The 46376-nt window shown below is 64.6% G+C and carries 43 protein-coding genes and 1 pseudogene; 12 read left to right on the top strand and 32 right to left on the bottom strand.

Annotated elements, in window-relative coordinates; genetic code table 11:
* Nucleotides 1-53: 53 nt before the first annotated feature.
* The 3 genes from IC50_RS32930 to IC50_RS32920 form a co-directional block, all read right to left on the bottom strand.
* Nucleotides 54-1004: an oxygenase MpaB family protein gene (locus IC50_RS32930; protein WP_035715327.1), complete on the bottom strand. Its 951-nt coding sequence runs from the start codon at nt 1002-1004 to the stop codon at nt 54-56.
* A gap of 91 nt (nt 1005-1095) precedes the next feature.
* Complete coding sequence (locus IC50_RS32925; protein WP_035715306.1) at nt 1096-2238, bottom strand: DUF3734 domain-containing protein; 1143 nt, start codon at nt 2236-2238, stop codon at nt 1096-1098.
* Between the two features lie 69 nt (nt 2239-2307).
* A complete protein-coding gene (locus tag IC50_RS32920; protein WP_035715302.1) occupies nt 2308-3132 on the bottom strand; it encodes a 3-hydroxybutyrate dehydrogenase in 825 nt (274 codons plus the stop codon).
* A gap of 185 nt (nt 3133-3317) precedes the next feature.
* Between IC50_RS32920 and IC50_RS32915 the strand changes: the two genes are divergently transcribed.
* Nucleotides 3318-4205 carry a LysR family transcriptional regulator gene (locus IC50_RS32915; RefSeq protein WP_035715299.1) on the top strand — a complete coding sequence of 296 codons (888 nt, stop codon included), beginning with the start codon at nt 3318-3320 and terminating at the stop codon, nt 4203-4205.
* Nucleotides 4206-4261: 56 nt separating this feature from the next.
* Here the strand turns inward: IC50_RS32915 and IC50_RS32910 are convergent, their stop codons facing one another.
* From IC50_RS32910 to IC50_RS41675, 3 genes are all read right to left on the bottom strand, one after another.
* Nucleotides 4262-4978: a peroxiredoxin-like family protein gene (locus IC50_RS32910; RefSeq protein ID WP_035715296.1), complete on the bottom strand. Its 717-nt coding sequence runs from the start codon at nt 4976-4978 to the stop codon at nt 4262-4264.
* Between the two features lie 84 nt (nt 4979-5062).
* Nucleotides 5063-5347, bottom strand: a complete 285-nt coding sequence (locus IC50_RS32905; protein ID WP_035715294.1) for a hypothetical protein — start codon at nt 5345-5347, stop codon at nt 5063-5065.
* On the bottom strand, nt 5344-5568 hold the full coding sequence (locus IC50_RS41675) for a hypothetical protein (protein ID WP_157461173.1): 225 nt from the start codon (nt 5566-5568) through the stop codon (nt 5344-5346). Before IC50_RS41675 ends, IC50_RS32905 begins: the two co-directional genes overlap by 4 nt.
* A gap of 15 nt (nt 5569-5583) precedes the next feature.
* On the opposite strand from IC50_RS41675, the gene IC50_RS32900 reads away from it, so the two are divergent.
* Nucleotides 5584-6063 (top strand): cupin domain-containing protein, encoded by a 480-nt coding sequence (locus IC50_RS32900; protein WP_035715292.1) that lies wholly within the window; start codon nt 5584-5586, stop codon nt 6061-6063.
* 101 nt (nt 6064-6164) lie between these two features.
* The gene (locus IC50_RS32895; RefSeq protein WP_035715290.1) at nt 6165-7367 is read left to right on the top strand and encodes an MFS transporter; all 1203 of its coding nucleotides are present in this window, start codon (nt 6165-6167) and stop codon (nt 7365-7367) included.
* Nucleotides 7368-7491: 124 nt separating this feature from the next.
* On the opposite strand, the gene ccoS is transcribed toward IC50_RS32895, so the two are convergent.
* The 10 genes from ccoS to IC50_RS32845 form a co-directional block, all read right to left on the bottom strand.
* Nucleotides 7492-7659 (bottom strand): cbb3-type cytochrome oxidase assembly protein CcoS, encoded by a 168-nt coding sequence (gene ccoS, locus IC50_RS32890; RefSeq protein ID WP_008550618.1) that lies wholly within the window; start codon nt 7657-7659, stop codon nt 7492-7494.
* Complete coding sequence (locus IC50_RS32885; protein WP_035715288.1) at nt 7659-9848, bottom strand: cation-translocating P-type ATPase; 2190 nt, start codon at nt 9846-9848, stop codon at nt 7659-7661. The genes ccoS and IC50_RS32885 overlap by 1 nt, the downstream gene beginning before the upstream one ends.
* A gap of 11 nt (nt 9849-9859) precedes the next feature.
* Nucleotides 9860-10345, bottom strand: a complete 486-nt coding sequence (locus tag IC50_RS32880) for a FixH family protein (RefSeq protein WP_035715285.1) — start codon at nt 10343-10345, stop codon at nt 9860-9862.
* 16 nt (nt 10346-10361) lie between these two features.
* Nucleotides 10362-11828 carry a cytochrome c oxidase accessory protein CcoG gene (gene ccoG / locus IC50_RS32875; protein WP_035715280.1) on the bottom strand — a complete coding sequence of 489 codons (1467 nt, stop codon included), beginning with the start codon at nt 11826-11828 and terminating at the stop codon, nt 10362-10364.
* A gap of 119 nt (nt 11829-11947) precedes the next feature.
* A complete protein-coding gene (gene ccoP, locus IC50_RS32870; protein WP_035715277.1) occupies nt 11948-12823 on the bottom strand; it encodes a cytochrome-c oxidase, cbb3-type subunit III in 876 nt (291 codons plus the stop codon).
* 6 nt (nt 12824-12829) lie between these two features.
* On the bottom strand, nt 12830-12994 hold the full coding sequence (locus IC50_RS32865; RefSeq protein WP_028179361.1) for a cbb3-type cytochrome oxidase subunit 3: 165 nt from the start codon (nt 12992-12994) through the stop codon (nt 12830-12832).
* A gap of 13 nt (nt 12995-13007) precedes the next feature.
* A complete protein-coding gene (ccoO, locus tag IC50_RS32860) occupies nt 13008-13742 on the bottom strand; it encodes a cytochrome-c oxidase, cbb3-type subunit II (RefSeq protein ID WP_035715274.1) in 735 nt (244 codons plus the stop codon).
* Between the two features lie 12 nt (nt 13743-13754).
* Nucleotides 13755-15404 (bottom strand): cytochrome-c oxidase, cbb3-type subunit I, encoded by a 1650-nt coding sequence (gene ccoN / locus IC50_RS32855; RefSeq protein ID WP_035715271.1) that lies wholly within the window; start codon nt 15402-15404, stop codon nt 13755-13757.
* Nucleotides 15405-15630: 226 nt separating this feature from the next.
* On the bottom strand, nt 15631-16056 hold the full coding sequence (locus IC50_RS32850) for a CBS domain-containing protein (protein WP_035715268.1): 426 nt from the start codon (nt 16054-16056) through the stop codon (nt 15631-15633).
* Between the two features lie 30 nt (nt 16057-16086).
* Entirely contained in the window at nt 16087-16920 is an 834-nt protein-coding gene (locus IC50_RS32845) for a universal stress protein (protein ID WP_035715264.1), read from the bottom strand.
* A 217-nt stretch (nt 16921-17137) separates the two neighbouring features.
* Here IC50_RS32845 and fixL point away from each other — a divergent pair, with 217 nt between their 5' ends.
* The 4 genes from fixL (at nt 17138) to IC50_RS32825 (ending at nt 20537) form a co-directional block, all read left to right on the top strand.
* Entirely contained in the window at nt 17138-18655 is a 1518-nt protein-coding gene (fixL, locus tag IC50_RS32840; RefSeq protein ID WP_035715261.1) for a sensor protein FixL, read from the top strand.
* Between the two features lie 3 nt (nt 18656-18658).
* Nucleotides 18659-19276, top strand: a complete 618-nt coding sequence (gene fixJ / locus IC50_RS32835; RefSeq protein ID WP_035715258.1) for a response regulator FixJ — start codon at nt 18659-18661, stop codon at nt 19274-19276.
* A gap of 43 nt (nt 19277-19319) precedes the next feature.
* Entirely contained in the window at nt 19320-19754 is a 435-nt protein-coding gene (locus IC50_RS32830; protein WP_035715256.1) for a response regulator transcription factor, read from the top strand.
* 84 nt (nt 19755-19838) lie between these two features.
* Nucleotides 19839-20537: a helix-turn-helix domain-containing protein gene (locus tag IC50_RS32825; RefSeq protein ID WP_035715325.1), complete on the top strand. Its 699-nt coding sequence runs from the start codon at nt 19839-19841 to the stop codon at nt 20535-20537.
* A 63-nt stretch (nt 20538-20600) separates the two neighbouring features.
* Here the strand turns inward: IC50_RS32825 and IC50_RS32820 are convergent, their stop codons facing one another.
* From IC50_RS32820 to IC50_RS32805, 4 genes are read right to left on the bottom strand one after another with little or no spacing between them, the layout of a single operon-like run.
* Nucleotides 20601-21887 carry an MFS transporter gene (locus IC50_RS32820; RefSeq protein ID WP_035715252.1) on the bottom strand — a complete coding sequence of 429 codons (1287 nt, stop codon included), beginning with the start codon at nt 21885-21887 and terminating at the stop codon, nt 20601-20603.
* 23 nt (nt 21888-21910) lie between these two features.
* The gene (locus IC50_RS32815) at nt 21911-22432 is read right to left on the bottom strand and encodes a PRC-barrel domain-containing protein (RefSeq protein ID WP_035715249.1); all 522 of its coding nucleotides are present in this window, start codon (nt 22430-22432) and stop codon (nt 21911-21913) included.
* Nucleotides 22433-22455: 23 nt separating this feature from the next.
* Nucleotides 22456-24660: an amylo-alpha-1,6-glucosidase gene (locus tag IC50_RS32810; RefSeq protein WP_035715246.1), complete on the bottom strand. Its 2205-nt coding sequence runs from the start codon at nt 24658-24660 to the stop codon at nt 22456-22458.
* A gap of 56 nt (nt 24661-24716) precedes the next feature.
* Nucleotides 24717-26483, bottom strand: coding sequence for an ABC transporter ATP-binding protein (locus tag IC50_RS32805; RefSeq protein WP_035715244.1), 1767 nt, complete (start codon nt 26481-26483; stop codon nt 24717-24719).
* A gap of 274 nt (nt 26484-26757) precedes the next feature.
* On the opposite strand from IC50_RS32805, the gene IC50_RS32800 reads away from it, so the two are divergent.
* A complete protein-coding gene (locus IC50_RS32800) occupies nt 26758-27828 on the top strand; it encodes a glycosyltransferase family 4 protein (RefSeq protein ID WP_035715241.1) in 1071 nt (356 codons plus the stop codon).
* A gap of 202 nt (nt 27829-28030) precedes the next feature.
* Here the strand turns inward: IC50_RS32800 and IC50_RS32795 are convergent, their stop codons facing one another.
* The 5 genes and pseudogenes from IC50_RS32795 to IC50_RS32780 form a co-directional block, all read right to left on the bottom strand.
* Complete coding sequence (locus IC50_RS32795; RefSeq protein WP_035715237.1) at nt 28031-29962, bottom strand: alkyl/aryl-sulfatase; 1932 nt, start codon at nt 29960-29962, stop codon at nt 28031-28033.
* Between the two features lie 127 nt (nt 29963-30089).
* Nucleotides 30090-31370, bottom strand: coding sequence for a TRAP transporter large permease (locus IC50_RS43950; protein ID WP_035715321.1), 1281 nt, complete (start codon nt 31368-31370; stop codon nt 30090-30092).
* A gap of 219 nt (nt 31371-31589) precedes the next feature.
* A pseudogene (locus IC50_RS43945) lies at nt 31590-32066 on the bottom strand (TRAP transporter small permease); the annotation flags it as partial.
* Nucleotides 32067-32215: 149 nt separating this feature from the next.
* Nucleotides 32216-33217, bottom strand: a complete 1002-nt coding sequence (locus tag IC50_RS32785; protein ID WP_035715235.1) for a DctP family TRAP transporter solute-binding subunit — start codon at nt 33215-33217, stop codon at nt 32216-32218.
* Nucleotides 33218-33414: 197 nt separating this feature from the next.
* Complete coding sequence (locus IC50_RS32780; RefSeq protein WP_035715232.1) at nt 33415-34185, bottom strand: methyltransferase domain-containing protein; 771 nt, start codon at nt 34183-34185, stop codon at nt 33415-33417.
* A 142-nt stretch (nt 34186-34327) separates the two neighbouring features.
* On the opposite strand from IC50_RS32780, the gene IC50_RS32775 reads away from it, so the two are divergent.
* Nucleotides 34328-35071, top strand: coding sequence for an SDR family NAD(P)-dependent oxidoreductase (locus IC50_RS32775; RefSeq protein ID WP_035715229.1), 744 nt, complete (start codon nt 34328-34330; stop codon nt 35069-35071).
* Between the two features lie 166 nt (nt 35072-35237).
* Here IC50_RS32775 and IC50_RS32770 read toward each other — a convergent pair whose 3' ends face one another.
* The 6 genes from IC50_RS32770 to IC50_RS32745 all read right to left on the bottom strand — a co-directional run bounded on the left by IC50_RS32770 (nt 35238) and on the right by IC50_RS32745 (nt 42087).
* Nucleotides 35238-35855: a DsrE family protein gene (locus tag IC50_RS32770; protein ID WP_035715227.1), complete on the bottom strand. Its 618-nt coding sequence runs from the start codon at nt 35853-35855 to the stop codon at nt 35238-35240.
* A gap of 24 nt (nt 35856-35879) precedes the next feature.
* Nucleotides 35880-36428 (bottom strand): hypothetical protein, encoded by a 549-nt coding sequence (locus IC50_RS32765; protein WP_244429697.1) that lies wholly within the window; start codon nt 36426-36428, stop codon nt 35880-35882.
* Between the two features lie 77 nt (nt 36429-36505).
* On the bottom strand, nt 36506-37549 hold the full coding sequence (locus IC50_RS32760; protein ID WP_085974092.1) for a TAXI family TRAP transporter solute-binding subunit: 1044 nt from the start codon (nt 37547-37549) through the stop codon (nt 36506-36508).
* Nucleotides 37550-37613: 64 nt separating this feature from the next.
* Entirely contained in the window at nt 37614-39248 is a 1635-nt protein-coding gene (locus IC50_RS32755; RefSeq protein WP_157461170.1) for a hypothetical protein, read from the bottom strand.
* Between the two features lie 341 nt (nt 39249-39589).
* On the bottom strand, nt 39590-40690 hold the full coding sequence (gene cax, locus IC50_RS32750) for a calcium/proton exchanger (RefSeq protein ID WP_035715311.1): 1101 nt from the start codon (nt 40688-40690) through the stop codon (nt 39590-39592).
* 335 nt (nt 40691-41025) lie between these two features.
* Nucleotides 41026-42087: an isocitrate/isopropylmalate dehydrogenase family protein gene (locus tag IC50_RS32745; protein WP_035715221.1), complete on the bottom strand. Its 1062-nt coding sequence runs from the start codon at nt 42085-42087 to the stop codon at nt 41026-41028.
* A gap of 171 nt (nt 42088-42258) precedes the next feature.
* Here IC50_RS32745 and IC50_RS32740 point away from each other — a divergent pair, with 171 nt between their 5' ends.
* Nucleotides 42259-43647 carry an MFS transporter gene (locus IC50_RS32740; protein WP_035715309.1) on the top strand — a complete coding sequence of 463 codons (1389 nt, stop codon included), beginning with the start codon at nt 42259-42261 and terminating at the stop codon, nt 43645-43647.
* A gap of 4 nt (nt 43648-43651) precedes the next feature.
* Here the strand turns inward: IC50_RS32740 and IC50_RS32735 are convergent, their stop codons facing one another.
* The gene (locus IC50_RS32735) at nt 43652-45256 is read right to left on the bottom strand and encodes a B12-binding domain-containing radical SAM protein (protein ID WP_035715219.1); all 1605 of its coding nucleotides are present in this window, start codon (nt 45254-45256) and stop codon (nt 43652-43654) included.
* Nucleotides 45257-45590: 334 nt separating this feature from the next.
* Here IC50_RS32735 and IC50_RS32730 point away from each other — a divergent pair, with 334 nt between their 5' ends.
* Nucleotides 45591-46040, top strand: coding sequence for a (2Fe-2S)-binding protein (locus IC50_RS32730; protein ID WP_035715217.1), 450 nt, complete (start codon nt 45591-45593; stop codon nt 46038-46040).
* Between the two features lie 11 nt (nt 46041-46051).
* A partial coding sequence (locus IC50_RS32725; protein ID WP_035715216.1) for a molybdopterin cofactor-binding domain-containing protein occupies nt 46052-46376 on the top strand: 325 nt, incomplete at its 3' end.

The raw sequence follows: 46376 nt of genomic DNA, 5'->3' as shown, positions 1-46376 counted from the left end.
TTCGTCGCAAGGGCTCCTCGCAATGACAGTCTTTGTGGCGGCCACCGAGCACCTCACCCCTTCCCGCGTACGTCCATCTGCGGCCGTCCGATCCAGGCGCGATTGAGACAGCGGGTCATCCAGTCGGGCTGCAGCTCGCCCCGCAGCCGCGCCTGCGCCTCCTGGTAGGGGCCGACATAGCGCAGCCTGTCGGGCAATCTCGGATAGACGCGCCTGATCCATCTCAGTGCGTTGTCGGCGGCCTTGATATCCCGCTCGTCAAGCTCAAAGCCGAATCCGGCGCGCAGGCGCTCGGGCAGCATCCTCGCCGAGAGCGCGCGATACCATCGCGGTGGCCGCAACCAGGGTCGCGCGCCCGTGAAGATCTGCGTGGCGATCTCGCGTGCCGCCGCGCTGACGGTCAACGCCTCCGACTGCGCCATTGCCGCGGTGTAGGCAACGAAGCCGGACCAGTCCGCCGGCAAATCATCCCCCGTCAATCCGAACAGGGCGCCGTACAGCCTGGCCTCGCTCCAATAGCGATCGCGCTCCTCCGCCGAGAGTGGTGGCAGCACCAGATCATGTGCCATGAGCGCGGTCTCGACCAGCGTCGCATGGACCCAGCGCAGCGCGGGGATGTCGTTGGCGCAGTAGCGCGAGCCGGCCGCGAACGGACCCACGGTCTCGGGCATCTCGCCGACGATCATGCTGTGACGCCGATGCAGCTGCCGGGACGACAGCAGCGCCCGGTCCAGCGAGCCGAACACCATCGTGAAGACGATGTCGAAGGTGCGATGGAAGCGGCCGATCGGATCGGCAAGGGTGCGCGAATGCTCGGCGATCGCCGCCGCCACCCATGGATGGGCCAGCTGCAGCAGCAGCGCACGGCCGGCACCGAGAAAGATCACGGCCTCCCGGTCGATCTGCCAGGTCAGCGAGGCCGGACCGAACACGCCCGCGACCTGTCCCGCCGCGTTCGTACGCAGCGTATCGAGCGACTCCTCCAGATCTCTCTCAGCAACCAATTGCAGGCCTCGCGACGAAGACACGGCGACCATACTCCGGACCGTGCGCCTGCGAAATCGTCGTCGTGCAAAGCAATGACGAACAAGGCCCCTACTCCGCCGCCATCGGCATCTCGTCCATATGCTCGTGCAGCACCACGCCGGCGAGCGGATCGAATTCGCCAATCCACGGCTTGCGCGCCAGCACCGCCTTCGTGTGGGCATAACCGGCATGCCACCGCCGCGTGATCCCGGACGGACTGAAATCGATGTCCTTGGTATGTGTCTCGCGCTCGAGCTGCGGCGCCAGCAGCCGAACCACATGCATGCGTGTCGGACAACCGTAGCTCATCAGCTCACGCACGGCGGGGTCGTTGCGCTCGCTCTCGGGTAGTCGCGCCGCAAGCTGGTTGATCACATGGCGCAGGCGATGGGCCTGCTGCTGTCGCACGATCTGGCTCGCGATGCGGCTGGAATATTGCACGTCCTTGTGCCGGTTCAGCACCTCCGCCATCGTGGTGGGCTCGGCACCGACGGGATTCCACAGATGCACGGAGAAGATCAGCGAATCCTTGCGGGGATTGTCGTCGAACACCGCTTCCGTCGGCGTGTTCGACAGGATGCCGCCGTCCCAATAGAGTTCACCGTCGATGCGCACGGCCGGGAAAGCCGGCGGCAGCGCGCCCGAAGCCATCACATGCTTCACCGTCAACTCGCCGTCGCGGCTGTCGAAATAGTGCATTTCGCTGGTGCCGACATGAGCCGCACCGACCGTCAGCCGCGGCGCGCAGCGATTGGCCAGGTCGAAATCGACGAGCTCGCTCAGCGTCTTCTCCAGCGGAACGGTCGAATAATAGCCCGCGTGATCGGGACCCAGCGGATAGGAATCTCCGGCATGCGCCAGCGGATTGGGACGGAAGAAACCTGGAATGCCGTGGGTGACGGTCGACCAATAGGCCAGCTTCTCGTTGAAGCCGGGAAATCCGGTGCGCCAGTCCCAGACCGGCTTCTGCTCCATCCGCTTCCAGAACTCCCTCAAGCGCGCGAGCCGTTGCTCCGGCGCGTTGCCCGCGATCAGGCTCGCATTGATGGCGCCGATCGAGGTGCCGATCACCCAGTCCGGCTCTATGCCGGCATCGTGCAGCGCCTGGTAGACGCCCGCCTGGTACGAGCCGAGCGCGCCGCCGCCCTGGAGCACGAGCACGACCTGCCCCGGCAGGTCGTTGCGCTGTATGTTGGTCTGCGTGCCATTCATGGGTCGCTCCTGATCAGCCTCACTGCCCGGGTATTCGCTGCTGACTGCGGCTTGTTACGCCGGCTCATGTTAGTGCGCGGTCCAGCCGCCGTCGACAGGCAGCGCGACGCCCGTGATGGACGCGGCCGCGTCCGTCGACAGGAACACCGAGAGCGCGCCGAGTTCCTCGACGGTGGCAAAGCGCTTGTTCGGCTGCTGCGCCAGCAGCACGTCGCGGATCACCTGATCGCGGGAAATGCCGTGCGCCTTGGCCTGCCCGTCGATCTGCGCCTCGACCAGCGGCGTATAGACGTAGCCGGGGCAGACCGCGTTGCAGGTGATGCCCTCCTCCGCAGTCTCGAGCGCGATGACTTTCGTGAGTCCGACGATGCCGTGCTTGGCGGCGACATAGGCCGCCTTGAATGGCGAGCCGACCAGACCGTGCGCGGAGGCGACATTGATGATCCGGCCAAAGCCGTTCCGCCGCATCGCCGGCAGTGCGAGCCGCGTCGTGTGGAACGCCGAGGTCAGGTTGATCGCGAGGATCTGATCCCATTTCTCGACCGGAAACTGGTCGAGCGGCGCGACGTGCTGGACGCCGGCATTGTTGACGAGAATATCGAGCCGGCCCGATTGTGCGATGGTCGCCGCGATCATCTCGGCGATCGATTTGGGCTTCGTCATATCGGCCGGCGAGTAGCTCGCCTTGATGCCGAACTCGGCGGCGATCTGCTCGCGCGTCCGGCCGATCTCGCTGGCGACGCCAAGCCCGTTCAGCACGATGTCGGCGCCGGCCGCAGCCAGAGCGCGTGCGATACCGAGGCCGATGCCGCTGGTCGAGCCCGTGACGAGCGCCACCTTGCCGGCCAGCGCGCGTGCAGGCTGGGTTGTCTGCGATTTCAGCGGAATGTTCATGCGTGATCTCCGTTTGGCTGGGCTTCGGGGTCGAGCCCGGGCCTTTCGCTGGAGCCTGGAGGATCGCAAGTGCAAACGGAAATACCGGCTGGCTTCCGATTCCATAGGCGCGCGCTATTGCAGCCAGGATGTCATTCCCGGTTCCGATCGGATAAGGTCCGAGCGATCCTGCTGGGAGCCGATCCATGGAAATGCACCAGGTCCGCTATTTCCTCGCGGTGGCGCAGCTCTTGAACTTTACGCGCGCCGCGGAGGAATGCAACGTGACGCAGCCCTCGCTGACGCGCGCGATCAAGCAGCTCGAGGCCGAGCTCGGCGGCGATCTGTTCCGCCGCGAACGCCCGGCGGCGCAATTGACCGAGCTCGGTCAGCGCATGCATCCGCTTCTGAAGCAGTGCTATGACGCCGCCGCCGGCGCGCGCTCGCTCGCCTCCTCGTTCAAGAGCGGAGAGATCGGTGCGCTCCGCATTGCGCTGACGCATTCGATCGACCTCGCCTTGCTCATTCCGCATCTCAACGAGATCAAGCGGCAGTTCAACCGGCTCGAATTCCGCTTCCTGCGCGGTTCGAACCGGGAGGTCGGCGACTTTCTGAAGAAGGGTGAGGCCGAGCTTGGCATCGCTGCGGAGATCGACGAGGCATGGGACCGCCTCGACGTCTGGCCGCTGTTCACCGAAAACTTCGAGCTCGTGGTCGGCGACGGACACCGGCTGGCCGGCCGCGCCAGCATCGATCTGGACGATTTGCGATCGGAGCAGCTGCTGAGCCGGACCTTCTGCGAGCACGCGCGCCGCATCTCCGCGAGCCTGCGCGAACACGGCATCGACATCGAACATGGCCACGAAGTCTCGAACGAGCGCGATTTGATCGAGTTGGTCGAGGCCGACATGGGCGTCGCCATGGTGCCGCACACCTCACCCGTGCCGGAGCGGCTGACCCGCGCCGCAGTCACGGGGCTGGACGCCCGCCGTACCGTCAACCTCTATGGAGTCGCCGGCCGGCAACGCACGGCCGTGGGCAATGCCGTGATGCGCATGCTGCGCGGCGCCGACTGGCGGGAGATTGCGGGGTAGCGCGGACGCTGCTGTCCCTTCTCCTCTTGTAGGCGAGAAGGAGGAAAGTGCGTGCCTCAGCCCTCCCGGCTCGCGCTCTCCAGCGCTTCGATCAGATCGTCGATCTCCATGCGTTTGCGAAAATCCGGATCGACGAAGCGGGCTTTCACGATGCCGTCGCGGCCGACGACGAACACGGCCGGGATCGGCAGCATCCAGCCGTCATTGCCGTGGAATTTCGCCATGTCCTGATAGGACAACAATTGCTGGATCTCGGTGCCGAGCCAGATCGCGAGATTGAGCGACAGCGCGTAGCCGTTGTCGAGATCTGTCAGGATCGGAAACGGCGCGCCGGATTCGGCCTTGAGTTGCCCAGTGTATTCCTGCGTCTCCGGCATGATCGCGATGACCTGCGCTCCCATCGCCCTGATGCGGTCAAGCGCCTGGACCACCGCGCGGACATTGAGCCGGCAATACGGACACCAATGGCCGCGGAAGAACATCACGGCGAGTGGACCGCGAGCCAGCAACGAGGGCAGGGTCACGAGGCGCCCGCCCTCGTCGGGCAGCATGAACGGCGGCATCGGATCGCCCGGGCGCGGCGCAGTCTCGCCACCGCCGTTTCCGCCCAATCGCGCCACCAGGCGATCGACCGCCTCGCCATAGGCCGGGAAGACCTCGCGGCTGGCATCCGCATAAGCGCGGAGCTGTTCGTTCAGCGTGCCGTCCATGTCGCGGCAGCGCTGGAAGGCGAGCCTGAGCTGTTCGGCATCGGCTGGCGAGAGAGACGTCATCTTTCTGCTCCGGCACTTCCGTGGGCGAATACTAGTTTCCCGGTTCGGCCGCCCGCAAGGGGCGGCCGCAATGCCAGGATCGGCTCAGTTCACGTAGAAGTTGCCGGTCGGGTCCAGTCGCCCCGACGTGGAGTACAGCGTGCCCCTGTCCATGAAGAAGACGGTATTGTCGGGCACCTTCTTCGCGTTCTTCATCATGGCCTCGTGGTTCTTCTCGGCCGGGGCCATCGCCATCGCCGACATCTTGCCGGGTCCGCCATAGACATAGGCCATGCCGGCCTTGAAATCCCAGGCCGCTTCCGAGAAGGCCGATGTGGCGATCACCGCAAAGGCCGCGGCAAAAATCAGGGTCTTGGACACTTTCGTCATGGGGACTCCTCCGGATTGACGTGAACGCCCGCCAATCGGGCGCGCTGCAATCGGACGCCGGATACGCCTGAAGCGGAAATGCCGATGCCCAATCGGTTCGATAGCCGCCGCGCATCAACATAGCGCCGGGCTATCGCATCGAAAGCAAGCCGGCATTTCAGGATGGAGACGATCTCGACGAAGCTCCTGGCATAGCCGGTGACCAGCGGGGTTGCGGCCAACAGAGGAGACTTCCCATGTCTAGGCATCACACAGTGTCGCGCGTGGTTTGGACAGGCGTTGCCGTTCTCGGGGCGCTGACGTTTGCGACGCCGGTTTTCGCCGGCGAATGCCCGGCCGGCAAGATCAAGCCGAACGCACAGCAGATGGTCGACCACAAGCCCGTCGGCGTTACCGACGTCACGCTCGGCGCGATCGACCTCGGCAAGCAGCCGGCGCACATCGAGGGCCGCGAGCTGCGCTTCCGCAAGCTGACCATCGAGCCCGGCGGGATCGTGCCCTGGCACAGCCATGACGATCGTCCCGCCCTGATCTTCGTCCAGCAGGGCGAGATCGTCGAATACGCCTCCAACTGCGTCGATCCGATCGTGCACAAGGCCGGCGACATCCGCCCCGAAGTGTTCGGCACCTCGCACTGGTGGAAGAATCTCGGCAAGGAGACGGTCGTTCTCTATGTCGGCGACGTCCGTAAAGATCCCAACGACCATCATATGTAACGAGCGCCGCCCAGCCCCAGCGCACTCGTTACCGGGTGTGGCGCCCGGATCCCCATGCCGTCCGCGTGCCGGGCGCCACATTCCTCACAGGACAATCAGGCATGACCGATCTTTCCGCGCCGATCAAACCGGCCGCAATGACGATGGAGGCTCATTCCCCGGGTCTCGCGCTTCGCTCGCTCGTGATCGGCCTCACCGCATTCCTGACCGTCGTCGACCTCTTCGCGACACAGGCGATCCTGCCTTCGTTGACGCGTCACTACGGCGTCACGCCGGCGGCGATGGGCTTCGCCGTCAATGCCAGCACTTTCGGCATGGCCACGGCCAGCCTCGTCGTCGGCTTCTTCAGCCCGCACATCAACCGGCGCGCCGGCATCCTGCTCAGCCTGGCACTTCTTGCAATCCCCACCAGCCTGCTGGCGTCCGCACCCAATCTTGCGGTCTTCACCGCCCTGCGGGTCGCGCAGGGCCTGTGCATGGCGTCGGCCTTTGCGCTCACCCTCGCCTATCTCGGCGAGCAATGCAGCGCGATGGACGCCGGCGGCGCCTTTGCCGCCTACATCACCGGCAATGTCGCGAGCAACCTCATCGGCCGGCTGATCTCGGCGGCTGTTGCCGATGGCCTCGGACTCGCCTGGAATTTCTATCTGTTCGCCGCGCTCAATCTGGCCGGCGCGGTGCTGGTCTATTTCACGATTCGACGCGTGCAGCCGATGCATGCGATGGTGCCGGCGGATTCGCCGCTAGCCGCCACCATCGCGCATTGGCGCAATCCGCATCTGCGCGCCGCCTACGGCATCGGCTTCTGCATCCTGTTCGCCTTCATCGGCACCTTCACATTCGTGAATTTCGTGCTGGTCCGGCCGCCTCTGTCCCTGGGCATGATGGATTTGGGTCTCGCCTATTTCGTCTTCCTGCCCTCGGTCTTCACGACCCTGCTGGCCGGCAAGGTGGCTACCCGGCTCGGCACGCGGCCCACGATCTGGGGTTCGCTTGCCGTCGCCGGACTTGGCCTGCCGCTGATGCTGACGCCACATCTGGGCGAGGTCCTGACCGGCATGGTGCTGGTCGGCATCGGCACCTTCTTTGCGCAGGCCGCCGCGACGGGCTTCGTCGGACAGGCGGCAACCGGCAACCGCGGCGTTGCCAGCGGCACCTATCTTGCGTGCTATTTCTGTGGAGGGCTCGTCGGCACGGCAGTGCTCGGCCGGCTGTTCGATGCTTTCGGCTGGCAGGCCTGCGTCGCTGGTGTGGGCGTGGCGCTCGGGGCCGCAGCCTTGCTCACCTTCGCCCTGAGGCGCTAAAGCATGATCCGGAAAAGTGCGCAGCGGTTTTCCCTCGCGACAAACGCGGAACGCGTTTGCGCGGAGATCATGCTCAAACAAAGATCTAAAGCGCGATGACGATTCATCCTAATCGCATCGCGCTTTAGCGTTTGGCCGGCGCTTCCTGCGGCGGCTCGTCGTCGGCAATCGCGCGCCAGGCGGCACCGTCGAGATCGTCGTACTGGCCGCTCCTGAGCGACCAGAGGAAAGCGACGAGACCGGCCCCCCCGAGCATCAGGGCCAGCGGGACCAGGATGACCAGGATCTCCATCACACAATCTCCCGCGAGGCGCTGCGGGCACGCAGCGAGTTCAGCATGACCAGGATCGAGGATCCGCTCATGGCCGCAGCCGCGATCAGGGGGGTCACGACGCCGCTGATCGCGACGGGAACGGCAAGCAAGTTATAGCCGATCGCAAGCCAGAGATTCTGCCGCATCAGTTGCAGCGCCTTGCGCGAAGCATCGATCGCGGCAACGACCGGAGCCAGCGGCCGGCCGAGGAAGACGAGATCGGCTGTCGCCTGGCTGAGATGCGCGGCCGAGATCGGCGACATCGAGACATGAGCGGCCGCCAATGACGGCGCATCGTTCATGCCGTCGCCGACCATCAGCACCTTGGCACCACGCCGCTTCAACTCCTCGATCCTGGCGATCTTGTCGGCCGGCGTGACGCCGGCGCGCCATTCGGGAACACCGAGCGCATCGGCCGCGGCCTTCACCACCGGCTCGCGGTCGCCGGAAAGGATCTCGATGCCGATGTTGCGCGCCTTCAGCGCCGCGATCACGGCCTGCGCATCCGGACGCAGGCCCTGGCGAACCGAGAGCACGAATCTGTCGCTGCCCTTGCTGAAAGCCACGATCGAGGCTTCGGGATCGAGCGTGGAGTCTCCGGCCAGCGTCTCGGCACCGCAGAAGGATGGACGGCCGAGGCGAAGCTCGACACCGTCGACCACGGCGCGCACGCCCTGCCCGGCCTCCTCGACCGCGCCGACGATCGGAGACTTCGCACCGGCAGCCTGAGCGACGGCGGCGGCGACCGGATGATGGCTCGACAGCGCGAGCCGGCCGGCGAGCTCGAAGATCTCGGCGGGAATCTCGGCCGCATTCATGACTTCGAGATCGGGCAGCGTCAGCGTACCGGTCTTGTCGAAGATGACATGGTCGGCTTCGGCCAGCCGCTCGATCGCATCGCCGGAATTCAGCAGCACTCCGGACTTGAACATCGTGCCGGAGGCGACCGTCTGCACGGTTGGAATGGCGAGGCCCAGCGCACAGGGGCAGGTAATGATCAGGACGGCAACGCCGGTGACGATTGCATCGTGCCAGCTCGCGCCGGCGATGACCCATCCGAGAATGGTCAGAAGCGCAGTCGCATGCACCACCGGCGCGTAGAGCCGGGAGGCGCGGTCGGCGAGCCGCATGTAGCGCGAGCGCGCCTGGAGCGCGTTGTCCAATAGCCGCGTGATCTCGGCGAGCAGCGTCGCTTCAGACGCGGCTGAGACCCGCACCCGCAGCGTGCCGGAGATGTTCATCGATCCCGCATAGACGGGCGTGCCCTGCTCCGCCGTGACGTAGAGCGTCTCGCCGGTGATCAGGCTCTGGTCGATCTCGGAACGCCCTTCGATCACGGTGCCGTCGACCGCGCAGCGCTCGCCGGGCCGCAACAGCACGATATCGCCGGGGTGGATGGCTGCCACGGGCACCTGCGAGATTTCGCCGGGGCCGACGAACTTCGCAGCCGTCTCCGCTTTCAGCGCCGCGAGATTGCCGGCCACCGCGCGGGTCCGCCGCCGCATGTTCTGGTCGAGGAAGCGGCCGACCAGCAGGAAGGTCAGCAGCATGATCGCGGCGTCGAAATAGGCGTGCTCGGCGTGATGGATGGTCTCGACCACGGACATGCCGAGCGCCAGGATCACGCCGATCGAGATTGGCACGTCCATGTTGGTGGTCTTCGCCGACAGCGCGCGCCAGGCCGAGCGGAAGAACGGCTGGCCGGCATAGGCCGCCGCCGGCAATGCGATCAGCGCCGACAGCCAGTGGAAGAAATCGCGCTGCTCGGGCAGCATGTCCGAGACGTTGCCCGACCACACCGGAATCGACAGCATCATCACGTTCATGGTGGCGAATGCCGCGACGCCGAGGCACCGCAGCAGGAAACGCGATTCGGCGACCTCGGCCTCCTCCGCGCTTTCGGTCTCGAACGGATAGGCCTTGTAGCCGAGCTCCTCGAGGCGGTCGATGAATCGGCCAGGGTCGAGCGTGCCCGCCTTCCATTCCAGCGCGACGCGGCGGTCGGTGAGATTCACGCGTGCCAGCGTGACGTCGGGGATGGCAGACAGGCCGCGCTCGATCTTGGCCATGCATCCGGCGCAGTGAACGCCTTCCACCGCGAGATCGATGTGCTGGAGGCCCTCGCCCGCGCTTCGGACATAGTGCGAGAAATCCCGCGTGACGTGCATGACGAAGTCCTTCAGTTCAGGATCACGCGGTTGCGAGACAGGAACACGCGTTCCCCCCGCGCCTCGCCCTCGATCACCAGATCCCATTGGCCCGGCGCGACGGACTCGGCGCCGCCGCGATAGAGACCGATGCCGGATTCGGTGAGCTCGACGACGAGATCGGCGCGCTTGTCGGTCGGCCGCTCCAGCCGGCCGCCGAACTTGAGCCCGGAGATCGGCTGGCCGCCGGCATCGCGGACTTCGACCTGGACCGAGGCACCGCCGTCGTCGCGGCGCTCGATATGGGCGTTGACCTTCCATTTGCGCGCGGCCTGGTCCTGCGCCGCCGAGATCTCGCGGTCATAGACGAGGCCCGCGGCGTAGGGGCTGTCGACGTCGGTGCCCGGCAGCGTCGCGATCGCGAGCTTCATCATGGTCACGTTGACGCCGATCACGACGCCGAAGAAGGCGACCAGCATCAGCAAGACCTTGGTTCCGGTCAACGGCTTGGAAGCCATGGCAGTCTCCTGATCCTCAAGGCGAGACGAAATTGTCGGTGGCGGACGCGGCGACGCCGAGGCCGATGTCCGTGACGTGGAAGTGGACCGGAATCGACTTCTCCGGGTTGTTGTCGGCCGGCGCGGTGACGAGGAGGCGAAGCTCGCTCGTCGAGTCGCGCGGGATCACGATCATCGGCCGATCCGGGGTCACCGAATCGACGCCGACGACGTGAACGGTCGAATTGATCGGCCCGTCGGCGTCGATGGCGATGACGCGGTCATAGCCGCTCTTGTTGAGCAGCCGAACCGTGTAGGCGTTGCGGATCGAGCCGTCGCTGAGCTTGACCGCGACCGGATTGCGGTCGTGCAGCACGTTGACGTCGAGCAGGCTGCGGGTCGCGAGCGTGTAGATCATGATGCCGCCGACCACCGCGATGATCGCGCTGTAGACGATGGTGCGGGCGCGGACGATGCGGTAGATCGGCGCCTTGCCCTGCTGGCGGCGGTGGATGTTGATGTCGTTGTCGTAGCCGATCAGGCGCTTCGGCCGGCCGATCTTCGCCATCACGTTGTCGCAGGCGTCGATGCAGAGCCCGCATTGGATGCATTCGAGCTGCGGTCCGTTGCGGATGTCGATGCCGGTCGGGCAGACAGCGACGCATTGGTAGCAGTCGACGCAATCGCCGACCTGCTCGCCGAGCGCGCGCAGCTCGGCGGTCTTCTTGACCGAGGTGCGCTTCTCGCCGCGGTCGTAGCGATAGGTGACGTTGAGCGCCCATTCGTCCGTCAGCGCCGCCTGGATTCGCGGCCACGGGCACATATAGGTGCAGACTTGCTCGCGCATGAAGCCGGCCAGCACATAGGTCGTCGCGGTGAGGATGCCGATCCAGATATAGGCGATCATCGGCGCCTGGAAGGTGACGAGCTCCTTCACCAGGGTCGGCGCGTCGCTGAAATAGAGCACCCAGGCGCCGCCGGTCCACCACGCGATCATGATCCAGATCGAATGCTTGAGCACGATCTCGGATATCCGCTCGAGCTTCAACGGATCGGACGATCTGTCCTTCTTCATCCGCTCGCGCCGATCACCCTCGACCAGACGCTCGACGGCATAGAACAGATCGGTCCACACCGTCTGCGGACAGAGATAGCCGCACCAGATGCGGCCGCCGACCGAGTTCATCAGGAACAGCGCCACCGCGGCCACGATCAACAGGCCGGTGAAGTAGTAGACCTCCTGCGGCCACAGCTCGATGAAGAAGAAATAGAAGCGGCTGTTGGGCAGATCGATCAGCACCGCCTGGCTCGGGGCGCCGAGGCCGCGATTCCAGCGTACGAACGGCAGGAAATAATAGACGCCGAGGCAGATCGCCATCAGGGTCCATTTGATCCGCCGAAACGTGCCCGAGACGCTCTGCGGATAGACCTTCTTGCGGGCCGCATAGAGTGGCCCGCTGTCGTCCGCGGGCTTGAGTTCGTTCGGATTGACGGCCTTGTTCATCGCTGAATCTTCCAAGAGGTGCGATTAAACCTAGACCCGGCGCCGGCAAGTCCCGTTGATCCAACGCAAACGGGGGCGTTTTTCTTCGCCCCCGCCGGAAGTCGTCGGTCGTGGATCGGCTATTTGCCGCCGCCGAGCGAGTGGACATAGACCGCCATCGCCTTGATGGTGGCGGGATCGAGCCGGCCTTCCCAGGCGGGCATCACACCGGAGCGGCCCTGGCTGATGGTCTCGATCAGGCTCGCCTCGTCGGAGCCGTAGAGCCAGATCTTGTCGGTCAGGTTCGGCGCGCCGAGCTCCTGGTTGCCCTTGCCGGAATCGCCGTGACAGGCGGCGCAATTCTCCGCAAAGATCTTCTGGCCCTTGGCGGCGTCGAAGCCGTTGCGGGTGGAAAGGCCCGACAGCGACCGCACGTAATTGGCGACCGTGACGATCTCGTCGCCCTTCAGCACGCCGTCCTTGCCGAAAGCGAGCATCTGGCCCTCATGCGTCTTGGCATGGCCTGACCGCGCGCCGAACTGGATGGTCTGCATGATCTGGTCGAGCGTGCCGCCCCACAGCCAGTCGTCGTCGTTCAGGTTCGGATAGCCCTTGGCGCCGGCGGCGCCGGAGCCGTGGCACGGCGCGCAATTGTCGCCGAACACGGTTTTGCCCTTGGCGCGGGCGAGCGCCAGCAGAGCCGGATCCTTCTCGATGTCGGCGAGCGAGGCCGCGCCCAGCGCCGCCATCTTGTCACCGCGGATCTTCTCGAGATTGGCGAGCTCGACCGCGACGTCAGCACGCGAGGAGTAGCCGAACATGCCGGTGGTGTTGCTGGAGATCAGCGGCCAGGCCGGATACACGATCCAGTAACCGATCGACCAGACGATGGTGAGATAGAAGGTGATCACCCACCAGCGCGGCAGCGGCGTGTTGAGCTCCTTGATGCCGTCCCACTCGTGTCCGGTCGTGGACTTGCCGGAGACGGAATCGATGTCGCTAGAATGATCGGTCATGGTTCTCTACTCCTCCCGCAACGGCAGGTGCGCTGCTTTGTCGAACACAGCCTTGTTACGGGGCCAGAATGCGTAGGCGACGATCGCGAGAAAGATCGCGACGAACACCGGTGTCCAGATCGTCGTCACGAGATCGGACGCAAGATTATGGACGGTCAGGATGGCTTTCATCGTTCATGCCTTCTCAGCGAAGATTGGCTTTCTCGTTGTAGATCTTGAAGTCGACCAGCGTGCCGAGCATCTGCAGGTACGCGATCAGCGCGTCCATTTCCGTCGGCGTGCCGGTCTTGCCGTCGAAATTGCGCACGACGGCCTTGGCGTAGCGCTTGCTGAAGGCGTCGGTACCGGCATTGTCCGGATCGGCCTGGGCCTTCAAATCGGCGCCCGCGCTGGCGATCTGCTCGTCGGTGTAGGGCACACCGACGGTCCTCAGCGTGCGCATGTGGTCGGCGATGGCGTCCGGATCGACCTCGTTCGCACTGAGGAACGGATAGCCCGGCATCACCGACTGCGGCACGATCGCGCGCGGGTTGGTCAGATGGGTGACGTGCCAGTCGTCGGAATACTTTGCGCCGACGCGTGCGAGATCCGGACCGGTGCGCTTGGAGCCCCACTGGAACGGATGGTCGAACATGCTCTCGGCGGCGAGCGAGAAGTGGCCGTAGCGCTCGACCTCGTCGCGCAAGGGCCGGACCATCTGCGAATGGCAGAGATAGCAGCCCTCGCGGACGTAGACGTTGCGTCCGGCGAGCTCCAGCGGCGTGTAGGGCCTGACGCCGTCGACCTTCTCGATCGTGCTCTTGAGGTAGAACAGCGGCGTGATCTCGACGAGGCCGCCGATCGCGATCACCAGCAGGATGCCGATGACCAGGATGATCGAGTTCTTTTCGAAGATTTGGTGGCGTGTCCAGAACGACATTTCTTTAGCTCCTCATTCCGCCGGCTGAAGAGCGACGGGCATCTGGACTTCCGCCTCGCCGACGCGAACCGTCATCCAGAGATTGTAGGCCATGATCAGCGCGCCGATCAGGAACAGCCCGCCGCCGGCGGCGCGGATGATGTAGAAGGGATGCATCGCCTCGACGGTCTCGATGAAGGAATATTCGAGGAAGCCGAGCGAGGTGTAGGCGCGCCACATCAGGCCCTGCAGGATGCCGGACACCCACATCGCCGAGATGTAGAGGACGATGCCGAGCGTGGCGACCCAGAAATGCCAGTTGACGAGCTTGAGGCTGTAGAGGCCCTTGCGATTCCAGGCCCACGGCACCAGGCAGTAGAGCGCGCCGAAGGAAACGAAGCCGACCCAGCCGAGCGCGCCGGAATGCACGTGGCCGATGGTCCAGTCGGTGTAGTGGCTGAGCGAGTTGACCACCTTGATCGACATCATCGGGCCCTCGAAGGTCGACATGCCGTAGAAGGCGACGGAGACCACGAGCATGCGCAGCACGGGATCGGTGCGCAGCTTGTCCCAGGCGCCCGACAACGTCATCAGGCCGTTGATCATGCCGCCCCAGGAGGGCATCCACAGCATGATCGAGAAGGTCATGCCCAGCGTCTGCGTCCAGTCCGGCAGCGCCGTGTAGTGCAGATGGTGCGGGCCGGCCCAGATGTAGAGGAAGATCAGCGCCCAGAAGTGGATGATCGAGAGCCGGTAGGAATAGATCGGCCGCTCGGCGCGCTTCGGGATGAAGTAGTACATGATGGCCAGGAAGCCGGCAGTCAGGAAGAAGCCGACCGCGTTGTGGCCGTACCACCACTGGAACATGGCGTCCTGGATGCCGCCCCAGGCGACGTAGGACTTCGAGCCGAACACCGAGACGGGGAGCGCCGGATTGTTGCCCAGATGCAGGACCGCAATCGTCACGATGAAGGCGAGATAGAACCAGTTCGCCACGAAGATGTGCGGCTCCTTGCGCTTGAAGATGGTGGCAAGGAAGACAAGCAGATAGGCGACCCAGACGATGGTCAGCCACAAATCGGCGTACCATTCCGGCTCGGCATATTCCTTCGACTGGGTGACGCCGAGCAGATAGCCCGTGCCGGCGATCAGAATGAAGAAGTTGTAGCCCACCACGACGAACCACGGCGCGAGGTCGCCGGCAAGGCGCGCGCGGCAGGACTTCTGCACCACGTAGAAGGAGGTCGCGATCAGCACGTTGCCGCCGAAGGCGAAGATCACGGCGGAGGTGTGCAGCGGCCGCAGGCGACCGAAGCTGGTCCAGGGCAGATCGAAATTCAGCGCGGGCCAGGCCAGCTGTGAGGCGATGATGAGACCGACGAGGAATCCGGCAATGCCCCAGAACATCGCCATGAAGGCGGAGAACTTGATCGGCCCCATGTTGTAGTTCGGGCGGCCGTTGATTTCCTGGGGCGGCAGCGCCGCCGGCCGTTCGAAGTAGCGGTTGACGATGAAGAACACCGCAGCCAGGCTCGCCGCCGCGCTGAGCGCGGCGTGGAAGGCGAAGGGCGCATCGAGCGCCTTGGCCGAGGCGATCACGCAGAGGAAGGCGGTGACTGCGAACACGACAGCCAAGCCGCTTTCACCGATGGTCATGGATTTGGAGATGGAGGGCTGGCTCATGCGGATTCTCTCTGAAAGAACACAGCGCCAGAAACCACATCCAACCTCGCAGGGAATTGATTGAAATCAAGATGGATGGATTTCTGTTAATGTGAGGCTGATGCAGGGCCAGTTGAAATCCTCTCCGCATGCGGGAGAGCGGCACGGAAGTCAGACCGACGCGCGAAAAGGAACAACCTCCGTGAAATCACGGAGGTTGAAACCGCAATATTGGAGGGGCGCTCCGTCAGTCTCTTGCCGTCGCCTTGAGCGCTGCGATGACGTCCTCGCGGGCAATGATTCCGACCAGCTTCTGTGCACCGTCGAGCACGATGATGCTCCTGATGCGATGCTCGACCATGATCTGGAGCACACGTGTCAGCCGCGTGTCGGGACTGACATAGATGAACTCGGGCGTCATGACGTCGCCGATCTTGCGGCTCATCAGGTCATCGTAGCGCGGCAACATCTGGCTCGGCGTGAAGGCGAAGCACTTCAGGATGTCGAATTTGGTGACGATGCCGACCACTTGCCCGTCGTCTTCAACCGGATAGCTGTTGAAATCGTCGGTCTCGAACATCTCGCTGAGCTGAAACAAGTCGAGACTGCGCTGCACCGTTTTGACGTTGCGCGTCATGTAGCCATCGACAGTCTGTTCAAGAAATCTATACACGACGCGTCCTCCTCTGACCCGGGCCGGCGGTCAGTGCGACAGCAGCACGCTGCGGGCGGTTTGCGTGACCAGATGCTGGGTGACGCCCCCCAGGATCAGTTCACGAAATCTCGAATGGCCGTAGGCGCCCGCGACGATCAGGCCGGCGCCGATGTCCCCGGCGACCTTCTCCAATTGCGCCGCCGGGGTTTCGTCTGCTGTGGCCTCCGAGACGCGTGCAGTCGCGGTGACGCCGTGACGGCCGAGCCAGGCGGCAACGTCGATGACGCCGGCCATCACGGCCGAACGGTCGTCGTCCTGCTCTGGAATTTCAACGATGGTGACGTCCCTCGCCTTGCGCAGCACCGGCAGCGCGTCGGCCACCGCCCGCCGCGCCTCCGGCGTGTCCTTCCACGCCACCAGCACGTTGCGCAGGTCGAGCCAGCCGGCCCGGTCGGGGACGACGAGAAGCGGTCGGCCGGCCTGCAGCACCAGATCCTTGGGGCTCGCGAGCGAGAAAGAGTCGGAGAAGGCCGGACTCTGCCCCCCGCTGACGACGATGTCGGCGCAACGCGCCTGCGCCAGGACGAATCGCGACGGAAAATCCATGGCGCTGCGCCACTCCACATGTCCGCCGCGATTCTTCGTGGCCGCGCGGAATTGTGCTTCCAGGCCGGCCAGCCGCCGCTTGACCGAAGCTTCGCCCTCGTCGATCAGCGTTTGCGCCTCGGCGCCGTCGGTGAAATAGAGCGGCGGCGCGAACTGCGCCGCGGCGACCCCGACGATGGCGGCCTCGAATCGTTCGGCGAGCTCCCCCGCGACCTGAAGACGCGCCTCGTTGGGCTGATCGAGTGCCAAGCTGACCATGACGGTCGCGTATGTCATCGGGATATCTCCAGCATCACCAAATTTTTTCAAATCCTAAACCTGCTGCCGCACAGCAGGCTGAGATAGATCAAAGCAGGCGCTTTTGGCTCCCTCGCCGTTCAGTGGGAAATCCGCCAGTGAATTCAACGTCCGCGCTTGCCTCCGAGCGAGCCTTGGGCGAAATTGCGGGTACGGTAAAGGCATCCTGCCTGGCCGCCGAGGATAGGAGCAGAGCTTGGCGCCGACCCGCGTGACCCATTCGGCAGACGATGGTCGGGGCGAGCACTTTCGTGGCCGCATCGAAGGATTCGGGGTGGGCACCTGGGACCTCGATCTGCGGACGCGCGAACTTGAATGGTCGGAGATGGCCAAGCGGCTGTTTGGCCTCGCGCGGGATCAGACGATCAGCTACGATCTCTTTCTTTCGCTGCTGGAACCGAACGATCGGGACCATCTCCTGAAGGCAATCGGGCGCACCTCGGAGGGCGGCGGGGGACTTGACCTGTCGTTCAAGCTCGGCGGCATGTCCGGAAACGGTCAATGGATCCGAGCCAGGGCTGGCGTGATCCGGGACGAAGCGGGCACGCCACGTCACCTCAGCGGGATATTTCTCGACATCAACGAGGAAAAGCAGCTCGAAGAGGCCCTGCGCTCCCAGGAGAATCATCTTCGCTCGATTCTCGAGACGGTGCCCGACGCCATGATCGTCATCGATTCACGCGGCATCATGCAGCTCTTCAGCAGCGCCGCGGAGCGGCTGTTCGGCTACAGCAGGCAGGAAGCCATTGGCCGGAACGTGAGCATTCTAATGCCGGAGCCCGATCAGTCGCGTCACGACGGCTATCTCGCGCGCTATCTCAGGACGAACGATCCGCACATTATCGGGATCGGCCGGATTGTGACCGGCAAGCGCCGCGACGGCACGACTTTCCCGATGCACCTGTCCGTCGGACAGACGCAACGCGCAAGCGAGCCCTATTTCACCGGCTTCGTGCGCGACCTCACCGAGCACCAGCAGACCCAGGCGCGGCTCCAGGAACTGCAATCCGAGCTGGTGCACGTCTCGCGGTTGACCGCGATGGGCGAAATGGCCTCCGCGCTCGCCCACGAGCTCAACCAGCCGCTGGCGGCGATCAGCAACTACATGAAGGGATCGCGGCGCCTCCTCGCCGGCAGCAGCGATCCCAACACGCCGAAGGTCGAAAGCGCGCTGGATCGGGCGGCGGAGCAGGCCTTGCGTGCCGGCCAGATCATCCGGCGCCTGCGCGACTTCGTCTCCCGCGGCGAATCGGAGAAGCGGGTCGAGAGCCTGTCCAAGCTGATCGAGGAAGCCGGCGCGCTCGGGCTCGCCGGCGCGCGCGAGCAGAACGTGCAACTCCGCTTCAGCCTCGATCCCGATGCCGATCTCGTCCTCGCCGACCGCGTGCAGATCCAGCAGGTGCTTGTCAACCTGTTCCGCAACGCACTCGAAGCAATGGCGCAGTCGCCGCGGCGCGAGCTCGTGGTCGCCAACACCCGCGTCGGCGACGACATGATCGAGGTGGAGGTCTCCGACACCGGCATCGGCTTCCGGGACGACGTCATTCCGAACCTGTTCCAGACCTTCTTCACCACCAAGGACACCGGCATGGGCGTGGGACTTTCCATCAGCCGCTCGATCATCGAGGCTCACGGCGGCCGCATGTGGGCCGAGAGCAACGCAGCGGGCGGGGCGACATTCCGCTTCACCTTGCCGGCAACCGACGAGAGCTGAATCATGACGACCAAGGGAAAAGTCTACGTCATCGACGACGACGCAGCGATGCGGGACTCGCTGAACTTCCTGCTGGATTCCGCCGGCTTCGGCGTCACCCTGTTCGACGACGCCCTCGCCTTTCTCGAAGCCCTGCCCGGCCTCGGCTTCGGGTGCGTCGTCTCCGATGTGCGCATGCCCGGCCTCGACGGGATCGAACTGCTGAAGCGGATGAAGGCACAGCAGAGTCCGTTCCCGATCGTGATCATGACCGGTCATGGCGACGTGCCGCTCGCGGTCGAGGCGATGAAGCTCGGGGCGGTCGATTTCCTGGAAAAGCCGTTCGACGACGACCGTCTCACCGCCATGATCGATTCGGCGATCCGCCAGGCCGAGCCCGCCGCCAAGAGCGAGGCCGTCGCGCAGGACATCGCCGCCCGCGTCGCGTCCTTGAGTCCCAGGGAGCGCCAGGTCATGGAAGGGCTGATCGCAGGCCTCTCCAACAAGCTCATCGCCCGCGAATACGATATCAGCCCGCGGACCATCGAGGTCTACCGGGCCAACGTCATGACCAAGATGCAGGCGAGCAGCCTCTCGGAACTGGTCCGGCTGGCGATGCGCGCTGGCATGCTCAACGATTGAGGCAGGTCAAGGCGCCTTCCCGGCGCCGTGCTAACCAGCCAGCATGATCGAGGTCAGCTCACATCATGCGCGGCTGCCGTCCTCCCCACAACTCACCGTCTTTGTGGTCGACGATGATGCCGCCGTCCTGGGATCTCTGCGGTTCCTGCTGGAGACCGACGGCTTCGCCGTGCGGACTTTCAGGAGCGGTACGGCGCTGCTCAACGTCAGCGGCGCGCCTGGACCGGACTGTTACGTCATCGACTACAAGATGCCGGACATCAATGGCATCGAGCTGACCGGTCGGCTGCGCAAATCCGACCAGGTCGCGCCAGTGATCCTGATCACCGGTTATCCCGACGAGAACATCTCGGCCCGAGCGGCGACGGCGGGCATCAAAGACGTGATTTTGAAGCCGCTTCTCGACGAAAACCTGGTCAAGTGCATCCGCCACGCCATCCAGGATCGCCCCGCGCCTGACCTACGGGATTCTACGTAAGGCAACCCCCTTAAGATATCGCTCGAAATTTTCGAAGCCCCCGATACCGCGTACGAAAGCGTCATCACAACGGAGATGGCGCAGATGCTGACCCAGACGCTCAACACCCAGGCGATCAACACCCAGATTGTTGGCAAGATTGCTCCTGCCCATCCGGTCACCGACCAGTTCGGTGCAATCGCCGGCCATGTCGGCCTTGTCGCCACGGAATTCTCCTATCGTAAGGACGAGGAGATCTATGGCGAGGACGAGCCGTCCGAATATGTCTACCAGGTCGTGTCGGGCGCAGTGAGCAGCTACAAGCTGCTTTCCGACGGCCGTCGCCAGATCGGCGCCTTCCATCTTCCCGGCGACGTGTTCGGCCTCGAATCCGGTCCCACTCACCGCCTCGCCGCAGAAGCCATCATCGACACCACCGTGCGCCTCGTGAAGCGCGCAAGCCTCGAGAAGGCTGCCGGCACCGACGTCCAGGTTGCCCGCAAGCTCTGGGCGATGACCGCCGGTGAGCTGCGTCATGCCGAGGACCACATGCTGCTGCTCGGCCGCAAGACCGCGATGGAGCGCGTCGCGACCTTCCTGCTGGAAATGGACCGCCGCCTCGCGGTAGCCGGCATGATGGCGCTGCCGATGTGCCGCCGCGACATTGGCGACTATCTCGGCCTCACCCTCGAAACCGTATCGCGCGCACTGTCGCAGCTTCACGCCCAGGGCATTCTCGGTTTCTCCGGCGCCCGCCAGATCGTGCTGCGCAACCGCCAGCGCCTGCACAATCTCGACGCCTGATCGGTATCTCCCCCGTGACTTGGCTGGCCGAACCCGTTTCGGCCGGCTTTTCTTTCGTTGCGATCATGCCGTGCGCCGGGTTTCCGGCATCACCAGCAGGATCAGAAGGAGCCCCGTCGCGGCGACGCCGGACAGCCCGATGAACGCGGTGGCGTTGCCGAACTTGTCGCTGACATAGCCGCCCAGTGCCGTGCTCAGTGACGCCCCGATTCCGGTCGCGGTGCCGACGATGCCCTGCGCCAGGTTGAAGTGACCGCTGCCAAAGGCGACGTCGGCGACGATCAGCGGAATCATCACCGCGAACACCGCCGCGGTGAGGCCGTCGAACACCTGCACCAGCACCAGGAGATAGGGATCGCGCACGGTCGCGAACAGCAGGCCGCGAATCGTCAGCGCGCCGAATCCGATCAAGAGCAAGGGCCGCCGGCCCCACACTTGCGCCTGGCGCCCGACCATCGGCGACAGCAGCGCCACGATCGCCTGCGGCACGATGATGCAGGCGGCGACGAGCACAGTCGCCCATTGGCTCGACCGCGCCGTTACTGCGCTCGCCATCAGCGGCATCATCGCGGCGTTCGCAAGCTGCAACAGCAGGACGCTCAGCGCGAAAACGATGAGGGGACGCTGCCGGATCAGATGCCAGATATTGGTGTCGCCGCGGTCGGCGGCTTCAGGAGGCATCTCGCCGTGACAGCGCCTGATGTCGACCTCATTCTCGCGGATGCGCGACAGCGCGATCAGGGTCGGGATCGCGAGCAGGAAGGTGACTAGAAACACGGAGCGGCTCGACAGCAGATAGCCCGCGGTGCCCATCACGGCCGCCGCGACGCCGTTGCCCAGCGAGGCGAAGCGTGCGTTGCGTCCGAGCCGTTCGCCGATCGCGAGCGGCCCGACGAGGCCAAGGCTGATCGCGGCGATCGCCGGCCCGAGCACGCAGCTCGCCGCCGCGTGCAAGGTGGCCGCGGTGACCACAACGGGGAAGATCGGCATCGCGGCATAGGCCAGCGCGCAAGCGCCGATGGTCGCAATCGCGAGAGCGGCGACGAGACGCTCCGATTTCGCGGCATCGATGATCGCGCCGCCCGGCATTTGCCCGATCAGCGCGACGATGCCGCCGATCGACAGCACGAGGCCGATCTCGACCTGGGTCCATTTCTGCGTCGTCAGATAGACCGCGATAAAGGGACCGAATCCGGTCTGCACGTCCGCGAGGAAGAAGATGAACCAGTCGAGGCCGCGTAGGCTCTGGCGCGAGGGCGCCGGAATACCCGCGGCCGACGGCGCAGCGACTTTGTCCTGCTCGACGCGGCCGCCGCGATCTGCATGGTTCGGCTTCCTCGACAACAGCACGGGCAGTCAGCCCTCCCTGCACCTCACTGGATCGCCTGCAGCGGCTGGAGGCTGCCGGACGCGCCGAGCACGACGATCGGCGTGTCTTCCTTGTATTCCGGCGCGGCCGCGACCTGCGCCTTGGTCAATTCCAGCGTGATGCTGTCCTTCTTGTTGGCGATCTTGCCGAACCGTAGCGCGTTCCAGTCCACCACGATCTTGCGGCTGCCGACGCCGAGGAAGCCGCCGAAATCGATCGCCGCGGCGCGCACATGGCCGGCGCGATCGACGATGACGTCGACGATACGGCCCATGTCCTCGCCGGCGGCGCTGCGAACGTCGCGGCCGAGCACGCCGTGGGCCTCGCTCGCGCCGATGATGGTCACCGAGGGCGGCGGCGCGGCGTCCTTGGGCGTCACCGGAACGGTTGAGACCGGCGGCTGTGCCGTCGCCGGCGCATTCGCTTCATTCTGGCCTGCGGGGTGATCCTCCGCGGCGCGCGACGGCGCGACCGTCAGGGCAACCGCGATCGCCACGCCCAGGATCAACGCTCCGATCGCACGCATGACACCCTCCTTACGACGCGCCGCTAGCGCGCCAGCACGATCGAGACCTGGATCTGGCCGCGCGTGCGCATCACCTCCAGCGCCACGTCGTCGCCGTGGCGGCTGACGCAAAGATCGACGCTGGACTGGCCGAGGCGCAGATCGCGCAGGATGACCTCGTTGAGGAACGCCGGCAGATGCGGATTGCGCAGGCGAATCTCGCCGCGCGCCACGTCGAACTCGAGGCCGAGCGCCGCCTCCAGCAGCGTGAACGGCGTCGCGCTGGCCCAGGCCTGAGGCGCGCAGGCGACCGGATAGAGCGTCGGCCCGCGCCGCTTCTCGCGGCGGAAGCCGCAGAACAATTCGGGCAACCGGCGCAGATCCATGTAGGTCGCGGCATCGAACAGCCCCTTGAAGACATGCGCTACCGAATTCTTCAGGCCGTAGCGCGCGAGACCGAGCGCGATCAGCGCGTTGTCGTGCGGCCAGATCGACCCGTCATGATAGGACATCGGATTGTAGCGCACCTCGCCCTGCGCGACGGTGCGGATGCCCCAACCCGAGAAGAAATGCGGGCGCATCAGATCGGCAGCGACGAGGCGCGCGCGGTCCTCCCGGATCATGCCGCTGAACAGCACCTGGCCGGCGTTCGAGGTCCGCACCTTGCACGGGCGCTTCTTGCCGTCGAGGGCGAGCGCATAGGTGCCGAGCTCCTCGCACCAGAACGCCTTCTCGAAGCGCTCGGCGAGTGCCCTGGCTTCGGTCTCGAGCTTGCGCACGCGGTCCGGCCTGCCGAGCCGCAGCGCGCAACGCGCAGCGAGCTGCTTGGCGGCAAAGACGTAGCCCTGGACTTCCGCGAGGGCGATATTGCCCTCTGCAAGCTGGCCGTCGGCATGGAAGATCGCGTCGTAGGAATCCTTCCAGCCCTGGTTGGCCAGCCCCTTCTCGGTCGCGCGCTGGTATTCGACGAAGCCGTCCTGGTCGGGATCACCAGGGCCGTCGATCCAGGCCAGCCCCGCCTCGATCGCCGGCCACAGCTCGATCAACGTGGCCTCGTCGCCGGTGCGCTCGAAATAGCTTCCTGCGAGCAGCACGAACAGCGCGGTCGAATCGACGCTGCCGTAGTAGTGCGCGAACGGCACTTCCCCGAGTGCCGCCATCTCGCCGCCGCGCATCTCGTGCAGGATCTTTCCGGGCGCAGCGTCGGCGAGCGGGTCGATCTCCGTGGCCTGGAAATGCGCGAGCCGGCGCAGGACGCCTTTCGCGACACGGGGATCGACCCAGAGCATCTGGAGCGCGGTGATGAGGCCGTCGCGACCGAACGTCGTCGAGTACCAGGGGATGCCGGCATAGGGGTAGCGCCCCTGCGGCGTCTCGGTCATCAGCATGTTGAGGTCGGCCATGGCCTGGCACAGCACCTCGTTGAAGATGTTGTTGGAGGTCTCGATGCTGGCCGCGCCCATGGTCGACCGCCGCATCTCGCGGCGGTGCGCCAGCAGACCCGGGAAGAACGGCACCGGCTTTTCCGTCACCGGTCGGTTGCAGGACACGGCCACGAAAAGCGATTTGGCCTGGTGCGGCTCCAGGTCGAGCTCCCAGGTCGCGGCATTGACCGAGAGCCGCGTCGGACGCGGGTCGAAATGCAGCCCGGTGGTCCGTTCGGCCTCGTCGAGGCCGCGATATTCGAACAGGACGTCGGTCGGCCCGAGCAGCCGGCTCGTTCCTATCCCGCGGCGCGGTCGCCGCTCGCCGCGGACCTCGAACAGATCGGCGAAGTCATTGCCGAACAGCAGCGTCAGGTCGACGCTGGTGCGCCGGTCGCCATGGTTCTGCACGCCGATGCGCTGATAGGCCGTGCCGCGCCACAGGAAGATCGTGCGCACGATGTGCAGCAGGTCCTTCTGCAGAACGAGGTTGCCCTGCCGGTAGATGTCCGGATTGGTGAGGTCGACCGTCAGCGCCGAATTGTCGTCGCGCAGGTTCGAGCCGAGCAGCAGCGGCTGGAGATCGTCGAGCACGAGCTCGAGCCGCGCGAGGTAGCGCGTATCGTGATGGAACAGGCCGTCCGGCCCGCCGGCGGATGCGCCGATGTCGCCATGGCTGTCGAGCACGATGAAAGTGTCGTCGTGCTTGAGTGAACGCCGCGGCCGTGCCGACGGCCCCGTCATCGGAATATAGAAAGGTTGTTCCGCGACCTGTTCCGAGGTCCTCGTCACGGAGACGAACTGGGTTACGGCTTCGGCCGACATGAGCTGCTCCCCTGCGCCTGTTTCAAACGCAACCACTCGAGAACGCGACTGCTGGTCTACGCGGCGGCTTGCGCGAGCCGGCTCATTTCCTGCGTGACCAGCTCGCGATACGGCCCGTGGCCCTGCATCAGACGCTCGGGCGAGCCGTCCTCGATGATCTTACCATTCCTCAACACCACCACGCGGTCGAAATTGCGCAGCGTCGCCAGCCGATGCGCGATCGCGATCACGGTCCGGCCGCGCATCAGGCGCGACAGCGCCTCGCGGATCGCCTCCTCGGATTCGCTGTCGAGCGCGGCAGTCGCCTCGTCCAGCAGCAGGATCGGCGCATCCTTGAGGAAGGCGCGCGCGATCGCGATGCGCTGGCGCTGGCCGCCGGACATCTTGACACCGCGGTCGCCGACCATGGTGTCGAGGCCATCGGGCAGGCTCTCGACGAAGTCGCAGCGCGCCGCGATGGCTGCACGCAGCACCTCGTCGTCGGTCGCGTTCGGACGGCCGTAGCGGATGTTCTCGCGAATGGAGCGATGAAACAATGAAATGTCCTGCGGCACGACGGAAATCGCCTCGCGCAGGCTCAGCTGCGTGACCTTCGAGATGTCCTGGCCGTCGATGGTGATGCTGCCCTCGTCGACGTCGTAGAAGCGCTGGAGCAACGTGAACAGCGTCGACTTGCCGCCGCCGGACTGCCCGACCAGGCCGACGCGCTGGCCCGGCTGGAGCCGCAGGCTGAACCGCTCGAAGATCTTCTCGCCGCCGGGATAGCCGAAGGCGACATTGTTGAACGCGATCGCAGCGCCGCTCTTCATCAGCGGCTCGGCTTCGGGGTGGTCGCGCAATTCGTGCGGCACCAGCAGCGTGGCGATCGCCTCGGTCAGCCGCGCCACGTGCTGGGTGACGTCGACCAGCGCCACCGCGAGATCGCGCGTGGCGCTCAGGATCGAGATGCCAAGCGTACAGACCAGAACGACGTCACCGGTGGTCGCTTCACCCCTATGCCAGAGCGTGATTGCCCAGGCCATCAGCGCAACCGTCAAAAGCACGGTTACGGCAGCATGCAACAGCCGCAGCTTTTCCAGATAACGCAGGCTGCGGCTTCGCGCGATGAGTTCCCGGTTCACGGTCGCGTCGAACCGCTCATGCTCGTGGCCGATGCCACAGAAGGCACGGACCAGGGGCATATTGCTGATGACATCGATCATCTCGCCGTCGACCGCGGCCGCCTTGTCGGCGAAATCGTCGTGAAGCGGCTTGCCGGCGGCTGCCAGACGGAACATGGCGATCACCATACCGCCTGCGATCACTGTCAGGCCGAGTGCCATATAAGGACTGACGGTTCCAATCAGCGCGATTGCCGCAATTGTGGCAATGCACGGCGGCAGCACGTTCCAGACGAACATGTTCTCGACCGTGAACACCGCATTCGACGTCGCCGTGATCCGGCTCGTCAGCATTCCTGGCATCCGGTCGGAAAAATAACTCGGCGCGTGTCCGGTCAGATGACGAAATATGTCTCGCCGCAAATCACCCGTGACCCGGACAAAGGTGAAGCTCGCTGTCCAACTCGCGATCCGCCACAGGAAGTTGTCGGCGGCGATCAAAGACATGAGCAGAATGAATGCCAGCCATACGCCGCCGCCACCATGCGAAGGTCCCGCAGACAAGGCGTCGACAAGGGATTTAACCCCGTACTGAGTGCCTACGGAGCAGGCAACCGCCGCAACGACTGCGGTCAAGATCACCATGTGCGACGCCATTCGCATCCGAAGATAGCGCAAGACAAAGGCAAATGGCCTGCGCGCGTATCCAGAAAGCTGATCCATATGGCTATCGCCCCGTTATGCTGATTTTCGTTTGATTACTGGTCGAGTGAACATCGACCGCTTCGCCTCTGTTCCCGGGCAACGCCATCACGACATGCGGATGCGGGCGATGTGCGAAAATCTGGTGGCAGCATCGCGACGATCGCCCGACGTGTCGAATATGTAACGTTTGGGAGAAGGAACTTCGCAAGTGCGGGAACGTTCCCTTGGCTGGCATAGCCGGTGCCGACGTGCGGGGGCTTTCAACGTTCATGATCGTAGAGGAGATGGTGAGATGCGCATCGCGCAGGTAGCTCCGCTGACGGAGGCTGTTCCACCCAAGCTGTATGGCGGCACCGAGCGGGTGGTGCATTGGTTGACGGAGGAGCTGGTAGCCCTTGGACACGACGTGACATTGTTCGCGAGCGGCGACTCGCGGACGTCGGCAAAGCTGGATGCGTTGTGGCCGAAGGCGCTCCGTCTCGACGGTTCCGTGCGCGATCCCAACGCGCTGCACATGGTGCTGCTGGAGCGGGTGCGGCAGAAATGTGACGACGAGGAGTTCGACTTCCTCCACTTCCATCTCGACTATTATCCGTGGTCGCTGTTCCACCGACAGCCCACGCCATTCGTGACCACGCTGCACGGCCGGCTCGATCTGCCGGAGCATCAGCCGGTCTTCAACACCTTCGCCAGGATGCCCGTCATTTCGATCTCCAATGCGCAGCGACGGCCGGTGCCGCAGGCGAACTGGGTGACAACGATCCACCACGGCCTGCCGGAGAACTTGCTGACGCCGAAGCCGGCGAAGCAGGAATATCTCGCCGTGCTCGGCCGCATCGCGCCGGAAAAAGGCGTCGACCGCGCCATCAAGATCGCGACCCATTGCGGCATCCCGCTGAAGATCGCGGCCAAGGTCGATCGCGCCGACCAGGATTACTACGACGAGCTGATCCGGCCGATGATCGAAAACAATCCGCTGGTCGACTTCATCGGCGAGATCAGCGATCGCGAGAAGTCGGACTTTCTGAGCGGCGCGCTCGGCCTCCTGCTGCCGATCGACTGGCCGGAGCCGTTCGGCCTCGTGATGATCGAGGCTATGGCGTGCGGAACGCCGGTCGTCGCCTTCAACCGCGGCTCGGCGCCGGAGATCATCGACGAGGGTCTCACCGGCTTCGTCGTCGAGGACATCATCAGCGCCGCGGGGGTGGTGAATCGCCTTCCGCAACTCGACCGCACCGCGATCCGCAAGCGGTTCGAGACGCGCTTCACGGCACGGCGCATGGCGCTGGACTATCTCGCGGCCTATCGCAGCCTGACCGAGGCACAGGCGCCGCGGATCAAGCTGGTGAGCAGCGCGGAATAGCTAGCCACACCCACAACTGTCGTCCCGGACAAGCGCGCCGCAAGCGCGCGCCGATCCGGGACCCATACTCCGCAGCAGCAGCTTTGCGAAGACTCGGAGTTACCAGCTCGCGCCTCAACTTCCCCCTGGGGTTATGGGTCCCCGCCCCCGTGCGCAATTGCGCACTAGGCGGGGACGACACTGAATGTGGCGCGACAGTATCCTATCTCACCACCGCCCGCTTCGGCTCGACGATCTCGAACATGCGCGGGAATTCGTCCATCAGGCCCATCAGCTCGGCAAGCCGCATCGGGTTGCCCGATAGCTCGATCTTGCCGGCGGCGACGGCTTCCGGAAAGCTCGTCAGCTTCGCGATCACCTCGTCGAGCGTTGCGCGCGCGAGCGTGAAGCTGGCGTCCGCGTTCTCCGCCTGCACGCCCTCAGCGTAAGTGAGCGCGCAGTTCTCCAGATTGAGCACGAAGATCTCGCCGGTGTCGGAAAAGCGCCAGTTCAAGACGATGTGCTTGCCTTCCGCCTTGGGGCCGTTGAGGCGAATTCCCATCACATCCCAGAGCTGGGAGGTGCGCAGCGCGGCCAGCGTTTCGCGCGGCATCGGCGGGCGCGCCGGTACCTTCGGCATGCCCTGCCGCAATTCCTGCGCGCCGAACAGATAGGCGTTGCGCCAAGTCGCGCTCTCAGCGGCGTAGCCGAGCTGCTCCAGCGTGTCGGCGAGCAGGCTGCGTGCCGCCGAATTGTCCGGTTCGGCGAAGACGAGATGGCCGAGCACCTGAGCGACGAAGCGAAACTCGCCCTTGTCGAAATCATCGCGCGCCCGCGCCAGGATCGCCTCCGCCCCGCCCATATACTCGACATATTTCCTGCCCGACTCCACCGGCGGCAGCGGATCGAGATTGACCGGATTGGCGTCGTACCAGCCGAGATATTTCTGGTAGATCGCCTTCACATTGTGCCGGATGTGGCCGTAATAACCACGGCCATGCCAGGCGCCTTCCAGGCTCTTCGGCAGCTGGATCGTCTCGGCGATCTCGGCGGCGGTGAGGCCATGATTCATCAGGCGGATGGTCTGGTCGTGCGCGAATTTGTAGAGGTCGCGCTGCTGGCGGATCATCATGCCGATGCGCTCAGCCCCCCACACCGGCCAGTGGTGCTGGCCGCACATCGCCTCCGCCTTGCCGTCCCAGAGCCGCAAGGCCTCGCCCAGATATTTCGACCAGGCCAGCGCGTCGCGCACGTCGGCGCCGCGGAACGGCAGCAGATTGTGGAAATTGTGCGTGCAGTTCTCGGCGAGGTTCAACAGCTTGTAGCGCGGGATGAAGAAGTGCATCTCCGCGGGCGCTTCGCTGTTCGGTGCCATCTGGAATTCGAACTCGACGCCGTCGATCACGCGCCTATCGCCGGTCGCCATGATCAGGTCGGTCGGCCGCAGCAGCGCGACTGATCCTGCCGCCATCGACTTGCCGAGCCCGCAATCGACCTGTCCCCGCACGCCCTTGCCGAGCAGCGGCCCGAACTGGTATTGCGCCCGGCGCAGCATCGCCGGTCCCGCGATGATGTTCTCGGAGACGGCGTGCTCCATGAACAGGTTCGGCGCGACGATCGGCACGCGGCCGGTGGCGAGCGCATCCTCCTCCAGCACGCCGCGCGCGCCGCCCCAATGGTCGGTGTGGGTGTGCGTGAAGATGACGGCCGCAACACGCTTCAGGCCGCGATGCCTGAAATAGAGATCGAGCGCGGCGCGGGCGCCTTCGATCGAGGTCAGGGCATCGACGACGATGACGCCGCTGTCGCCCTCGATCAGGGTCATGTTGGCGATGTCGAGCCCGCGCACCTGGTAGACGCCGGGCACGACCTCGAACAGCCCGTGCTGCATGTTGAGACGCGATTGCCGCCACAGGCTCGGATTGACCGTGGCCGGCGCCACTTCAGTGGACAGGAAGCCGTAAGGCTCGAGGCTCCAGACCGTCCGTCCCTGCGGATTCAGGATCGTCGCATTCTCGATCGTGCCGAGAAAGCCGCGCGCGGCATCGTCGAAATCCCGCCTGTCGGAAAACGGCAGCGCCTTCAGCATGGCATCATGCTGCGCGATGACCGACGGAGAGGCGTACTTCGGCTCACTGTTCGAAATGTCTGTCATCGAGCTGGCTCCCCTGATCTGGTGAGCGCCATCTAACCGCATCTCGCAACCGATTGCCATTGATGGAGCGCAGGCGGACGCGGTCACCATCCCCGGAGGGGGTAAGAACCGCGCCGCAGCTCGTGCTCTACATCCCCAACAATCGCGGCAGCCACAGCGACAGGCCGGGCCAATACGTCACCAGCACGAGGAAGCTCAGCATCGTCAACAGCCATGGCCACACCGCGACCGTGAGCTCGGTGATACCCATCTTGGCGATGCCCGAGGCGACGTAGAGATTGAGGCCGACCGGCGGATGGCACAGGCCGACCTCCATGTTGACCGTCATCAGGATGCCGAAATGGATCGGGTCGATGCCGAGCTTGACCGCGACCGGAAACAGGATCGGCGCCATGATCAGGATGATCGAGGACGGCTCCATCACGTTGCCCGCCACCAGCAGCAGCAGGTTGACGAGCAGCAGGAAGCCGATCCATCCCAAGCCCTGGTCGATCATCCATTGCGCCAGCGCCTGCGGCACGTTCTCGTAGGTCATCAGGAACGAGAACAGCACCGCGTTGGTGATGATGTAGAGCAGCATGGCGGAGAGATTCGCCGACGACAGCAGCACGCGCGGTACGTCGCGCAGCTTCAGATCCTTGTAGATGAACACGGCGACGATGAAGGCGTAGACCGCGCTGACGGCGGCAGCCTCGGTCGGCGTGAACAGGCCGCTATAGATGCCGCCGATCACGATCACGATCAGCAGGATGCCCCAGATCGACTTGCGGAACGCGTCGAGGCGCTCGACGAAGGTGGCCTTGCGCATCCGCGGATAGTCGTTGCGCCAGGCCCGATAGAACGTCGTCGCGCCGAGCAGCGAGGCGAGGACGAATCCCGGCACGATGCCGGCGATGAACAGCTTGCCGACCGAGCTGTTGGTGGACACGGCGTAGAGCACCATCGGGATCGACGGCGGAATGAGAATGCCGAGCGAGCCCGACGTCGTGATCACGCCCGCGCCGAACCGCTTCGGAAAGCCCTGCGCGACCATGGCGGGCAGGATCACCGAGCCGATCGCCACCACGGTTGCCGGCGAGGAGCCGGAGATCGCGGCAAACAACGCGCAGGCGACCACGCCCGACAGAGCGAGACCGCCGTACCAATGGCCGACCAGCGAGGTTGCGAAGGTGATCATCCGCCGCGCGACGCCGCCATGGGTCAGGAAGTTGCCGGCGAGGATGAAGAACGGGATCGCCATGATCTCGAAATTCTCGATGCCGGTGAACAGCTTGAGCGCCACCGATTCCGTTCGCACGTCGGTCAGCGTGAACATGAAGCTGAGCACGGTGAGACCGAGCGCAATCGAGATCGGCATGCCCGTCAGCATCAAGGAGAGCAGCAGCGCGAACACGATGAGGACGCGCATACCTTGCGGCAGCGTGATGACGTGGCCGGCATGCGCGAAGCAGAGGGCGACGATCAGGACCGGCAGCAGCATCAAGATCCAGCCGAGCGGGCTGCGCTCGTCGCGAACGACCTGGCTGTGGGTGACCGGGGCCGGATGCACCGGGTCCACCTCGACGCCTTCGACGCCCGCCATGTCGTGGTGCGGCAGCTCGCCGGTGCGATAGAACGACCAGGCGACCTGGAGGAAGCGGAAACACATCAGGCCGGAGCCGAGCGGGATGGTGAGATACACCATCCACATCGGCGCTTCGAGATCGTTGGACTGCTGGCCGGTCTGCCACATCTGGCCGACGAAAGCGGCTCCGAAATAGGCGACGATGGCGGTGAAAAGCGCGCCGCACAGGAGGCCGAAGGTGATCACGCGCCGGCGCGACCCGCCAGGGAGGATATTGACCAGCACGTCGACGCCGACATGGATGCCGGTCCGCACGCCATAAGCGGCGCCGAACTTCGCCATCCAGATGAACATGTAGATGCAGAGCTCCTGCGCCCAGGACAGGTCGAGACTGGCAAGCCAAGTGAATGTCGCGCGCGCCGGGACGGCCAGGAAGGCGAGGTTACGGGCTTCCGCCCATTTGGCGATGTCGATCGACAGCCCGGCGCCGTAACGGTGCAGCACGGCGACGAAGATGAGCGACGTCGCGGCCGCGATCATCGTCGCGATCAGCCATTCCTCGAGATGATCGAGAAAACGATTCAGCACGCGCAGCAACTTGGTCCCCCCCGGATTGGATCATTCAAGCGCAACGGCCGGGAGCGCGATCACCCCCGACCGTTGGTAATGTTCTTGTTGGGCCGCAGCCGTCAGTTCATCTTGACGTCGAGTTCCTTGGAAATGAGGTCGAGCACCTCCTGCCCGACCCGGCCCTTGGCCCATTTGTAAGTCGGATGCATCGCTTCCTGCCAGGCCTTGCGATCGGCGTCGGTCAGTGAATGGAGCGTGGTCTTGCCCGACTTCTTGATCTCGGCGAGCGCATCCTCGTTCTCTTTTCGAGCGATCGAGTTCGTGTAATCGGTCGCCTCGGACATTGCCTTTTCGAGCTGACCGCGGATATCGGCCGGCAGACCGTCCCAGAATTTGGAGTTCACGATCACGGCGTATTGCAGATGCGCGTGATTCGAAACGGTGATGTCCTTCTGCACCTCGTAGAATTTCTGCGTGAGGTAGTTAGACGGGGTGTTCTCGCAGCCATCGACCACGCCGGTCTGCAGCGCCTGATAGACTTCCGAGAACGCCATGATCTGCGGGATCGAGCCGACATTGCGGAAGTACTGGTCGGCGATCTTCGACCCGGAAATGCGGAACTTGAGCCCCTGGAAATCCGCCGGCTTGATCAGCGGCTTGTTGGCCGAGACCATGTGGAAGCCGTTATCCCAATAAGCGAGGCCTCTGATGCCCTTGGCCTGGAGCTTGTCGAACAGATACTTGCCGAGCGGGCCCTTCATGGTGGCGGCATAGGTATCGTCGTCCTTGAACAGCCAGGGCAGGTCGAGCGCCTCGAACTCCTTGACGCCGAGCGGCGCGAATTTCGCGGTCGAGGGCGCGAGCATCTGCACCGAGCCGAGCTGCAGCGCCTCGATCTCCTCCTTGTCCTTGTAGAGCGTGGAGTTCGGGTAGACTTCGACCTTGACCTTGCCGTCAGTGTATTTCTCGGCGAGTTCCTTGAACTTCAGCGAGCCCTTGCCCTTCGGGGTGTCGTTGGCGACGACGTGGCTGAACTTGATGACAATAGGACTCTGGGCTTGGGCGATGGCTGGAGCCAAGAGAACAGCCGCGGTGGCGACCGCAGCAAGCAGCGTGCGCATGAAGGTACCTCCCAATAACTCTGAAATCAGCTTCTTTTTGTTTTTCAGGTCAGTAGTGGCAGCAATCCGCCAGCCGAACAACTAGACCTAAGCCCAATTTGCCGCGGCCAAGCTAGCTTGGCGACCGCCGTATGCGCAACCCGGCGTCCGCGCGTGTCCGACGGAACGAGCGCTTATGCCGCAATGCGGCAGTGCAATCAGCCTTTGCGCTGGGCAACCATGAAGAGGCGTCGGAACGGGAACAGCGTCTGCCCGGCCGCATTCTTCGGATAGGCCTTTGCGACCCGCACCCCATAGGCGGCTTCGAACGCGGCCTTCTCATCACCCTGCAGCACATCGAGATAGCGCGTCAGCCACGTCCCCTTGGTCCATTCCTTCACCGGGTTCTCGCCTTCGAGCACCTGCAGATATTCGGTCTCCCAGATGTCGATATTGGCCGACATCGGCGCCAGCAGATCGTGATAGAAGGCCGGCCCCTCGACCGGCGGCGGGGTGACGAGATGCTCCAGCTTGGACCGCCACGGACCATCCAGCGCGGTCTCGCCGATCAGCACATGCGAAGGCGCGAGAAAATTGCGCGGCATCTGCACCGCAAGCATGCCCCCACGCGTCACTTTCTCCATCAACGACGGAAACAGTGCCGCATGATTGGGCAGCCAGTGCAGTGCGGCATTGGAATAGATCACGTCGTACTGCCTGGCGGGACTCCAATGGCCGAGATCCTCATGCGACCATTCCACGTCCGGCGCCGCCTTGCGCCCCGCAGCCACCATCTCGGCCGAGCCCTCGACACCGGTCACGGTTGCGGTCGGCCAGCGCTCCCTGATCAATTTGGTCACATTGCCCGCGCCAGCGCCGAGATCGGCGATCGCTCGCGGGGCGAAATCCGGAATCCGCATCAGGAGATCGACGGCGGGCCGTAGCCGATGGCCGGAGAACTTCAGATATTGCTGCGGGTCCCAGACCATCGTTTCAGCCTTTTCTTTTTCGTGTTTCCTTCGCCAAGGCTCTTGGTTACCACTGCTCGTCTCGGTTCGGCAAATCGCCGCACGCGGGACAGGGCAGGAATCGAACGGCAAAAGCGCAAAGCAACCAGGAGAGCGTGTCACCATGGACCTCGGGCTCGAATCGAAAACCGCCGTCGTCACGGGCGCCAGCATCGGCATCGGCCGCGCCATCGCGAAGGGCCTGGCTGCCGAAGGCGTGCGCGTCGTCGCCGTGGCGCGCCGCACCGACCTGCTTGCCGAACTGGTGCAAGAAGTCGGCGGCGGGCTGGTCACGCCCCTCGAGCAGGACGTGATGGCCAAGGACGCCGCGGAGAAGATCGCCGCTTTTGCACTGAAGGAACTCGGCCATGTCGACATCCTCGTCAACAATGCCGGCGGCAGCCGTCCCCTCCCCGTCGATGCGCCCGACAGCAAATGGGACGAGGCGATCGCGCTCAACTTCACCAGCTACCGCCGCATCGCGCATGCACTGCTGCCGCAGATGATCGAACGCAAATGGGGGCGCATCATCAACATCACCGGCAAGTCCGAGCCGGAAGGCCTGAACGCCGCTTTCGCCGCCAAGGCCGCGGTGCACGCCTGGGCCAAGGGCCTGTCGCGCGAGATCGGCGAGCACGGCATCACCATCAACTGCATCCCGCCGGGCCGCATCATGAGCGAACAGATCCGCCGCAACTACGCGCCGGATTATCGCGAGCGCTTTGCCGAGGAGGAGATCCCGGTCGGCTATTGGGGCGAGCCGGAGGATCTGGCGGCACTCGCCGTGTTTCTGGCGTCACCGGTGGCGCGATACATCACGGGGACGGTGATCCCGGTCGATGGGGGCCTGAGGAGGTATCAGTTCTAGAGCGTTTTCGAGCGAAGTGGACACCGGTTCGCGTCAAGAAAACGCGTCGAAACACAAGAGTCTAGAGCCCCGTTCCGATTCCATCGGAACGGAAAAGGCTCCAGGAGTGAGCTCCTGAATCCGATCGGCCGCCAAACGCATGCAGTGCCCGGTTTGCGGCCGGACCTCACGGTTTGACGTAGCTCCAGCCCTGTTCCTGCAGCTCCATGACGCGGACGACACCGGATTTGACGACCGTGGCCTGCGGAATCAGGCTGATGTCCTTGTTCTCCGCCTTGCGCATGTTTTCCTGCGTGTTGCCGCAAGCCCTGAAGGAGATTTCGGGATGGCTCATCGCGAGGACCTCGATGCGGGGCTTTACCGGCGAGGTATCTTCGCGCAGCATGTGAAGCCCGGGACCAAAGGTGACGACCTCGATCGACACCGGCTCGCCGAGATCGCGGTAGTATTGCGCGACGTTGGTCGCATTGTTGAGTGCGAGGTTCATCATCGCAGGTTCGTTGGAATTGACCTGCAATATCAGCCGATGCGGCTTCCTGGCGACCTCAGGTCTGGTCATCTGAGCCAGCGCTCTCTCGCTCGCAGGGTTCCGCTTGCCGGTGTGATTCTGCCCCGGTTTGCGCGCCTGCTTGGGCCTGCTTGAATATTTCGGATTGCTCGCCTGGCCCTTCGCACTCGCCTGCGGGATCGACTGGTTGTCCTGCTGCGCCTGCGCGTTTGGTCCGGCCAGAAGCAGCATCGCCAACCCGATGATGACTGCCATCGCCAACTTTGAATTGATCATCTCGTTTCTCCCGTTCCCTGACCGTTACCGTCCTGGTCTGGCGACGGCATGCGGCCATTTGCATGCAGTCCCCACTTTTTCGCGCACGTTCTTGAATCCGCCGAGCGGGAATTGTCCCTCTTGCACCACGCCGGTGCGGATGGAGAGACGCACGACGATGTGACCGTCGTCGGGTAGCGACCTCAGCAACTGCACGACGTCGCCGCCGAAAGCAACACCGGAGCCGGATGACGGTGAGGCTGCCGTGAGTTGCATTGGCTGCTCCGCATTGAGCTGAAAGGAGACGGCGTATTCGCTGGCGCTACGCGACACCGCAGGTCCTGCGACTACGACTTCCGTGCGGCCCTTGCGGCAGTGGATCGCGAGTTGCATCGAGGCACCATCCGAGCCGCCGACGGAAGAGGTGGTGGCGGTGACGATCGGTGAATAGTCGACTGGCGAGGTGGTCTCGCTGATCAGCCAGCCATCGTCTGAGACCCGCCGCCCGGGCGGTGGAATCTTGCGTGACAGATCTTGCAGACATTCCAGCCGGGCTTGCCCCTCCATCGCCGAACAGGCCCGAAGTGTTTCCATGGGATCGCTCGTGTTTTGCGCGTAAGCGATTCCGCAGGCCACAAAGAATGCGACGGCGAGCGGAGGACCCGCACTCTTCATGGCCGCGCCTGTGCACTGCGCGCCTTGCGATCCAGCCAATCCTGCGCGGCCTGGAAGCGGGTGAGCCCTGGCACGGTTGCCGCGAGATTGATCGACTGCCATTTCGGATCGAAGCCCGGCGCCTGCAGCCGGTCTATTCGCGAGAACAGATACTCGACAAGGCGGGCCACGCGTTGATAGCGATTCGAATGTTGCGGCCAGTTGAACGCAACGAGCGCTGTCGGCACCGCGATGGTCGAGATCCGCTCGCCTTGCCTGATCAGATTGGGATACTCGTTGGCATCCAGGGTCGCGGGCAGATAGTAGTCCTCGAACTTCCGGTCGTAGTTGACCGGGAGGAACTTGAATCCGGCCTCCCAGCGGCCCTTTACGAAGGCGTCGACGGGTTTCGAGGTAATGAATACGACGGCCGACATCTCGCCTTTGCGCATCCGTTCCAGGGCCACCTGATGCGGAATGAATGTCTTGTCGACATCGATGCCGAGACGGCTGAAGATCAGTGGTCCCGAATAGGCGGCTGCAGTGCCCAGGGTATTGAAGTTCACCTTCTTGCCGGCAAGATCCTGCAGGCTTGTGATTTCAGGCCGCACAAAGATGTGCAGCTCGGATGGGAAGAGATTGAGCAGATACGTGATGCGGCTTCGGATCCGCGGTGCCTGGACCTTGTACTCTTCGAGCGCATCGGAATTGATGATGGCGGTGTCGACGCCACGCAAATACAGCAGCGCATTCAGATTGTCGGTGGCCCCCCGCGTGACGATCGGCAGAAGATGCAGGTCCGCTCCGTCGTCGACGACGCGAGCCATTTCTGCGGCGAGACGGATCGGTGCGCCCTCGAGCAGACCGCCGGCGAGCCCGACCGTCCAGGCGTTCATCCGGTCCTTTTCATTCTCTTGCGGGAGCGACCTTCGGACGAGCTGAGCATCGGTCCTGGTATTTCTCGCCGTTTGCGCTTCCAAGGAGGTCGCCTGAAGCATCATCGCGGCCGGGACCAAACAGGTGAGCAGGAGCAACGAGAGTGACTTTGGCGATCTGTTCATGTCGTTTCCCTTCCGAATCTGCCACCGCAACCTCTGGTTCCGCAGGACTGCACCAAGTCCACTCTCAGCGCTGCAGCGCATCCAGCCGTTCCTTTGCTTCGCGAATACCGCCCCGGTGTGCCTTCGCGTAGAGCTCTCGCGCCTTGGCCGCTTCACCGCGCGTTCCATAGGTCCCCCAGGCGGACAGAACCGCCGGATCGTAGGTCTCCGCGAGCATGAAACTTGCCTGCGCAATGTCCTTCTCAGACGCGAGCTCGAGCACGATCCGCGCCGCACCGATATTTCCCTGATCGAGCAACGCCCTGGCGCGCGGGATCAATCGTGCCTCCGCCTCGTTTCGGTTCGCGGCTGTCAGCGGCTCCGCGACAGCCGCTTCCACGCTCCGCGTCACCGGCAAGATCGAGCCTACATTTGTTTGCTCCACCTGGAGGCGCGCATCGGTTGGGGCCGATGCCGATGCACGGTCCTTTTGCCTGGCTTCGGTCCCGCTCCGCTCCTGTTGCAGCGACTGCCGCAGTTCGGCAATCTCCCGGTTCGCTGCCTGTCTCTGCTGCGAGATCGCATCGTTCGCCTCGCGCAATTGCACGTTCCGGGTTTCGATCTCACGGCGCGTTTCCGCAAGTTCCCTCGCCTGCACGGCCGCATGCGCCCGGACCTCTTCGAGAGCGCGACGTTGTTGTTCGGCATCGGCCGCTGCCGCTTGCGCTGCTTTGGCCTGGGCGACGAGGTCGGCGTTCTTCTGCCGCTCGTCTTGCAAGGACTGCCGCAGCTCCGCAACCTCCCGCCCTACTGCCTCCTTCTGTTCCGAGGCCGCAGCTTCCGCCATGAGCGATCCACGAGGTATTCCGGCGAGTTCGCTCGCGAGCGCGGCGGCGCGTGACTGCGCCTCGTGGCGTTCTTGCTCAGCGCTCGCCGCTGCCGCCTGCGCGGCGTTCGCCTGCTTCTCGAGGAGGCCGCCTCTTTGCCGCTCCTGCTGCAGGGACTGCCGCAGTTCCGCGATCTCCCGCGCCGCCGCATCTCTCTGCTGCGCGGCCACATCGTCCGCGCTGCGGGATTGCGCGTTGCCGGCGTCGATCTCGCGGCGGGCTCCGGCAAGTTCGTTCGCGAGCTCGGCGCTGTGGGCTTGCTCCTGTTGGAGTGATTTCCGCAGCTCCTCCGCGGCGATTTCCGCCGTGTGCGTGCGCTGGACCGCCTCGTCGAGCTCCCTGTGCGCCTCGGCCAGCTCGTTGGCGGGCGCTACAATGCGCGGCGCGTCTTCGTCCAGCCGCTGGCTTGGTTGCACCACGCTTGCTGGCTCCGCCTGCATCAGGGCTTCGCTCGCTTCGCGCTGAAGGAGCGCTAGCGAACCGGTCGCGATTTCCGGCCGCTGATCCAGGCTGAGGGCGCTCTCGCCGCCGATGCGCGTCATGTCCGGTTGCGCCGTGAACGGTGTGAACACGCCGAGCAGGGAAGCCCCGACGAAGATGACGGGGATCAGAATTGCAGCCGCCACGAGCGAGCCGCCCGATCGTTCGTCCTCCGGATCGACATCCTCCATCGCGGGATGCCAATGGGTGGGCGCCGGATTGATTGGAGAGCCGTTCTGCCAGACCCATTTGCCCGCCTCGGGTGACCAGTGGCCGACCTCGGCAGCCCCGGTCGCATCTTCTACCCAGATGCCTTCTCCGCTCCTCGGTGCTGTATCAATTGGTCGGCGCATGCATCACGCCTCTCTCGACGGCAACCCAATGGAGTGGATGGCTCGGCCTGTTCGCATGGTTCAATGCTCGATCGGAAATCGGCAGATCGAAATGACGTCAGGCGGCACGCCGCCGCGATTAAATTTATTAAATATATAATAACTATATAATTTTAACTATATGCTAAGTCAAATTAAATAATGGGTGCCAGAGATTCGCCGCTGCCGACGCCAGGTTCGACCACGGGTCATGGAGCAATGTCATCATCCCGCCTGCGGCTTCCCCACCCCGCGGCTTGTCGGCGGGCAGCCATCCTCCGCCGGGTGAAATCAGAAGCCTCATGCCGACGAGCGACAACCCTTCATCCCGGGCCCGCCGGCGGGACGACATACAGCGTCAGCGCAAAGACCGCATAGATGAACAGCATCAGGGCTCCGACGAACCAGGCCGAGCGCCCGCTGGCGGTGATGAAGGCCGACGTGACGGTCGCGATCATCACCATGGTGACGGCGCCCGGCCAGAACTGCAGGTTCATCGGCGTGGGTCCCACGACATAGCTGAGCAGCACTAGCGCCGGGGCAACGAACAGCGCGATCTGGGAGGCGCTGCCGAGCGCGATGCTGATGGCCATGTCGAGCCGGTCCTTGCGCGCGGCGGCAAAGGCCACCGCAAACTCGGCGGCAGCGCCGACCAGCGAGACGACGATGAAGCCGACAAAGGCCGGGCTCATCCCGAAGGTCTCCGCCGCCTTCTGCACCGACTCCACGAAGATTTCGCTGACCAGCGCGACCAGCACCGTGACGACAAGCAGCGTGCCGACGGCTATTCCGATCGGCCAGTGCGCCTCCTTGGCGTCGCCATGATCAGAGCTTGCGAACAACTCCTTGTGCGTAACAAGCGAGAACAACAGGCCGAGCGCATAGGCGATGATGAGCAGGATTGAAATTCCGACGCTGAGCTTGTTCAAGATGCCCCCGCCTTGCGGCAGGTGCTCGAGATCGGCGACGGCCGAAGGCGCAAGCAGGGCAACGGTTGCCATCAGCAACAGGCCGGACGAGAGCCGCGCGCCGGCACGGTTGTACTCCTGCACGTGGTAGCGCAGGCCGCCGAGCAGCAGGCAGGCGCCGAGCATGAACACCGCGTTGGTGACGATCGCGCCCGCAATCGAGGCCTTCACGAGCATGTACTGCCCTGCACGCAGCGCGGTGATGGCGATGATCAGCTCCGTCAGGTTGCCGAGCGTGGCATTGAGCAGTCCGCCCACGGCATCGCCGGTCTTCGCGGCGACCGCTTCGGTGGCATGGCTGAGCAGGGCCGCCAGTGGCACGATCGCGAGCACCGCCAGCACGAAGAGCAGCGTGTGGGAATGCGGGGCCACGGCCTCGGCCACCAGCACGATGGGCACGAAGGCCAGCATCCAGAGCAAAGGGGTATTCCGGATTTCCGTGAGCAGAGTCTGCATGTCGGCCGCCCCTTCCATGGATACGCTGATGGAAAGGTCCGGCGGCCGCGCGCGGCGAGTATTGATCTGGCTCAACGTGGGCAGGGAGAGGCGCGACGTCGTGCGGGCTGAAGCGGACAGCGCGTGTGATGAGAACGCGCCGTAGCCTTGGACCCCATCGCTGCCACGATAGCATCCTGCCAGTGTTTTGCCCGACGGGTCAACTTGATCGCGGCCGGCGAATGTCGTTCCGACACGGCCGGAAAATCCCTTATCGATCAAGGGGCCTTCTACTGTGCATGGGGTTGTTTTTCGACTTTTTGTTTTGAGCCCAAGAAAAAACGCGCCACAGCAGCTCACTCCGCCTGCAGGATCTCCGCAATCGCCGCCCCCGCCGCGATCGTGCCCAGCGTGCCGCCGACGTCGCGCGTTGCCCTGCCCTCGCGAAGCGCCTTCGCCACCGCGGCCTCGATCGCACGCGCGGCTTCCTCGTAACGCACGGCACCGCTCCTTTCGCCGTGCCAGGCCAGCAGCAGGGCCGTCGACAGGATCAGCGACACCGGATTGGCGACATCCTGGCCCGCAATGTCGGGCGCCGAGCCGTGCGCGGCCTGCGCCATGGCGTAGCCGTCGCCGACATTGAGCGAGCCGCCAAGGCCGAGGCTTCCGGAGAGCTCTGCGGTGAGATCGGACAGGATGTCGCCGAACATGTTGGTCGTGACGATCACGTCGAAGCGATCGGGGTTGCGCACCACATGCGCCATCATGGCGTCGACGAGGATGTCGTCGACCGCAAGGCCGGGATAGGTCTTTGCCGCCGCGCGGCAGATGTCGAGGAACATGCCGTCGCCGATCTTCAGCACATTGGCCTTGTGCACGATGGTCAGATGCTTGCGCCGCTTCAGCGCCAGACGGCAGGCGGCGTGCGCGATGCGCTCGCAGCACGCCCGCGTGATCCTTCGCAGCGAGATGACGACGTCAGGCGTGACGAGCATCTCGCCATTGCCCTGCTCCATGTTGCGGTCGGCATAGAATCCTTCGGTGTTCTCGCGCACCACGACGAGGTCGAACTCGCCGAGGCGGTTGGGCCGCCCCTCATAGGTGCGCGCGGGCCTGACATTGGCGTAGAGGTCAAGACTGTTGCGGAAGTGCCGCGAAGGATTGATCTCGCCATGCGCCTCGTCCTTGAAGTCGAAGGTCGCGGTCGGCCCCAGGATCAGGCCATCGGCGGCGCGGACGATGCCGAGCAGCTCTGGCCGCACGGTGGTGCCTGACAGCTTCAGGCTCGCGCGCCCGACCGCATGCTCCTCCAGCCGCAGATTGAGCTGGAAGCGCTCGGACGCCGCCCGCAGCACGCCCGTTGTCGCAGTCGTGATCTCCGGTCCGATGCCGTCACCGGGCAAAACGACGATTTGCATGACGATCCCCTGACATTGCAGCAGCTCGCGTGAGCATACGCCAGCCCGAGGCCGCATCGCCTGACCTTCGTGCATGCACAGCATGCAAGCATATGCCTGTGGAAGACAGCCTGGCCGTAGTACATGCCGAAGGTCCCTATCGCGACGACGCCGGAGCAACGCGCGAACGCAATGACAATCACGTTACCTGCCGCCGCGCGCGAGCCTGATCACACCATTTCCGATGGCCTGCCGGCCGCGCAGCGGCGCTGGGCGATCGCCGCGATCTTCACCGCGCTGGCGATGGCCTCGCTCGACACTGCGATCGCCAACATCGCCCTGCCCGCCATCGCCGCCGATCTGCATGTCAGCCCGGAGCAGTCGGTCTGGGTGGTCAACGTCTACCAGATCGCGCTGGTCGCGACGCTGCTGCCGCTCGGGGCCCTCGGCGAGATCGTCGGGCACCAGCGCATCTATCTCGGCGGCCTGATCCTGTTCACCATCGCCTCGCTGTTCTGCGCGGTGGCGTGGTCGCTGGACAGCCTACTCGTCGCGCGCACGTTGCAGGGCCTGGGCGCGAGCGGCATCATGAGCGTCAACACCGCGCTGGTGCGCTTCGTCTATCCCGGAAGGATGCAGGGCCGCGGTTTCGGCCACAATGCGCTGGTGGTCGCGACCGCCTTCACCTTCGGCCCCTCGATCGCCTCAGCCATCCTGGCGATCGGTCCGTGGCCCTGGCTGTTCGCCGTCAACATCCCGTTCGGCCTCGTCGCGATCGGCATCGGCTTTGCGATGCTGCCGAAGACCCCGCGCGCCGATCACGGTTTCGACTTTCTCGGCGCGATCCTCGCCGCCGCCTGCCTCGGCCTGTTCATCACCGGCATCGGCAGCGCCGCGCACAATCTGTCGCCGCTCGTCGTGGGCATCGAGCTGGTTTCGGCGCTCGCGCTCGGCTTCATCCTGACCCGCCGTCATGCCGATCATCCGGCGCCGATGCTGCCGATCGACCTGTTCAGCCGGCCGATGTTCGCACTGTCGGCGGCGACTGCGGTGTGCTCCTTCGCCGTCCAGGGCCTCGCCTTCGTTTCGCTGCCGTTCTATTTCGAGGACGTGCTCGGCCGCTCTCAGGTCGAGACCGGTTTCTTCATGACGCCCTGGCCGCTGGTGGTCGGCATCATGGCGCCGATCGCGGGGCGCCTCTCCGACCGCCACCCGGTCGGCCTGCTCGGCGGCATCGGCCTCGTGCTGCTCGGCCTCGGCATGGCGCTGCTCGCGACGCTGCCGGCCAATCCCGCCATTGCCGACATCATCTGGCGGATGGTGATCTGCGGCATGGGGTTCGGCTTCTTCCAGGCGCCGAACATGAAGGCGGTGATGTCGAGCGCGCCGCCGCACCGCAGCGGCAGTGCCTCGGGCATCGTCGCGACCGCGCGCCTGACCGGACAGACGACGGGCGCGGCGCTGGCCGCCGCCTGCTTCGCGCTCGCGGGACATGACGGCGCGACCCTGGCGCTGGCGCTCGGCGCAGGCTTTGCCGCGCTCGGCAGCGTGATGAGCTTCTTGCGGCTCGCGGTGAAGTAAGCCGTCAAGCCGCCGTCACGCCGACATTCGCCGGAATGACGGTCTCACCGTCGAGCGCGGCCAGGCGCGCATCGATGGCGGCGATGACCTTGCGCGAGAACGGTCCGAGATGCGCATAGGCCGCGATCATCTGCACCGCGATACGCGCGGACGAGGTGTCACGCTTGGCGCAATTCATGAAGGTCTGCCACAGCGGTCCCCGTGCCTCGGGAAGGGCGGTGACCACCTTGTGCACCGTCTCCATCGCCCCGAGCCTGGCGCGGATATCGCCTTCGGCGAGTTCGGGACGCTGCCTGGATCGGTCGAGCAGCGTCATCAGGCGGTCGACGCGTCCTGCATAGGCCGCCGGGCTGTAGGTGTGCTCCAGCACGCGCCTGTAATCCAGCAGGATGTCGCGCAACGGACGGACCGGATCGAAGTTGATGCCGGCCGTGCACTGATCGGCGCCGATGGTCGGCGCCACATCGTGGCCCGGATGCAGCCGGCCTTCGCGCTCGAGTCGGCGCGTGAGCTGCGTGTTCGGCAAGGCATAGAGCAGGCCGACCATGGCGACGGGAATCGCCGCCTCCTCGATGAATTCGATCATGGCCTCCGCCATCGAGACCTTCTCGTTGTCGAAGCCGACAATGAAGCCCGCGGTGACGAGCATGCCGGCGGCGTAGATCTTGTGGATGCTCTCGGCGATGTTGCGCCGCGTGTTCTGCTTCTTCCGCATCGCGACCAGCGTCGCCGGGTCGGGACTTTCGATGCCGACGAAGATGCCGAAGAAATTGGCCGCCCCCATCAGCTCCAGCAGCTCCGGATCGTCGGCGAGGTTGACCGAGGCTTCCGTGGAGAATTCGAAGGGATAGCCGTGCGTGCGCTGCCATTCGGCGAGCTTTGGCAGGAATTGACGCAGCGACTTCTTGTTGCCGATGAAATTGTCGTCGACGAAGTCGAGATGGCCGCGATAGCCCATCCGGTAGAGCGTCTCGAGCTCGACGAACATCTGCTCGACCGTCTTGGTTCGCGGCACGCGCCCGTAGAGCTCGATGATGTCGCAGAATTCACAGGTGAAGGGACAGCCGCGCGAATACTGCACACCGAGATAGAGATAGTCCTCGAACTTGAGCAGGTCGAAACGCGGCACCGGCGTCTTGGTGACGTCGGCCTGGAATTTCGGCGCGGTGAAGACGCCGGACCGCGCGCCGCTTTCCCAGGCCGCGATGAATTCGTCGATCACGCTCTCGGCCTCGCCCAGCACCCGGAAGTCGGCCCGCTCATAGATGTGGGGGCTCGAGGTGGGATCGGGACCGCCGACGACCACCGGCTTGCCAGCGGCGCGGCAGAGCTCGATCAGGCGAAGCGTATCGGCCTGCTGCGGCATCATTCCGCCGGTGAAGACGACGTCGGCCCAGGCGAGATCCTCGTCGCCGAGGGCTGCCGTGTTGCAATCGATCAGCCGGACCGTCCAGCTCTCGGGCAACATTGCGGCAACGGTGATCAGGCCCAAGGGGGCGGCAGGGCGCTTGACGCCCATCACTTTGCAGGATTCGCCAAAGCTCCAGAAGGACTCTGCCGAGAACAGCGGGTAGAGCATCAGCACGTTGCAGGGACTCGGCACGTTCATGGAACTCCTTTTGTGTCGACGCAGTGTACCAAAGTGCCGGCGTCTTGCATCCCGGCAAAAAGGACAAACTGTCGCCGCTCCACGGGACGCGACCCGGGCCTGGAACCGGCCTTCACGGCCGGACGTCGCCTGAAGCCGCGGATTGGCGCCCAGAGGTCAACTCGAATCGATTAACGAAGGGATGAGGCAAAACAGCGCCGCGGTCCATACTCTCGCGCGGCCGGGCAATGCATCCCGGCTAGCCCGCGGAGTGTTGATTTGAACAGTTCCAGTTTGCCGGACAGATTGCGCCCCTGAGTTCAATCGGTGGATTGGGCCAATCAGGGGACTTGCGATGGCAAACCTAACAATCAACGGAAAACCCTTCACCCTCGACGTCGAGCCGGATACGCCGCTGCTCTGGGCGATCCGGGAGAATGCCGGCCTGACCGGCACCAAATACGGCTGCGGCATCGCACAATGCGGCGCCTGCACGGTTCACATCGACGGCGCAGCGATGCGCTCCTGCGGGATCTCGGTCAGCGAGGCCGAGGGCAAGAAGATCACCACGATCGAGGGGCTCACCTCGGGCGATACGCTGCACAAGGTGCAGGACGCCTGGATCGCCCAGGACGTGCCGCAATGCGGCTATTGCCAGAGCGGCATGATCATGGCGGTGGCGGCGCTGCTGAACGAGAAGCCGAAGCCGACCGACGCCGACATCGACGAGGCCATCACCAACATCTGCCGCTGCGGCACCTTCCAGCAGGTGCGCGAGGCGATCCACATGATCGCAAGCGCGTAAGGAGCCGCCGCATGAACAAGCACGTCTCTCCCAGGATGAACCGTCGTGCCTTCGTCATCGGCAGCGCTGCTGTCGGCGCGGGCCTTGCAATCGGCCTCGACATCCCCTTCGGCGGCCCCGCCGTGGTGCGTGCTGCCGACGGCTCGCCCGAGATCGGCGCCTGGGTCGTGGTCAGGCCCGACGACACCGTGGTGATCCGCATCGCCCGCTCCGAGATGGGCCAGGGCTCGCTCACCGGTCTCGCCCAGCTCGTCGCCGAGGAACTCGAATGCGACTGGACCAAGGTCACGACCGAATATCCGACCCCGGGCCAGAGCGTCGCGCGCAAGCGCGTCT

The organism is Bradyrhizobium genomosp. I (2014), from assembly GCF_000261685.1.
Taxonomy (GTDB): domain Bacteria; phylum Pseudomonadota; class Alphaproteobacteria; order Rhizobiales; family Xanthobacteraceae; genus Bradyrhizobium.
This window is presented reverse-complemented; position numbering and strand designations above follow the sequence as displayed.

Excerpts from the sequence above, each read along its gene's own strand:
- IC50_RS32925 (WP_035715306.1), bottom strand. The coding sequence starts at position 2,238 with ATGAATGGCACGCAGACCAACATACAGCGCAACGACCTGCCGGGGCAG.
- IC50_RS32920 (WP_035715302.1), bottom strand. The coding sequence starts at position 3,132 with ATGAACATTCCGCTGAAATCGCAGACAACCCAGCCTGCACGCGCGCTG.
- IC50_RS32915 (WP_035715299.1), top strand. The coding sequence starts at position 3,318 with ATGGAAATGCACCAGGTCCGCTATTTCCTCGCGGTGGCGCAGCTCTTG.
- IC50_RS32910 (WP_035715296.1), bottom strand. The coding sequence starts at position 4,978 with ATGACGTCTCTCTCGCCAGCCGATGCCGAACAGCTCAGGCTCGCCTTC.
- IC50_RS32905 (WP_035715294.1), bottom strand. The coding sequence starts at position 5,347 with ATGACGAAAGTGTCCAAGACCCTGATTTTTGCCGCGGCCTTTGCGGTG.
- IC50_RS32900 (WP_035715292.1), top strand. The coding sequence starts at position 5,584 with ATGTCTAGGCATCACACAGTGTCGCGCGTGGTTTGGACAGGCGTTGCC.
- IC50_RS32895 (WP_035715290.1), top strand. The coding sequence starts at position 6,165 with ATGACCGATCTTTCCGCGCCGATCAAACCGGCCGCAATGACGATGGAG.
- ccoS (WP_008550618.1), bottom strand. The coding sequence starts at position 7,659 with ATGGAGATCCTGGTCATCCTGGTCCCGCTGGCCCTGATGCTCGGGGGG.
- IC50_RS32885 (WP_035715288.1), bottom strand. The coding sequence starts at position 9,848 with ATGCACGTCACGCGGGATTTCTCGCACTATGTCCGAAGCGCGGGCGAG.
- IC50_RS32880 (WP_035715285.1), bottom strand. The coding sequence starts at position 10,345 with ATGGCTTCCAAGCCGTTGACCGGAACCAAGGTCTTGCTGATGCTGGTC.
- ccoG (WP_035715280.1), bottom strand. The coding sequence starts at position 11,828 with ATGAACAAGGCCGTCAATCCGAACGAACTCAAGCCCGCGGACGACAGC.
- ccoP (WP_035715277.1), bottom strand. The coding sequence starts at position 12,823 with ATGACCGATCATTCTAGCGACATCGATTCCGTCTCCGGCAAGTCCACG.
- IC50_RS32865 (WP_028179361.1), bottom strand. The coding sequence starts at position 12,994 with ATGAAAGCCATCCTGACCGTCCATAATCTTGCGTCCGATCTCGTGACG.
- ccoO (WP_035715274.1), bottom strand. The coding sequence starts at position 13,742 with ATGTCGTTCTGGACACGCCACCAAATCTTCGAAAAGAACTCGATCATC.
- ccoN (WP_035715271.1), bottom strand. The coding sequence starts at position 15,404 with ATGAGCCAGCCCTCCATCTCCAAATCCATGACCATCGGTGAAAGCGGC.
- IC50_RS32845 (WP_035715264.1), bottom strand. The coding sequence starts at position 16,920 with ATGACATACGCGACCGTCATGGTCAGCTTGGCACTCGATCAGCCCAAC.
- fixJ (WP_035715258.1), top strand. The coding sequence starts at position 18,659 with ATGACGACCAAGGGAAAAGTCTACGTCATCGACGACGACGCAGCGATG.
- IC50_RS32830 (WP_035715256.1), top strand. The coding sequence starts at position 19,320 with ATGATCGAGGTCAGCTCACATCATGCGCGGCTGCCGTCCTCCCCACAA.
- IC50_RS32825 (WP_035715325.1), top strand. The coding sequence starts at position 19,839 with ATGCTGACCCAGACGCTCAACACCCAGGCGATCAACACCCAGATTGTT.
- IC50_RS32815 (WP_035715249.1), bottom strand. The coding sequence starts at position 22,432 with ATGCGTGCGATCGGAGCGTTGATCCTGGGCGTGGCGATCGCGGTTGCC.
- IC50_RS32810 (WP_035715246.1), bottom strand. The coding sequence starts at position 24,660 with ATGTCGGCCGAAGCCGTAACCCAGTTCGTCTCCGTGACGAGGACCTCG.
- IC50_RS32805 (WP_035715244.1), bottom strand. The coding sequence starts at position 26,483 with ATGGATCAGCTTTCTGGATACGCGCGCAGGCCATTTGCCTTTGTCTTG.
- IC50_RS32800 (WP_035715241.1), top strand. The coding sequence starts at position 26,758 with ATGCGCATCGCGCAGGTAGCTCCGCTGACGGAGGCTGTTCCACCCAAG.
- IC50_RS32795 (WP_035715237.1), bottom strand. The coding sequence starts at position 29,962 with ATGACAGACATTTCGAACAGTGAGCCGAAGTACGCCTCTCCGTCGGTC.
- IC50_RS43950 (WP_035715321.1), bottom strand. The coding sequence starts at position 31,370 with ATGCGCGTCCTCATCGTGTTCGCGCTGCTGCTCTCCTTGATGCTGACG.
- IC50_RS32785 (WP_035715235.1), bottom strand. The coding sequence starts at position 33,217 with ATGCGCACGCTGCTTGCTGCGGTCGCCACCGCGGCTGTTCTCTTGGCT.
- IC50_RS32780 (WP_035715232.1), bottom strand. The coding sequence starts at position 34,185 with ATGGTCTGGGACCCGCAGCAATATCTGAAGTTCTCCGGCCATCGGCTA.
- IC50_RS32775 (WP_035715229.1), top strand. The coding sequence starts at position 34,328 with ATGGACCTCGGGCTCGAATCGAAAACCGCCGTCGTCACGGGCGCCAGC.
- IC50_RS32770 (WP_035715227.1), bottom strand. The coding sequence starts at position 35,855 with ATGATCAATTCAAAGTTGGCGATGGCAGTCATCATCGGGTTGGCGATG.
- IC50_RS32765 (WP_244429697.1), bottom strand. The coding sequence starts at position 36,428 with ATGGAAACACTTCGGGCCTGTTCGGCGATGGAGGGGCAAGCCCGGCTG.
- IC50_RS32760 (WP_085974092.1), bottom strand. The coding sequence starts at position 37,549 with ATGAACAGATCGCCAAAGTCACTCTCGTTGCTCCTGCTCACCTGTTTG.
- IC50_RS32755 (WP_157461170.1), bottom strand. The coding sequence starts at position 39,248 with ATGCGCCGACCAATTGATACAGCACCGAGGAGCGGAGAAGGCATCTGG.
- cax (WP_035715311.1), bottom strand. The coding sequence starts at position 40,690 with ATGCAGACTCTGCTCACGGAAATCCGGAATACCCCTTTGCTCTGGATG.
- IC50_RS32745 (WP_035715221.1), bottom strand. The coding sequence starts at position 42,087 with ATGCAAATCGTCGTTTTGCCCGGTGACGGCATCGGACCGGAGATCACG.
- IC50_RS32740 (WP_035715309.1), top strand. The coding sequence starts at position 42,259 with ATGACAATCACGTTACCTGCCGCCGCGCGCGAGCCTGATCACACCATT.
- IC50_RS32735 (WP_035715219.1), bottom strand. The coding sequence starts at position 45,256 with ATGAACGTGCCGAGTCCCTGCAACGTGCTGATGCTCTACCCGCTGTTC.
- IC50_RS32730 (WP_035715217.1), top strand. The coding sequence starts at position 45,591 with ATGGCAAACCTAACAATCAACGGAAAACCCTTCACCCTCGACGTCGAG.